The sequence below is a fragment of the Deltaproteobacteria bacterium HGW-Deltaproteobacteria-4 genome (assembly GCA_002841765.1).
Lineage (GTDB): Bacteria > Desulfobacterota > Desulfuromonadia > Desulfuromonadales > UBA2197 > UBA2197.
This window is the reverse complement of sequence record PHAV01000005.1, coordinates 1-57,671: the sequence shown is the minus strand read 5'-3', so window position 1 is coordinate 57,671 and position 57,671 is coordinate 1. Positions and strand designations below refer to the sequence as shown.

General features: G+C 56.9%; 54 protein-coding genes and 2 tRNA genes (1 of these 56 running past the window's edge). 22 read left to right on the top strand and 34 right to left on the bottom strand.

The features are described from left to right. Both nadD and CVU69_04450 read right to left on the bottom strand, forming a co-directional pair. Positions 1-83, bottom strand: partial view of a nicotinate (nicotinamide) nucleotide adenylyltransferase gene (gene nadD, locus CVU69_04455; protein PKN12955.1) — the 5' portion only. 604 nt of this gene lie to the left of the window's left edge; the window shows 83 of its 687 coding nt (coding positions 1-83); its start codon is at positions 81-83; the stop codon falls past the left edge of the window. Positions 84-102: 19 nt separating this feature from the next. After that, a complete protein-coding gene (locus CVU69_04450) occupies positions 103-1,167 on the bottom strand; it encodes a 3-deoxy-7-phosphoheptulonate synthase (protein PKN12954.1) in 1,065 nt (354 codons plus the stop codon). Positions 1,168-1,194: 27 nt separating this feature from the next. Between CVU69_04450 and CVU69_04445 the strand changes: the two genes are divergently transcribed. Together CVU69_04445 and CVU69_04440 are read left to right on the top strand one after the other, a co-directional pair. Next, positions 1,195-1,923 carry a hypothetical protein gene (locus CVU69_04445; GenBank protein PKN12953.1) on the top strand — a complete coding sequence of 243 codons (729 nt, stop codon included), beginning with the start codon at positions 1,195-1,197 and terminating at the stop codon, positions 1,921-1,923. After that, positions 1,923-2,234 (top strand): hypothetical protein, encoded by a 312-nt coding sequence (locus tag CVU69_04440; GenBank protein PKN13046.1) that lies wholly within the window; start codon positions 1,923-1,925, stop codon positions 2,232-2,234. The genes CVU69_04445 and CVU69_04440 overlap by 1 nt, the downstream gene beginning before the upstream one ends. Before the next feature lie 26 nt (positions 2,235-2,260). Here the strand turns inward: CVU69_04440 and CVU69_04435 are convergent, their stop codons facing one another. From CVU69_04435 to CVU69_04380, 12 genes are all read right to left on the bottom strand, one after another. Next, positions 2,261-3,046 (bottom strand): UDP-diphosphatase, encoded by a 786-nt coding sequence (locus CVU69_04435; protein ID PKN12952.1) that lies wholly within the window; start codon positions 3,044-3,046, stop codon positions 2,261-2,263. Positions 3,047-3,062: 16 nt separating this feature from the next. Continuing rightward, complete coding sequence (locus CVU69_04430) at positions 3,063-4,745, bottom strand: ribonuclease J (protein ID PKN13045.1); 1,683 nt, start codon at positions 4,743-4,745, stop codon at positions 3,063-3,065. A 14-nt stretch (positions 4,746-4,759) separates the two neighbouring features. Continuing rightward, positions 4,760-5,473 carry a 1-acyl-sn-glycerol-3-phosphate acyltransferase gene (locus tag CVU69_04425; GenBank protein PKN12951.1) on the bottom strand — a complete coding sequence of 238 codons (714 nt, stop codon included), beginning with the start codon at positions 5,471-5,473 and terminating at the stop codon, positions 4,760-4,762. Positions 5,474-5,550: 77 nt separating this feature from the next. After that, positions 5,551-6,699 carry an HD family phosphohydrolase gene (locus CVU69_04420; protein PKN12950.1) on the bottom strand — a complete coding sequence of 383 codons (1,149 nt, stop codon included), beginning with the start codon at positions 6,697-6,699 and terminating at the stop codon, positions 5,551-5,553. Next, the gene (locus tag CVU69_04415) at positions 6,696-8,852 is read right to left on the bottom strand and encodes a hypothetical protein (protein ID PKN12949.1); all 2,157 of its coding nucleotides are present in this window, start codon (positions 8,850-8,852) and stop codon (positions 6,696-6,698) included. Before CVU69_04415 ends, CVU69_04420 begins: the two co-directional genes overlap by 4 nt. A 62-nt stretch (positions 8,853-8,914) precedes the next feature. Continuing rightward, a complete protein-coding gene (gene cls / locus CVU69_04410; GenBank protein PKN12948.1) occupies positions 8,915-10,345 on the bottom strand; it encodes a cardiolipin synthase in 1,431 nt (476 codons plus the stop codon). Positions 10,346-10,356: 11 nt separating this feature from the next. After that, a complete protein-coding gene (locus CVU69_04405) occupies positions 10,357-10,686 on the bottom strand; it encodes a hypothetical protein (protein ID PKN12947.1) in 330 nt (109 codons plus the stop codon). Between the two features lie 148 nt (positions 10,687-10,834). Beyond that, complete coding sequence (locus tag CVU69_04400) at positions 10,835-11,242, bottom strand: hypothetical protein (GenBank protein PKN12946.1); 408 nt, start codon at positions 11,240-11,242, stop codon at positions 10,835-10,837. A 218-nt stretch (positions 11,243-11,460) separates the two neighbouring features. Then, positions 11,461-14,268 carry an excinuclease ABC subunit UvrA gene (locus CVU69_04395; protein PKN12945.1) on the bottom strand — a complete coding sequence of 936 codons (2,808 nt, stop codon included), beginning with the start codon at positions 14,266-14,268 and terminating at the stop codon, positions 11,461-11,463. A 195-nt stretch (positions 14,269-14,463) separates the two neighbouring features. Further along, on the bottom strand, positions 14,464-15,015 hold the full coding sequence (locus tag CVU69_04390; protein PKN12944.1) for a cation-binding protein: 552 nt from the start codon (positions 15,013-15,015) through the stop codon (positions 14,464-14,466). A 1-nt stretch (position 15,016) separates the two neighbouring features. After that, entirely contained in the window at positions 15,017-15,475 is a 459-nt protein-coding gene (locus CVU69_04385) for an iron-sulfur cluster-binding oxidoreductase (GenBank protein PKN12943.1), read from the bottom strand. Positions 15,476-15,500: 25 nt separating this feature from the next. Next, complete coding sequence (locus CVU69_04380; GenBank protein ID PKN12942.1) at positions 15,501-15,722, bottom strand: hypothetical protein; 222 nt, start codon at positions 15,720-15,722, stop codon at positions 15,501-15,503. Between the two features lie 487 nt (positions 15,723-16,209). On the opposite strand from CVU69_04380, the gene CVU69_04375 reads away from it, so the two are divergent. Continuing rightward, positions 16,210-17,487, top strand: coding sequence for a hypothetical protein (locus tag CVU69_04375; protein PKN12941.1), 1,278 nt, complete (start codon positions 16,210-16,212; stop codon positions 17,485-17,487). Positions 17,488-17,619: 132 nt separating this feature from the next. Here the strand turns inward: CVU69_04375 and CVU69_04370 are convergent, their stop codons facing one another. The 9 genes from CVU69_04370 to CVU69_04330 form a co-directional block, all read right to left on the bottom strand. Then, positions 17,620-18,651: a proline/glycine betaine ABC transporter substrate-binding protein ProX gene (locus CVU69_04370; protein PKN12940.1), complete on the bottom strand. Its 1,032-nt coding sequence runs from the start codon at positions 18,649-18,651 to the stop codon at positions 17,620-17,622. Positions 18,652-18,696: 45 nt separating this feature from the next. After that, positions 18,697-19,539, bottom strand: coding sequence for a glycine/betaine ABC transporter permease (locus tag CVU69_04365; protein PKN12939.1), 843 nt, complete (start codon positions 19,537-19,539; stop codon positions 18,697-18,699). Beyond that, a complete protein-coding gene (locus tag CVU69_04360; protein ID PKN12938.1) occupies positions 19,536-20,792 on the bottom strand; it encodes a proline/glycine betaine ABC transporter ATP-binding protein ProV in 1,257 nt (418 codons plus the stop codon). Before CVU69_04360 ends, CVU69_04365 begins: the two co-directional genes overlap by 4 nt. Before the next feature lie 527 nt (positions 20,793-21,319). Next, positions 21,320-23,818, bottom strand: coding sequence for a hypothetical protein (locus CVU69_04355; GenBank protein PKN12937.1), 2,499 nt, complete (start codon positions 23,816-23,818; stop codon positions 21,320-21,322). 369 nt (positions 23,819-24,187) lie between these two features. Further along, a complete protein-coding gene (locus CVU69_04350) occupies positions 24,188-25,822 on the bottom strand; it encodes a glycosyl transferase family 1 (GenBank protein PKN12936.1) in 1,635 nt (544 codons plus the stop codon). A gap of 60 nt (positions 25,823-25,882) precedes the next feature. Further along, the gene (locus tag CVU69_04345) at positions 25,883-26,704 is read right to left on the bottom strand and encodes an ABC transporter (protein PKN12935.1); all 822 of its coding nucleotides are present in this window, start codon (positions 26,702-26,704) and stop codon (positions 25,883-25,885) included. Continuing rightward, positions 26,704-27,468, bottom strand: a complete 765-nt coding sequence (locus CVU69_04340) for an ABC transporter ATP-binding protein (GenBank protein PKN12934.1) — start codon at positions 27,466-27,468, stop codon at positions 26,704-26,706. The genes CVU69_04345 and CVU69_04340 overlap by 1 nt, the downstream gene beginning before the upstream one ends. Beyond that, positions 27,459-28,397, bottom strand: a complete 939-nt coding sequence (locus CVU69_04335) for a zinc-binding protein (protein ID PKN12933.1) — start codon at positions 28,395-28,397, stop codon at positions 27,459-27,461. The genes CVU69_04340 and CVU69_04335 overlap by 10 nt, the downstream gene beginning before the upstream one ends. Before the next feature lie 15 nt (positions 28,398-28,412). After that, complete coding sequence (locus tag CVU69_04330) at positions 28,413-28,832, bottom strand: transcriptional repressor (GenBank protein ID PKN12932.1); 420 nt, start codon at positions 28,830-28,832, stop codon at positions 28,413-28,415. A 126-nt stretch (positions 28,833-28,958) separates the two neighbouring features. Between CVU69_04330 and CVU69_04325 the strand changes: the two genes are divergently transcribed. From CVU69_04325 to CVU69_04305, 5 genes are all read left to right on the top strand, one after another. Then, the gene (locus CVU69_04325) at positions 28,959-30,317 is read left to right on the top strand and encodes a DNA repair protein RadA (GenBank protein PKN12931.1); all 1,359 of its coding nucleotides are present in this window, start codon (positions 28,959-28,961) and stop codon (positions 30,315-30,317) included. A gap of 164 nt (positions 30,318-30,481) precedes the next feature. Continuing rightward, on the top strand, positions 30,482-30,991 hold the full coding sequence (locus CVU69_04320) for a hypothetical protein (GenBank protein ID PKN12930.1): 510 nt from the start codon (positions 30,482-30,484) through the stop codon (positions 30,989-30,991). Between the two features lie 93 nt (positions 30,992-31,084). Continuing rightward, positions 31,085-31,441 carry an RNA polymerase-binding protein DksA gene (gene dksA / locus CVU69_04315; protein PKN12929.1) on the top strand — a complete coding sequence of 119 codons (357 nt, stop codon included), beginning with the start codon at positions 31,085-31,087 and terminating at the stop codon, positions 31,439-31,441. An 11-nt stretch (positions 31,442-31,452) separates the two neighbouring features. Continuing rightward, entirely contained in the window at positions 31,453-32,865 is a 1,413-nt protein-coding gene (locus CVU69_04310; GenBank protein ID PKN12928.1) for a hypothetical protein, read from the top strand. A gap of 64 nt (positions 32,866-32,929) precedes the next feature. Then, positions 32,930-33,005: transfer RNA gene (locus CVU69_04305), tRNA-Phe, on the top strand. Positions 33,006-33,199: 194 nt separating this feature from the next. Here CVU69_04305 and CVU69_04300 read toward each other — a convergent pair. From CVU69_04300 to hypA, 4 genes are read right to left on the bottom strand one after another with little or no spacing between them, the layout of a single operon-like run. After that, positions 33,200-34,591 carry a sigma-54-dependent Fis family transcriptional regulator gene (locus CVU69_04300; protein PKN12927.1) on the bottom strand — a complete coding sequence of 464 codons (1,392 nt, stop codon included), beginning with the start codon at positions 34,589-34,591 and terminating at the stop codon, positions 33,200-33,202. Beyond that, on the bottom strand, positions 34,585-36,561 hold the full coding sequence (locus CVU69_04295) for a histidine kinase (protein PKN12926.1): 1,977 nt from the start codon (positions 36,559-36,561) through the stop codon (positions 34,585-34,587). The genes CVU69_04300 and CVU69_04295 overlap by 7 nt, the downstream gene beginning before the upstream one ends. A gap of 8 nt (positions 36,562-36,569) precedes the next feature. Continuing rightward, positions 36,570-37,319 carry a hydrogenase accessory protein HypB gene (gene hypB, locus CVU69_04290; GenBank protein PKN12925.1) on the bottom strand — a complete coding sequence of 250 codons (750 nt, stop codon included), beginning with the start codon at positions 37,317-37,319 and terminating at the stop codon, positions 36,570-36,572. 2 nt (positions 37,320-37,321) lie between these two features. Continuing rightward, positions 37,322-37,663, bottom strand: coding sequence for a hydrogenase maturation nickel metallochaperone HypA (hypA, locus tag CVU69_04285; GenBank protein PKN13044.1), 342 nt, complete (start codon positions 37,661-37,663; stop codon positions 37,322-37,324). A 79-nt stretch (positions 37,664-37,742) separates the two neighbouring features. Between hypA and CVU69_04280 the strand changes: the two genes are divergently transcribed. Then, positions 37,743-38,537, top strand: coding sequence for a TatD family deoxyribonuclease (locus tag CVU69_04280; protein PKN12924.1), 795 nt, complete (start codon positions 37,743-37,745; stop codon positions 38,535-38,537). Positions 38,538-38,541: 4 nt separating this feature from the next. After that, complete coding sequence (locus CVU69_04275; protein ID PKN12923.1) at positions 38,542-39,318, top strand: tRNA cyclic N6-threonylcarbamoyladenosine(37) synthase TcdA; 777 nt, start codon at positions 38,542-38,544, stop codon at positions 39,316-39,318. Positions 39,319-39,501: 183 nt separating this feature from the next. On the opposite strand, the gene atpE is transcribed toward CVU69_04275, so the two are convergent. The 4 genes from atpE to CVU69_04255 form a co-directional block, all read right to left on the bottom strand. Next, on the bottom strand, positions 39,502-39,780 hold the full coding sequence (gene atpE / locus CVU69_04270) for an ATP synthase F0 subunit C (GenBank protein ID PKN12922.1): 279 nt from the start codon (positions 39,778-39,780) through the stop codon (positions 39,502-39,504). Positions 39,781-39,856: 76 nt separating this feature from the next. Then, on the bottom strand, positions 39,857-40,552 hold the full coding sequence (gene atpB / locus CVU69_04265) for an ATP synthase F0 subunit A (GenBank protein PKN12921.1): 696 nt from the start codon (positions 40,550-40,552) through the stop codon (positions 39,857-39,859). Between the two features lie 3 nt (positions 40,553-40,555). Further along, complete coding sequence (locus tag CVU69_04260; GenBank protein PKN12920.1) at positions 40,556-40,939, bottom strand: hypothetical protein; 384 nt, start codon at positions 40,937-40,939, stop codon at positions 40,556-40,558. After that, positions 40,926-41,180 (bottom strand): magnesium transporter, encoded by a 255-nt coding sequence (locus CVU69_04255; GenBank protein PKN12919.1) that lies wholly within the window; start codon positions 41,178-41,180, stop codon positions 40,926-40,928. Before CVU69_04255 ends, CVU69_04260 begins: the two co-directional genes overlap by 14 nt. 186 nt (positions 41,181-41,366) lie before the next feature. Between CVU69_04255 and CVU69_04250 the strand changes: the two genes are divergently transcribed. From CVU69_04250 to CVU69_04240, 3 genes are all read left to right on the top strand, one after another. Then, positions 41,367-43,556, top strand: a complete 2,190-nt coding sequence (locus CVU69_04250) for a tail-specific protease (GenBank protein PKN12918.1) — start codon at positions 41,367-41,369, stop codon at positions 43,554-43,556. Positions 43,557-43,847: 291 nt separating this feature from the next. Then, on the top strand, positions 43,848-45,152 hold the full coding sequence (locus tag CVU69_04245; protein ID PKN12917.1) for an aminotransferase: 1,305 nt from the start codon (positions 43,848-43,850) through the stop codon (positions 45,150-45,152). Positions 45,153-45,284: 132 nt separating this feature from the next. Further along, the gene (locus CVU69_04240) at positions 45,285-45,752 is read left to right on the top strand and encodes a hypothetical protein (protein ID PKN12916.1); all 468 of its coding nucleotides are present in this window, start codon (positions 45,285-45,287) and stop codon (positions 45,750-45,752) included. Here the strand turns inward: CVU69_04240 and CVU69_04235 are convergent. Genes CVU69_04235 through prmA form a run of 3 tightly spaced genes read right to left on the bottom strand, consistent with a single transcriptional unit; the run spans position 45,725 to position 48,235 of the window. Continuing rightward, complete coding sequence (locus tag CVU69_04235) at positions 45,725-46,570, bottom strand: 23S rRNA (adenine(2030)-N(6))-methyltransferase RlmJ (GenBank protein ID PKN12915.1); 846 nt, start codon at positions 46,568-46,570, stop codon at positions 45,725-45,727. The genes CVU69_04240 and CVU69_04235 overlap by 28 nt on opposite strands. A 22-nt stretch (positions 46,571-46,592) precedes the next feature. Continuing rightward, on the bottom strand, positions 46,593-47,318 hold the full coding sequence (locus CVU69_04230) for a 16S rRNA (uracil(1498)-N(3))-methyltransferase (protein PKN12914.1): 726 nt from the start codon (positions 47,316-47,318) through the stop codon (positions 46,593-46,595). Continuing rightward, the gene (gene prmA / locus CVU69_04225) at positions 47,318-48,235 is read right to left on the bottom strand and encodes a 50S ribosomal protein L11 methyltransferase (protein ID PKN12913.1); all 918 of its coding nucleotides are present in this window, start codon (positions 48,233-48,235) and stop codon (positions 47,318-47,320) included. The genes CVU69_04230 and prmA overlap by 1 nt, the downstream gene beginning before the upstream one ends. A gap of 133 nt (positions 48,236-48,368) precedes the next feature. Between prmA and CVU69_04220 the strand changes: the two genes are divergently transcribed. The 9 genes from CVU69_04220 to CVU69_04180 all read left to right on the top strand — a co-directional run bounded on the left by CVU69_04220 (position 48,369) and on the right by CVU69_04180 (position 57,159). Then, the gene (locus tag CVU69_04220) at positions 48,369-49,175 is read left to right on the top strand and encodes a phosphoenolpyruvate synthase regulatory protein (protein ID PKN12912.1); all 807 of its coding nucleotides are present in this window, start codon (positions 48,369-48,371) and stop codon (positions 49,173-49,175) included. A 65-nt stretch (positions 49,176-49,240) separates the two neighbouring features. Beyond that, complete coding sequence (locus tag CVU69_04215) at positions 49,241-49,912, top strand: DNA-binding response regulator (protein PKN12911.1); 672 nt, start codon at positions 49,241-49,243, stop codon at positions 49,910-49,912. Continuing rightward, entirely contained in the window at positions 49,913-51,385 is a 1,473-nt protein-coding gene (locus CVU69_04210) for a two-component sensor histidine kinase (protein PKN12910.1), read from the top strand. It abuts the gene before it with no gap. 92 nt (positions 51,386-51,477) lie between these two features. Continuing rightward, complete coding sequence (locus CVU69_04205; protein ID PKN12909.1) at positions 51,478-52,833, top strand: hypothetical protein; 1,356 nt, start codon at positions 51,478-51,480, stop codon at positions 52,831-52,833. Between the two features lie 12 nt (positions 52,834-52,845). Beyond that, on the top strand, positions 52,846-53,601 hold the full coding sequence (locus CVU69_04200; protein PKN12908.1) for a DNA-binding response regulator: 756 nt from the start codon (positions 52,846-52,848) through the stop codon (positions 53,599-53,601). Between the two features lie 103 nt (positions 53,602-53,704). Further along, the gene (locus CVU69_04195; GenBank protein ID PKN12907.1) at positions 53,705-55,177 is read left to right on the top strand and encodes a cysteine--tRNA ligase; all 1,473 of its coding nucleotides are present in this window, start codon (positions 53,705-53,707) and stop codon (positions 55,175-55,177) included. A gap of 10 nt (positions 55,178-55,187) precedes the next feature. Beyond that, positions 55,188-55,736, top strand: a complete 549-nt coding sequence (locus CVU69_04190) for a hypothetical protein (GenBank protein ID PKN12906.1) — start codon at positions 55,188-55,190, stop codon at positions 55,734-55,736. Then, the gene (locus CVU69_04185) at positions 55,733-56,992 is read left to right on the top strand and encodes a transglycosylase (GenBank protein ID PKN12905.1); all 1,260 of its coding nucleotides are present in this window, start codon (positions 55,733-55,735) and stop codon (positions 56,990-56,992) included. Before CVU69_04190 ends, CVU69_04185 begins: the two co-directional genes overlap by 4 nt. A gap of 90 nt (positions 56,993-57,082) precedes the next feature. Next, positions 57,083-57,159 (top strand) — tRNA-Pro (locus CVU69_04180). Positions 57,160-57,671 lie beyond the last annotated feature (512 nt).

Genomic DNA, 57,671 nt, shown 5'->3' with positions numbered 1-57,671 from the left:
CGCAGATGCGCCAGGTGGATAGGGTTAAAAGCACCGCCAAAGACCCCCAGCCGTTGGCGACCCGGAGTCGCTGCGCTTGTCACTGTTACCTCTGCCTGCGGTTCAGATCGGTCGCCCCCCCGCTTCGGCCAGACGCCTGGCAGCGGTGCGGAGGAGGCGCTCGGTCGTTTCCCAACCGATGCATTTATCAGTAATCGACACCCCGTAAAGGAGCTGCGACGGATCTTCGCTGGTGGATTGGCTGCCATCACCGAGATTGCTTTCGATCATCACCGCACGGATATTGGGATTACCGGCGATAACCTGATCGATCACACTGGTCAGGACTTCCTCCTGGCGGTTGTGATCCTTATAGCAATTGGCATGACTGCAATCGACCATAATGGCGCTGCTGACCCCCCCCTTTTCGAGAAGAGCCGTCGTTTTGGCAATGTCTTCCGGAGAATAGTTGGGGGCATCATTGCCGCCGCGCAGGACGATATGGACATCGGGGTTGCCGACGGTCGAGACGATCGAGGTCTGTCCTTCGTTGTTGATACCGATAAAGCTGTGCGCCGAGCGGGCCGCCTTGATGGCATCGACGGCGATCTGCAGATTGCCGTCCGTGCCGTTCTTGAAGCCGACCGGAAAGGAGAGTCCACTCGCCATCTCCCGATGGGTTTGTGATTCCGTCGTGCGTGCGCCGATCGCCCCCCAACTGATCAGGTCGGCGAGATAATGCGGGGTAATCGGATCGAGCATCTCGCCGGCAATGGGGATATTCAGGGCATTCAACGCACAGAGGAGAGCGCGGGCGACGCCGAGGCCCTTGGAGATCTGGTGCGAACCGTTCAGGTCCGGATCATTGATCAACCCTTTCCAGCCGATGGTGGTGCGCGGTTTTTCAAAATAGACGCGCATGACGCAATAGATCTGCTCACCGATCTCCGCGGAGAGCTTTGCGAGACGTGCCGCATATTCCAGCGCCGCTTTAGGGTCGTGAATCGAGCAGGGACCGATCACCGCCATCAAGCGCGGATCGCGATTATTGAGGATATCGACGATGATCTCGCGGGAACGGGTGACTTCGGCCGCACCCCGCTCACTCAACGGGAAGACCTGCTTCAAATCGTTCGGGGCAATGATCGGGGTCAAGCCCCGGACACGCAGATTATTGGTCCGCAACATAAGGAAACCTCATCGCTAATTTCTTTAATGTTCTTTCATTCTTGGGGAGGGGGCACTGTAGCGATTTTTCATGTAAAAGTCAAAAAAACTCGCACCATTTTCCGGCAGAAGCCGTTGACAGTGATAACGTCTTTGCGTATAAACAACCCAACGGTCGAGGGTCTTCGCCCCCCGTCTTTGTCGAGATCCTTTTCTAACCCTTCCTACTACCCTGAGGCCACCGTGCGCATTACTCCGATTGACATCCAGCAACAGCATTTCAAAAGTAAAATGATCGGCGGCTACGACCAGGAAGAGGTTGATCGCTTTCTTGAACAGGTCGCGGAAGAGCTTGAAATTCTGACTGTTGACGGCCAGCAGTTGCGGGACGATTTAAGTCGGACAAAACTGGCTCTCGAAGATTTGCAAAACCGGGAAGCAACCCTGAAAGAGACCCTCCTCACCACTCAGCGCATGACAGACGATCTCAAAGCCAACGCCCGGCGCGAAGCCGAGCTGATTACTGCCAATGCACAACTGCGAGCCGAACAAATCCTGCTGCAGGCGGAAGACCGGCGCCAAAAGATGATCACCGAAATTCAAGCCCTGCGCCGGGAGAAGGTCGCCTTCGAAACGAATCTTCGCATGGCGATCGAGAGTCATCTGCGCCTTCTTGATGTCGGCTTTGATCCTTCCTACCATGAAGCCCCCAAGAGTGCCCCCCTGACCCCGGCGCCGCCTCTCCCTGACGCCGACGACGATTCCTTTTCTTATTGATCCCCGCCTGGCTGCAGATTCGCGATCATGGCGTTGTCATCCACCTCCTTGTCCAGCCGCGGGCGAGTAAAAACGAGGTGATCGGGGCACTGGGGGAGGAACTGAAGATCCGACTCACCTCGCCGCCGGTCGAAGGGGCGGCGAACCGCCTATGCTGTGAATACATCGCCAAAAAACTTGGCCTGGCGAAAAGCGCCGTGACGCTGGAGGCCGGCGAAACCTCCCGCCACAAACGCCTCTTTCTGTCGGGGGTCAGCGCCGCCCAGGTCCTGGCTGCCCTCACTGCTCCCGCCTCCTACCTGAAGAAATAACCCGCCGTGTTCCCCCTCCCTCCCTGTTACTGAAAGTAGTATAGCGCCGCGCCCCCCACCAGCCAGCAGTATAATGAGAAGTAATAAAGACGCTTTTTGCGGATAATCCCGAGAAGGGCGTGAATACAGATCAATCCGACCAGACACGATATGCCGGCCCCGGCGAGATAGATGCCGATTTCGCCCTGGGGCAGATGTTCAACGTCCTTGAGCGAAACCAGTGCCGCGCCGCCGACTGCCGGCAGGGCAAGCAAAAAGGAGAATCGCGCGGCGGTCTGCCCCTCGACCCCGCGCAGCATCAAGGCGGCAATCGTCGCGCCGGAACGCGAAATACCGGGAAGGACCGCAATCCCCTGGGCAAGGCCGGTGATGAGGCTGTCGGCCAGGGTCAGGCGCTTGCGGCCAGAGGAACGAAAACGTTCGGCGACAAAAAGGAGCAGGCCGGTGACCAAGAGGAGCCCCCCGACAACCAGGGGGCGATGAAAGAGCACTTCAACCGTATCTTTAAGGGTCAGTCCGATGATCGCCGTCGGGATCGAACCGACAATCAATAAACGGAGATAGCGCCGCTCCTGTACCGCCTTAATGTCATGCCGGAAAGGCGCGGTCAACAGTTGCTTAAGGTCCTGGCGAAAATAGATGATCACCGCCACCAGGGTACCGAGATGGAGCGCGACGTCAAAGAGGAGGCCGGGCTGTTCGAAACCGGGCATCAACTGCTGCGCCAGGGCCAGGTGCCCGGACGAAGAGACCGGGAGAAACTCCGTCAACCCTTGCAGCACTCCCAATAAAAGTCCCTCGCTCAGTGTCATTCTCGATTCTCTCTTCCTATGGTTGCATAATGAGCAAAGGCAGGATCACCGGGCGACGGGCCATGCTGCGATTAAAGTAGCGGCCCAGTCCCTTACGGATTTCGATAGTGAGCTCAGCCGGAAGCAACGCGCCGCTTTCGAAATGATTGGCGACCAACTCCCGCACAATCTCCGTCGCGTCGGCAAGGCAATCCTGGCCCCCTTCTTCGCCGACAAAACCGCGGGTCAGCAGCTCCGGACCGGCCATGATTCGGCCATCGTCCGACAGGGTGAGAAAGACGGCGACCACTCCGTGACTGGCGAGGTGGCGGCGATCGCGAAGTTCTCCGGGGCCGAGATCACCGACCCCTTTGCCATCAACATAGATTCGTCCGGTATGTACCCGCGTTTCCCGGCGAAAGCCGTTCGCATTCAGGAGCAGCGGCTGGCCGTTATCGATAACGATCGCCTCCAAACCCGCCATCCTCAGAGATTCTGCTAACTGCGCGTGGCGGACGAGATGGCGGTAATCGCCGTGCACCGGCACAAAGTAACGGGGCCGGGTCAGAGCGATCATCTGCGTCAGCTCCTCCTGGCTGGCATGACCGGAGACGTGCATGCCGTTCGCCCCTTCATACCAGACATCGGCACCGCGGCGGAAGAGATGATTGATCATCTCGGCGATGGTCTTCTCGTTGCCGGGGATGAATCGGGAGGAGAGGATGACGGTGTCGCCGCTCTGCAGAAAGATTTCTTTATGGTCGTCGGTGGCAATGCGTGCCAGGGAAGAGCGCGGCTCCCCCTGGCTGCCGGTCGAAAGGATGAGGACCTTATCCCGCGGCAGGGTCCGCAGCTCGCGAACATCAATAAAGAGATCGTCGGGAGCGTGCAGACAATCGAGTTGCCGGCTGATCGCCACACTCTGCGCCATACTCCGGCCGTTGATCAGCACTTTACGGCCGACCTGCCGGGCCGCATCCAGGACCTGTTGAATGCGATGGATATTGGAGGAGAAACTGGCGACCAGGACCGTGCCGCGGCAAGCCGGTAAGCGCTGCCGCAACGCTTCGCCGACACAGCGCTCGGAGAGGGTATGGCCGGGGCGCTCAACATTGGTCGAATCGGACAGGAGGGCAAAGACCCCGGCTTCGCCATAAGCGGCGAGACGGGCCAGATCGGTCATCTCCCCGTCGATCGGCGTGGCATCAAGCTTGAAGTCGCCGGTATGGACGATCAGCCCGGCGCTGGTGCGAATAGCAAAACCGACACCATCGGCGACCGAGTGGGTGACACGAAAGGGCTCGACCTGAAACGGCCCGAGGTCAAAAGAAAGGCGGGGAAGGATCGTGACCAGTTCCACCTTTTGCTTGAAACTGTGTTCCACAAGCTTGCCGCGCAACAACCCGAGAGTCAGCTCGGTGCCATAGACCGTGGGGTAGCCGAGACCATCAAGGAGGTAGGGAATCGCCCCGATATGATCTTCATGGCCATGGGTCAGAAGGAGGCCACAGATATCGTCTCGCCGCGTTTCGAGGATCCGCACATCGGGAAGAACGAGATCGACCCCGAGCATGCTGGCATCCGGAAACATCAAGCCACAGTCGACCAGCAGGATAGCCCCTTGCGATTCAATCGCCATCATATTCAGACCGATTTCGCCGAGTCCGCCCAAAGGCAGAAGGCGGATCGTCGCCGGATCGGTCAAGGGCGACCAGGGCATAAAGCCTGAATTCTTCATGCCACGCTCGGCGGCGACGAAAGAGCCGAAGTAATCCGCGCCTCGACCTCCGCAATCAGTGCATCGCGCTCCTTCATCCCCAGCCCCGCAGTCGACAACGCCGGAAAGATACGCAAATGCACCTCCCCGGAGTGGATCAGCCACGAACTCTTCAACATCAAGGCGGCGCTGCCATCGATGGCGATCGGAACAATCGGCGCCTGCGCCTGCAGTGCCAGCACAAATCCGCCCTTCTTAAAGGGGAGTAACGCCCCGTCCGGGGAACGCGTTCCTTCCGGAAAGATCATGATCGAGGTTCCGCCCGCCACCTGTTGCGCCGCTTTATTCATACTCTGGATCGCCAGTCGGCGGTCCTTGCGTTCGACCGGAATATAGCCGGCAATGCGCATCGTCAAGCCGAAAAGAGGGATGCGAAAGAGTTCGGCCTTGGCCAGCCAGCGGAACTGGACCGGGAGGGCGGCAAAGAGGAGGGGAATGTCAAAATTCCCTTGATGATTCGACATGTAAACGGCCGGACCGTGGAGGGGGAGATGCTCGAGCCCTTCCACCGTCAGGCGCACCCCCCCCAGCCAGAGACAGCCCCGCGCCCATTGCCTGGCGCTGGTGTGCAGACGCTCTTCGCCGCCGAGGAGCGCCGAGATCAGCAAGTAGCCGATACAAAGGAGGGTAAAAGGAAAAAAGTTAATGTAGAAAAAGATGGTTCGCAGCAATGAGGAGTCTCTCCAGTATTAAATGCCGTAACTTACGGAAGAATCAGAAGGTAAGTCAAAGCAATTTTTGCAACAGGTCACGCCCCCTCTCTCCGCTCCGGGGAACTCTCTTCCATCTTCCTGAGAACATTAAGAAAGTTGAGCGTCAATTCAGGATTAAGCTGCGTACCGCCAAGGTTGAGCATATGCCCGGAAATTTTCGGGAAATCCCAGGAGTCTTTGTAAATTCGCCGCGTCCGCAAAGCATCAAAGGTATCGGAAATCATCGTCATCTGACTGCACAAGCTAAGCTTCCAGCCAGCGGCCATGCGCGGGTATCCGGTCTGGTCGTATCGCATATGGTGCTCAAAAGCCGTGATCACGGCAATTTTCGGGACATCGGGCTGATTAAGGAGATATTGCGCCCCCCGTGAGGGATGACGCTTCATGAGTTGCCACTCCTCCGTCGTCAGCGCCGCCGGCTTCTTCAAGAGTTGCTGATCGGTAAAGATCTTGCCGACATCGTGTAAAAGACCGGCAATGCCGAGATCGTGAAGCAACTGCCCCTCGATCCCCAGAGACATGCCCTGCGCGATATTTAGAATGCCGACATTGACCGAGTGGGTAAAGGTGTATTCATCGAGAAGACGTAACGGTACCAGCGCCAGCAGGGGATTCGCCTCCCGGCGGAAAGCGTTGATAAAGCCGGCAATGACGCTGGCCAACGATTTGAGATTAAATGATTTTTGCTGACCAAAGGCATTATAGAGCTCGTCGATCTCTTTCAGTTCTTCGGCACTAAGCTCCTCAAAGGAAGCAATCTCACGGATGTTATCGCCCTCTGACTCCGGCGCTTCAACCGCACCGATACAGATATTCCCTGAGGAATTACTCAGATTTTCAGTGTTTTCGATTCCGACCAGCACTCGCACCAGTTGCCGCATCTCCGCCACGGTAACGACTCCACTGAAACGGATAAAGCCGATGCCTCGCTGATCACAGAGAGCAGCGATCCGGTCTAGATGCGGGTTGTGCGGCAGCGGTTTCCCCTGGAGAAAACCGACGCCTTTAACAAAGACCAGCGTCTTGTTGGCTTCGTTGCCGACAAAGTGGTGCAGGGCATCGACAGCCCGGGGGAGGAGAGCCACCACTTGGGGGTGCTCTACGGAATAGAGCTGGGCGCTCCCGATGGCATTGGCAAGAGAACGCAGAAAAGCAAGGAGAGGGGTCACAGCTTCAGGTTTCATGGCTTCCCTTCCGCGTGCGGAGTGGGAGGGGTGCTCCGTGGCGACACGAATTCTTCCAGCATGCTGCCGATATCACGGCAAAACCCGGCATGGAGGATGGGATGGAAGAGGTTATAACCGGCGACAAAACGCTGCAGCACCGGGAGAGCCTGCCGCCGGTCGATCTCGATCAGGGCCGCGACCACCCCGCGCTTTAGCTCCAGACGGTAGTCGAAGATTTCATTCTTTTGAAGCAGGGCCGCGAGTCCGGCAAAAATCCGCGGTTCCGGGTAGTTGCGTGCCAAAGCAATGGCCGTAACAATGTCGCTACTTTCCCGGGACGCTAGCTGTTCCAAAAGAAGGTTCTGGGCCTGGGCGTCTTTGAGGGCAAGCCCGGTCTTGAGCGCTTCATGGCGAACCTTAGGGTGGGAATGCCGGAAAAGAGGGCGAATCAACCCCATTGTGGCAGGGTCCCCGACTTCCCGTAACAGCGCAAGAAGGTTGCGCAGGTAATACCACCGCGGATCCCTCAGCCTCTGAACGGCACGATCCGCCACCACAGGTCCCATCCCTTTGAGACACTGAATAAAAAAATAACGGATGGAACGATTCTTCTCCTCCGCCAGTCGATCGAGAATCGGATCGACAAAGGCTGTTCCGACCGATGTAATCAAATTCCCCAGAGATTCGTATTTCTCTTTGCCAAAACGGCTTGCGCCGTCGAGAATCCGCTCGAGATAGGAGTTGGCTTCAATAATTTGCTGAAGCGACTGCCGGGAAGGGCCGCCCTGTTCGACGCAACGCGTCCGGATGTCGTCGATGGCCAAATAATCACCGGCCTCGGCATAAAGTTCGAGAATTTTTTGCAGATGATTAAAGAGACCAGCGAGATGGAGTTCATCCGCATCATGGCTGAGGATGTGAACGATAATCGCGCCGGCATGTTCTTCAATCTGCTCCTCCTCCAGAGTCGCCTTGAGTCGGGATAATTTCTCATTAAAACCACCGTCGATCTCCTCGCTGCGCAGGATCTGAAAAAGGGCGTGCCGGTACTTCTCCGGCACGAATTCTTCAAACTCATCAGAGCGGAAGAGTTCCCTGGTCTTCAATTCCAGTTCCCCTTCCTTTTTTTCGCTGAGCAGGGGGGAATCGGCCGGAAGGAGTTCGCGACTGCGTGCCAGCTTGCCGAGGAGATTGAGGACAACCGGCGGGACATAGTTTTTTCCCTTGGCCGCGGTTGCCAGGGCATCCATGATCAAATCATCAGAAAGGGTCGATAAAAAATCTTCGGCAAAGTCAGCCTTGAGGTTGCAATTGAAGACATTTTGCAAAAACAGCCGCTTGAGATGTGGGGGCAGATTATTCACATAACTGGTCATCTTTTCCAGGGCCTTGATCCGATAGCTCCGGATTTTTTCCTGCTGCAGGGAAGCCAGAAAAGTTGAGGCCTCGCGCATGAATCGCTGCTGAACTTCGCTTTCCTGCCCGGCCAGGAAAGCGCTGGTCGCACGGGCGAGCGCCTCCGGTTCCAGCTCGGCAGGATCTCTCCCGGTTCCATCCTCATCCTGACGTTGAAAGACACCAAGAGCAAAACGGTCCCAGAGATCCGATGAATCCTCTCCTTCCCCGCTGGCCGGAGCAGTCGTCCCCTCATCACGCAGCAAAAAGTCCTTCTCCGACAGCTCAACCACTTCAATGTTGTCAATCCGTCGCACTTCGAGACAACTACGCACCCCTCCCTCATCCCATGACTCTGCCGGCTTGCTTCCGATCAGTCGCAGGAACGTAATGATTTCAAACTCCGAGACGCCCCTATGGAGCTTGATCACCGCGATCCCGTGCATAAAGATGACACTGGCGAAGTTCTGGAGTTGAGCGTTGGAACGGTCCATCAGGAGATCGTCACAGAGAAAACCATGCCGGGCAACGACAAGGTCGAGATGGTCCTTGCCGGCGAAATACTTCTCCAGTTGCAACATCAGTCGGGAGAGGGTAACGCGGACGACCTGGTTCCCCTGCGGGTAGATTTTCAGATGGTTGCACAGGAGGCAGAGAACATTAAGAATGTTCCTGACCAGCGCGAGCCTGATAACCTGTTCTTCATTCTGCATGGAATCTTTCCCCGCTAACGCTTTCACGATATCCGCACTGCTTCTTCCGTCATCAATGCCCATAGGAAACTCCTGAAATCAAACAAAGCGATAACATAGATGATTTCAGCTTGAAATCGTTCAGCTCAAAGATAAGGAGAGAAGATCTTGGCAAAGCCATTACGTAAACGGATCCAGAGCGGCAGCGCCCGCATCCGCGTTGCGGTCACTGGCACCGAGACCGCCCGCGCCGCATCAAAGTAATCGGTCAGGGCTGCCGTTGTCGTCTGGTCAAAAATTTCAAGATTGAATTCAAAGTTAAGGCGCAGACTGCGGGGATCGATATTGGCTGAGCCGATCAAGGCGTAGTGATGATCCATGAGCAACATTTTGCTGTGGACGAAGGGGGGGGGCTGGTAAAAGATGCGGACCTTATGTTCGAGCAATTCAGTGAAATAATCCTGGGACGCCCAGTGCACAAAAGGAAAATTATTCTTTTGTGGCAGAATGATTTCGACCTGGACCCCGCGCAGCGCTGCGGCACAAAGGGCGGTGGTCAGGGCACGATCGGGGATAAAGTAGGGGGTCATGATGCAAACACGCTTGCGGGCAGAGTTGAGGGCGCCGACGATGATCCAGGTGAGAGGTTCAAAATCTTCATTCGGGCCGGCACTGATGCCGCGGCAGAAGGATGCTCCATCGGCAAGGGGCACTGGTGAAGTGAGCGGTTTCTGCGGTACTTCTCCGGTGGCAAAGTACCAATCCTCAAAGAAAGCTTCCTGCATCTGCCCGACCACCGGACCGGCAATCTCAAAGTGCAGGTCGACAACGCGATGCGGCAGAGCTGGGTCGGCAAGGAGGTGGCGGTCACTGATATTCATGCCGCCGGTGAACCCGACGCAATTATCGACGATCAGCAGCTTGCGGTGGTTGCGCAGGTTGATGAAAAATCCCCAGCTCGACAACGAAAAGGGGAGAAAACGGGCATGGCGAATCGCCATTTTGGTCAGCCGGCGATGAATCGCTGGCCAGAAGTAGCGTTCACCGAGAGCATCAACCAGCACCCGGACATCGACGCCGCGCGCCGCCGCTCTTTGCAGGGCATCACAGAAGGACTGACCACTGTGGTCATCGGCAAAGATATACGAAGAAAGATAGACGCTGTGCTGCGCCCCCTCAATGGCCGCCAGCATCGCCGGATAAACTTCTTCGCCGTTATGCAGAAGGGACAGTTTATTGCCATGCACCAGATGTCGGCGGGTAACCGCGTCGGCAAGGCTGCGCAGTGCGAAAAAATTTTCCCGGCGCAAATGCTGTGGCAAGGGGACTTCCTCACCATGATCCTCACAAGCCCATTCGAAGAAGTGCATCCGCCCCCGCGCCCGCCAACGCCTCGCCTTGCTGCGGATACGATTGACCCCGAGAAACCAGTAACCGAGCGCACCCAGACCGGGAACAATGAGGCAGACCACAAACCAGCCCAGAGCCGAGCGGGGATCACGCTTGAGCAGCAGCGCATGCCCGGCCGAAAAGATCCCGAAAGCGAGAAAGAGGATGGTCAGGGTGGTGCTCAGCATCACGCGTCAGCTCAGCGCAGATTCGTCGCGCAACGCGGACAGGTGAGCATGCTCGTCGAAGGGACCTTGTGACCGCAACTCGGGCAACTGAACCAGTACTTGCAGAATTTGCACTGCGCTTCCGAAACGCCCTGGCGTTTTTTACATTTGGGGCAGAAACGGTACATCTTGCGGTTGGTAATATAATCGGCAAAGATCATCGCGCAACGCGGGCACTCGGTGGCGTCCTGCTTGCTGATCGGCGCCCCGCAGCCGGGATTGGGGCAGACAAAGACGGTTAGACACCCCGTACACCAGTATTTACCTTTTTTCAATTCTTTACAGTTGGGACATTTATCCATAGCGATCCTCGCGTTCGGTTCAGGGGAGGGAGTGTAGCGAACAGGTTTTATAATATTAACATGCCTGTAGCAAAAACCAAACGGCAAAAGCGCCCATCGATTAACGGGCGCTTTTGTTGTTTGCTGGAAAGGAGCACCTGCAGAGACTTCAATCGAGGCTGAGATCGTGCTCCCGGCACCAGTTCTGCAACTCTTCCCGTTCCCGGGCATCTTCATAAAGATACCAGCTCTCGATCAGCCCCATCCCGGTCAATAGATCTTTAAAGTGGCGGTAGGCATCCTTGCGCTCAAAAAGGGCCAGAATCCGGTTCAGCTGCTGCGGGCAGTGCTCCTGCACGAAATCGCTCACCACCGACTGCCCCAGTGGCAAATCTTTCTTATGGGGGATGGCCAGATAATCGCCGCTGGTCTCGACATCCGCCGGCAGTTCACCATAATCAGCCACCGTCGAATTGTAGTAGACCTTGCCGTCGGGACGATGCAACAGCGCCCGCCGCTCGCCGAAACGGGCGCCGTTGACGAAATGATAAGCTTCTTCGATGGTGTCGTAGTGCATAGGTTGCTCCAGAGATTGTGGCCAGAAATTAATCTGCCCAAGGCGATTGCACACGGATTAAACGGATGAGACGGATAAAAAGCCGATCAGTCAAGGGCATCAATGTTTTAATGTCGACCTGTTACGTGAACGTTTCAGCGATTTTGAAATCCGTGAAAATCCGTCCAATCAGATCTTATCCGTGTGCGAAATGATTTTCAGCGGATTAACAGCATGGGCTACAGCAACTTGCGTAAATACTGCCCGGTCTGCGAAGCGCTGACCTTGGCTACCTCTTCCGGAGTGCCGCAGGCGACGATCTCGCCGCCGCGCTTCCCCCCTTCCGGGCCGAGGTCGATGAGGTGGTCGGCGGTCTTGACGACGTCAAGGTTGTGCTCGATGATGAGGATGGTGTTGCCGGTCTCGACCAGACGCTGCAGCACATCGAGGAGTTTCTGGATATCGGCAAAGTGCAGGCCGGTGGTCGGCTCGTCAAGGATGTAGATGGTACGGCCGGTGGCGCGCTTGGTCAGCTCCTTGGCGAGCTTGACCCGTTGCGCTTCGCCGCCGGAGAGGGTGGTGGCGCTCTGACCGAGCTTGATGTAGCCGAGGCCGACGTCGTGCAGGGTCTTGAGCTTGCTGTTGATGCGCGGGATGTTTTCCAGAAACTTCAGCGCCTGGCTGACGGTCATATCGAGGATCTCGGCGATATTCTTCCCCTTGTAGCGCACCTCCAGCGTCTCGCGGTTGTAGCGCTCCCCCTTGCAGACCTCGCATTGCACGTAGACATCGGGGAGAAAGTGCATCTCGATCTTGATGATCCCGTCCCCCTGGCAGGCTTCGCAGCGCCCCCCCTTGACATTGAAGGAGAAGCGCCCCGGTCCGTAGCCGCGGATCTTGGCGTCGGGGAGATGGGAGAAGATGTCGCGGACATCGGTGAAGAGGCCGGTGTAGGTGGCGGGGTTGGAGCGTGGCGTGCGTCCGATGGGGGACTGATCGATGTCGATGACCTTGTCGAGAGCTTCGAGGCCGAGGATATCATCGACCTTCCCTGCCTTCTCCTTCGCCTTATAGAGACGCTGCGCCAGCGCCTTGTAGAGGGTGTCGATGATCAGGGAGGATTTCCCCGAGCCGGAGACGCCGGTGACGCAGGTCATCACCCCGAGGGGGATCGACACGTCGATCCCCTTGAGGTTGTGCTCGCAGGCATTCTTCATGGTGATCCAGCGCTGCGCCTTCCGTCGCTCCCGGGGGACAGCGATGGTCAGTTCGCCGGAAAGGTAGCGGCCGGTGAGGGAAGCGGGATTGGCCATGATCTCCGCCGGTGTCCCCGCCGCCACGACTTCACCGCCATGCACCCCCGCCCCCGGCCCCATGTCGATGACGTAATCCGCCTCGATAATCGTTTCTTCGTCGTGTTCGACAACGAGGACGGTATTGCCGAGATCGCGGAGGCGAAAGAGGGTATCGAGTAGGCGGCGGTTGTCGCGCTGATGCAGGCCGATGGAGGGCTCGTCGAGGATGTAGAGGACCCCGACCAGACTGGAGCCGACCTGGGTGGCAAGGCGGATACGCTGCCCTTCACCGCCGGAGAGGGTGCCGGCAGTGCGGTCAAGAGAAAGGTAATCGAGGCCGACGTGGGTGAGGAAGGAGAGGCGCTCGCGGATCTCCTTGAGGATACGCCGGGCAATCTCCTCCTCCTTGCTCGTCAACTGCAGGGTGGCAAAGAACTCCTGCGCTTCACTGATCGACAGAGCAGTGACGGCGCAGATATTTTTGCCGCTCACCCGCACTCCCAACGCCTCGGGCTTGAGCCGCGCCCCCTGGCAGGTCGGGCAGGGCATGACGTTCATGAAGCGTTCGAGATTTTCGCGCACCCCCTCGGAATCGGTCTCATGGAAGCGCCGCTCGAGATTGGGGATCACCCCCTCGAAGGCTTTGAGGTAGTAGTGACGCCGCCCCCCCTGATCGTAGAAAAAGCGCACCTCTTCTTTCCCCGAACCGTAAAGGAGGACGTTGCGGATCCGTTCCCCTAGCTGCTCGAAGGGGGCGGTGATGGAGAATTCATAGTGATCGGCCAGGGCTTCGAGGAGCTGCTGATAATAGAAACCGGTGCGCGTCTCCCAGGGGACGATCGCACCATCGCGCAGGGAGAGGGCGGGATTGGGGACGACCTGCTCCAGATCAAAATACATGCGGGTGCCGAGTCCGGAGCAGTCAGGGCAGGCGCCGTGCGGATTGTTGAAGGAGAAGAGGCGCGGCGTCACCTCGGGGAGGGAGATGTTGCAGTCAACGCAGGCGTGCTGCTCCGAAAAGAGGTACGACTCGCCGTCAATGATCTCGACCCGCACCAGGCCGCTGGCGAGGCGCAGGGCGCTCTCCAGCGAATCGGCAAGACGACCGGCGATGTCGTCCTTGATCACGAGTCGATCGATCACCACTTCGATATCGTGATTCTTCTTCTTGTCGAGTTCCGGCGCTTCGGCGAGTTCGACCATGACCCCGTCGATACGGCCGCGCACATAACCGTCGGCAAGGAGCTGCTTGATCTCCTTCTTGTACTCCCCCTTACGACCACGCACCATCGGCGCCAAAATCATGATGCGGCTACGCTCCGGCAGTTCCATGACCCGGTCGACCATCTGCTGCACGGTCTGGGCGGCGATCTCCTTGTCGCACTGCGGACAGTGCACCCGTCCGGCTCTTGCAAAGAGGAGGCGCAGGTAGTCGTAGATCTCGGTAACGGTGCCGACCGTCGAACGCGGGTTCTTGCTCGTCGTCTTCTGCTCGATGGAGATCGCGGGAGAGAGCCCTTCGATCGACTCGACATCGGGCTTCTCCATCTGCTCCAGAAACTGCCGGGCATAAGCGGAGAGGGATTCGACATAGCGGCGCTGCCCCTCGGCATAGAGGGTGTCGAAGGCAAGGGTCGACTTTCCGGAGCCGGAGACGCCGGTGATAACGACGAATTTGTCGCGGGGGATGGTGACGTCGATACATTTGAGGTTGTGCTCGCAGGCACCTTTGATGACGATCTGGTTCGACATGGGCTTATTTTCAACCTTGGGAGGAGTGGATTGAGCAATGCCGACAAGTATAACCTGTTTGGTCGCAGATGCGCAATTGTCCGGCGACTGAGATCAACTTGAAGCCCTTCTCCCTGGTGACCCCAGGGCCTAAAGGTGAAGGCGGCCTTTCGGCCGCCTTCACTGTTTCAACATCGCAACTTTTACGGCGAACCTTCACACCGACTGCCGCTCATACCCTTCCACCAGCTGCCGATAACGCTCCTCCAGCAGCGGCGTCTTCGCCTCGGCGACCGCGTAGGCGGCCAGCATTCGCTCGCGCACGCCCTCCGGCAAGACCCGCTCCGCCAACGGATAGAGGATGTTATCCTCCTTGTCGATATGGCCACGCAGCAGCGTCGCATACCCCTTGGCGTGCTCGGCGATAATCGCCCCCTGCCCGATCTCGCCGACCAGGGCCTTCTGCGCCGCGTCCTCGATGGCGCGGACATGGGCGCGCCCCTGGTCGTGCTCGATGTGCATCGCCTCGATCGGCGAGCTCTTCTCGGGCATGCCGTTTTGGATCAGCTCGACAAAGAGGACATCCTCCTCCTTGGCATGATGAAACCGGTCGGCATAGTTGCGGATAAAGTCGACGGCGTCGAGGTAGAACTGCCAGTTGCGGAACTTCCCGGCTTCGAGGAGGGCGGTCTTCTCTTCGACCAGCGCGATCATACGCAGGATCAGCTGATGCTCATCGACCAGCACTTTCGTCACGTCGCTTTTCATCTTACTTTTTCCTTTCGCCGTTGATACCGATCACCACCACCTCGACCGGCACGTCCTTCCCCGACTTCTTCACGGCTTCGTTGGCGAGCATCGCCAGGCCGCGGCAGCAGGGGACCTCCATGATCGTCACCGTCACCGACTGCACGTCGTTGTTGGCGATCATCGCTGCCAGCTTGTCGATATAGGGGCCGGTGTCGTCGAGCTTGGGACAAGCGTTGACCAGGATCCGCCCCTTGATAAAGTCGCGGTGGAACTCCGGGTAGGCAAAGGGGGCGCAGTCGGCGGCAATGAGGAGATGGGCGTTCTGCAGATACGGCGCGGTCGGCGGCACCAGCTGGAGCTGGGTCGGCCACTGGCGCAGCTCGGAGGGGCGGTCGCCGCTCTCTGTGCTCGGGGCGCTGTCGTTCTTCTCGATGGTGCGGACGTGGGAACCGGGGCAGCCACAGGCTAAGTTCGTCATGGTCGTTTCTCCTTTATGAGTCGTTTTAGGGTTTGAGAGTGGCGAGGTAGGCGTTGATCTCGGCCTCAATCTGCGCTTCCGCCTCAGGGCCGAGGGCGTGGATTGCGACCACGTCCTTGACCAGACAGATGCCGACGCCGCAGGTGACGCAACCGATATCGTACTTCTGGAGAATCTCGCCGATGACGGGGTGCTCCTCGATCGTTTTATTGATAGCTGCTTCACCGATATTTTGTGGAAGGTTCATGGTTGCGCTCCTTTCGTGCTGCTCTTGAGTCCAGACTAGAGCAAAAAGGAGGGGAAGGCTTTGACGCGGATCAATAGTTGACAAAGAAGGTCAGAATATAGTTAGAAGCATTCTTCACACGGATAAAATCTGAGGGGACGAATTTAAAGGGCGCGAAGCGTTTCCCGCAAAGAACATAAATATGCCGCCAGTGACTCTTGCTCAATCCGTCCTTGATCTGTAAAATCCGTCTCATCCTTGTGCAACGCCCTTTATGATTGATCGGCGCGTCGAAGAAATTTAACGCAGGCCACACAACTGCGAACTTTTTTGTTATTTGTCATTAGCAATGCTTGCTGGTATTTATAGGAGGTAGCGGCGTGAATGATCTTTGCCCCGGCAAGATACGAAGATAACCGCCACCGCAACCGGGGAAGTAGTTCGAATAAGTAAGCTACGAAGAGTGAAGGACCACTGCAATTTTACCTGGAAGAAAGAGAGGAAAAAAATGGAATTGATCAAGAGGAGAAAGTCTTACTGGCCTTTGGCCATATCGGCACTTTTACTGATCTTCGCTACGACCCCTTGTTGGGCGGTCGAAGGGGATAATCAGGCTTTATTAGAGGAAGTGCGCTTACTCAAGGACAAGACCGGGGAGATAGATTCCCTTAAGAGCAGGTTGAACGAATTAGAGACGCAACTCGCCGCGGGAACTTACGTGAATAACGAGTCTGATTCGCAAGGCCCCAAACTCAGCGGGGCGATCCGCTTTAACTACAACCTGGACGACTTCAGCGACAGCGACAAGGACAAAAGCGGAGATCTAAAATTTGACCTGTTCCGTTTGGGTGTTGCCGGTTCCTACCAAAAGATCACCTACTCCGCCCAGTACCGTTGGAACAGCTACCAGGACTTCGTTCATCATGCCTTTATTGAGTATCCGGTCAACGATACGCTCGGGGTCCAGATCGGGATCACTCAGGTCCCCTTCGGCAACCTCTCTTATGACTATCATAACTTTTGGGGGGGCATCCCCTATTACGTCGGTCTGGACGACGACTACGACATGGGCCTGAAGTTTATTAAGAAAGACGGCCCCTGGAACCTGCAGTTGGCGTTCTTCAAAAATGATGAATGGGGGAGCGCCTCCAAGCTGGAGCGTTACTCCTATGACGTGGTAACAGCAGGTGATCAAGCCAATGAAGAGACCAACCAGTTTAACGCGCGTCTCGCCTATACCGCTGATCATGGTGATTTTGGCAAAACCGAAGTCGGACTTTCCGGCGAGTGGGGACAACTCTACAATAACACCACCACCGACAATGGCGACCATTGGGCCGCAGCCGCCCATCTCAATGGCAACTATGGACCCTTTAACCTTCTGCTGCAGGTCGCTGAATACCAGTACAACCCCAAAAATCCCGCCGGCGTCGATGATAAAAGTGTCCTCATGGGCGGATTCTCTGACTCCTTTCTGGTCGCCTCTGAAGGGACACTCTATTCGGCCGGGCTCAGTTATTCCCTGCCGGTGAGTTGGGGTCCGGTGAGCAACCTGACCTTTTACGAGGATTACAGCCGTCTCGTCAAGAAGGAGAGTGCTTTTGAGGATTCTCAAATCAACACCGTCGGCTGCATGGTCACTGCCGGCCCGATCTACACCTACTTCGATGTCATCAGTGGGAAAAATGCTCTCTATCTAAATGGCCCCAGAGATTCTTTTGCCGCCGGTGCCAAGGGGGCGGATTGGGGCACTAAGTTCAACGTCAACATTGGCTACTACTTTTAACCTTTGCAGCTAACAAAAAGCCGACCCGGCAATGCCGGGTCGGCTTTTTTAAAGATCAGAATAACGGGAATGCCCATTTAATCAACGAAAAATCCCCCTTACCCAATGATGTAAATCTCCGTAAATATCTTCCTACTTCGCAACCTTACGCGCTTCAGCCAACCATTGCTCCCAAATGCCCCGGTGCTTGGCAATCCACGCATCCGCATGGCGTTCAATATCCTTCTGAGACTTCTCTCCATTCTCCATCAACGTGTTCTGCTCGTTGATGTCAGCCAGGGACATAGTGAAGAGTTCGAAGAACTTTTTGGCCGCCGGGTTCTTGGTCAGAAACTTTTTGTTGGCGACGATCTGAATGTCGCTGACGACAAAGCCGAGTTTGATCGGGTCGCTCACGGCCCCCTCGATAGCGCTGGCCGTCATGCGCTCTTCCCCGGACTTCTGTGATTCATTGGGGAGGGTCTTTGGTACGTTGATCCACATCACATCTGTCCCCGGCTTGAGTTTGAAGATCGTCCAGTTCGGCGCCCAGGTGTAAAAAAAGACCGGTTCACCATTATTGTAGCGAGCCAGGGTGTCGGCCATACTCGCCGAATAGGCGGCCTTGATCAGGTTGATATCCTTGTCAAGATCATAAACTTCCATGTGGTGAGCAATAACCGATTCACAGCCCCAACCGGCCGGGCAGGCAGTCAGATCGGCCTTGCCGTCCCCATTGGCATCGAAGGCCTGCTTGACTTCGGGACGACGGAAATCGTCGAGGGATTGGATGTTGTACTTTTCGACATCCCGTTTAGAGACCAGATAGCCCTGCAATCCGCCAGCTTTGACGATATAACCGACCTTTTCGATCGTCTTTTCCGCCCCCTTGGGGAGCTGGCCGTCATGGTTGGGGAACCAGCCGTTGGTCCAGTAGTCGACATCACCGAGGGCGAGGGATTGGTAGAAGATCGGATTCTGCAACTCCTTCGGTTTTTTGACATTGTAACCGAGCTCGATGAGCCCTTTGCGGACAATCGCTTCCTGAAAGTAACCGGTGTTCCAGGTAGCCCGGGCCGGCTGCACCTTGACCCCCTTACCTGGCTTGTCGCTCTCCGCCAGAAGGGGAGTGGCGAGGATGGCCATGAGTCCGAAGCCGATCAGGCTGAATACGATACGTTTCATCTTTTTCTCCTTTTGCGGGTGAATGGATTCGTTCCGGTCCTAGAGTTATCGCGCTTTTGCGAAACCCTGAGTGATCCGGTCGAGGATCATTGCCAGCAAGACGATGGCGAGGCCGCCGACAGTCGCCAGGCCGATCTCCAGAGTGTTGAGCCCCTGCACAACCGGCCCGCCGAGGCCACCGGCACCGATCAGGGCGGCGATAACGACCATCGACAGAGCCATCATGATCGTCTGGTTGAGACCGGTCATGATTGAGGGGAGCGCCAGGGGGAACTGCACCTTGCGCAGTACCTGCCAGGGGGTGGCACCGAAAGCGACGGCCGCCTCGACCAGTTCAGGATGGACCTGGCGGATGCCGAGGCTGGTCAGACGGATGATCGGTGGCAAAGCAAAGACGATGGTCGCCAGGACCCCGGAGACCGTCCCGATGCTGAAGAGCATTACCACCGGAATCAGATAGACGAAGGCCGGGGTCGTCTGCATGGCATCGAGAAAGGGGCGCAAAATCATCTCAAAGCGATCACTCCGTCCGGAGAGGATTCCAAGGGGGATGCCGGCGACGGCGCAGAAGAGGACAGAACAGATTACCATCGACAGGGTGACCATGGTGTCCTCCCAAAGGCCGAGATAGCCGATCAATAACAGGCTGAGGAGAGTAAAGACCATCACCCGCTTGCCGGCGTAGCGCCAGGCCGCCAGGGAGAGGAGTGCAATCAGGACGAAGGGGGGGAGGAAGGCGAAGGTCCACTGCAAAACTTCCAGAGTTTTTTCGATCGGAACCTTGATCACCTGGAAGAGGTCGCGATAGTTGGAGACCAACCAGTCAACACCGTTTTGGATCCAGGTGTCGAGGGGGATGAGTTGCTCGTCAAAGTTTAGTAATTTCATAGTGCGTTATCCTCCACCGGCAGCTCTACGCTTGCGGTTTTAGCGCTCTCCTCATGCCCTCTTTGCAGGGTACGCAGGAACTGATTCTTGGAAATGACTCCGAGATATCGTCCCTCTTCATCAAGAACCGGGATCGGCCATGGCCGGGCGGTGACCTCCGGCAGGATATCCTGCATCGATTCGCTACTCAGTACGGCCCGGGCTTCGGGAAGAAAGGTCGGGATCAGATCCTGGCCACCGTTGCTGTCAATAAATTCTTTGAGGGAATCGGTGGAGACCAGCCCCATGAAGCGGCGTTCGCTGTCAAGGACATAGCCGTAATCGCGTTCATGACTGATGAGGCGTTGCAGGGCGGTGCGAGGGCCTTCACCGCGATGGCGGATGATCGTCACTGCTGATTTGCGGGCGATATCGCCGGCGGTGAGAATGTTCGTCGGGTCGACACCGCGGAAGAAGGCGCGGACATAGTCGTCGGCCGGGTTCTGCAGGATCTCCTCGGGAGTCCCGACCTGCACCACCCTCCCTCCTTCCATAATAGCGATACGGTCACCGATGCGCATTGCTTCGTCGAGATCGTGAGAGATGAAGACGATGGTGCGCTGCGCCCGCGATTGCAATTTAAGGAGTTCATCCTGCATCTCGGTGCGGATCAAGGGATCGAGGGCGGAGAAGGCTTCGTCCATGAGGAGGATGTCGGGATTGACCGCCAACGCCCGGGCGAGGCCGACGCGCTGCTGCATCCCCCCGGAGAGTTGCCGGGGATAGCTCGCCGCGTAGCCTTCGAGGCCGACCTGTTCGAGGGCCTTTAGCGCCCGCTCGCTGCGGATCATTTTGTCGATACCCGAGATCTCCAGTCCAAAGGCGGCATTCTCCAGCACCGTCAGGTGCGGCATCAGTGCAAAGGACTGGAAGACCATGCACATCTTCTTGCGACGCAGCTCGATCAACTGTTGATCGTTCATCGTCGCCACGTCGTCACCGTCGACGAAGACTGAACCGGCCGTCGGTTCGATCAGGCGGTTAAGAATCCTCACCATGGTCGACTTTCCCGAGCCCGAGAGTCCCATGATGACGAAAATTTCGCCGGCGTTAATTTCGAAGCTGGCATCGTAGACGCCGACCGTCGTGCCGGTCTCGGCGTGAATGGTCTCCTTGCTCGATCCAGCCTGGAGCATCTTCAAGGCCCTCTTGGGGTGAGGGCCGAAAATTTTAGTCACGTTGACAACCTTGATCTTGGTGGTCTTTTCCTCCATAAAAACTCCTTTTGTTCTGAGTACATAGGGCGTTGAAGGTACGGCCGCGAGGGAAATCCCTGAGGGTGTCTGCCGGCAGGAGAACCAGTCGGCAAAAAGAGGAATTTGCACGCGGAGCGTGCTTGGGTCATGTGTGTATTTTCGTCAGGCAGGGGCGACTTTTTTATCCCTTAATAATAACCCCTGTGGGCAGAAAGTCAAACCGACCAACAAACTACTTGAATTTTAATAAGAAATTATTATCCATCTTTCGGAATGACCGTGCCTTCCAGCAGGATAGAGGGACTCTCATTGAAAGGATCGGGGGCGATAACGATATTTATGGCTGGAGCCTTCGGGGGAAAAGGTCGGGGTAAAGTCCAGAACGGGAAAAGGGGGACAAATTATTTTCTTATGAAATTCTCTCGACGATTTGTCTCGACTTCACCTTTCCCTGTCGTCGAGAGCATCCCACTCACAACGCCAAACCGCCCGGACAGCGGGTTGTCGGCGGGCGGTTTATGACTTTATCTTTCTGAACTATCCCCTCAGAGAATCAGGGCCGGCGCTATCGACGGGTCAGCTTCTGACAGATTTACATCCGGGCTTGACACGCCCAAAGGGGTATTCATATAAATCAGGCGACCTGCATCCAGAGCGGACATCGGTTTTGAGTAATAATACCCCTGCGCTTCGTCACAGGAAAATCCGAGCAGGATCGCTTCCTCTTCTTGCGTCTCTACCCCTTCGGCGATGACCTTCAGTCCGAGGCTGTGTCCGATAGAGACAATGGCGAGGACGATCGACGCCGCATCGTCCCGCTGAGTTATCTCCCGGATAAAGGACTGGTCTATTTTTATTTTGTCCACCGAGAATTTATTAAGGTAGCTGAGAGAAGAATAGCCGGTACCAAAGTCATCAATCGCAATCTTGACACCGATCTCCTTAAGGCGATTGAGCAGTTCCACAGACTTGTTGGCACTGTGCATAAGCATAGATTCCGTAATTTCAAGTTCAAGGTATTCAGGCGGCAGGCCCGCTTCGTCGAGAACCTCCTGCACCATTTCAGGGAAATCTGAAAACTGCAGTTGACCGATCGAGACATTCACGGCAACCGACAAGGGAAAGCCGTTGCGGTGCCACTCACTGCACTGTCGGCACGCTGTCTTTAATCCCCAATATCCGACTTGACGGATCAGGCCGGTCTGTTCAGCAACCGGTATGAACTTGTCCGGAGCAATGAAGCCATGCACGGGATGGAGCCAGCGACAAAGGGCTTCCATGCCAAAGATCCGGCCACTCCCGAATTCTATCTGCGGCTGGTAATGAAGCAGGAGCTGGTCTGACAGCCGCAGAGCCTGACGCAAATCCTCCTCAATAACAGCCCGCTCTCTGGCCTTCACGTTCAGTGTGTCGGAAAAGAAGTTGAACGTCTCTCTCCCTTGCGCCTTTGCGGCATACATTGCCAGATCTGCATGCTTCAGCAGGATTGAACTGTCTTCTCCATCCTCCGGATAGATAACAATCCCTATGCTGGCATTGCTGTATATATTTTTCCCCTCAATTTCGAACGGTTGCTGGAGAAGTTCGAGAATTTTCTTCGCCACGACCCCGGCGTCCTGCGGGGAATCTATTGAACTGCAAATAAGGACGAATTCGTCTCCACCCAACCGTGCCAGAGTGTCATTTGCGCGTAAAATCTTCAAGATACGGCTGGAAACCGCTTTAAGAAGGAGATCACCGGCATGGTGCCCCATTGTATCATTAATATTCTTGAAGTGGTCGAGGTCAAAGAAGAGCAACGCCATCTGCGCCCCTCTGCGCTTGGCAGTGGCGATAGCCTGCTCGCACCTGTCAAGCAACAGCAACCTGTTTGGCAATCCTGTCAGGTGGTCGGTGTAAGCAAGATTCCGGATCTGTTCCTCTGCCCGTTTAAGCTCGGTAATGTCATGGGCAACCCCGAAGATGCCGGTAATATTTTTGTTTACATCGAACAAGGGCCCTTTTGTGGTCATAAAGACCAGATTCTCACCGTCCACAGAAGTGAGGCGCTCCTCAAAAGTTCTGGTCAAGCCAACGTCCATTACGAGACGATCCTCATCCATCAGGATCTTTGCTTCCTCAGTGGGAAAGAGGAAGGTATCATCCCGGCCGTAGACTTCTTCGGGACTCTTCCCCGTTAAATGCGATGCCGCCGCATTAAAGAGGCGATAACGCCCCTCAATATCTTTAACGTAAATCGCGTCAAATGTCCCTTCGACAACCACCCGGAGAAGTTCCTGGTTTTCCCGAAGAGTCTCATCAGTTTCTATGCGTTCGGTGATATCTCTCTGGATATGAACCGCTTGTACAATCTTCCCTTTTTCATCTCTGATCGGCGAGGTGAGCACTTCGACAAACCGCTTTTCACCCGAAAGGGTCCAGTGAACATGTAACATTGTGGCGTGATCGTCATGAGTCAGTGTTTCGAAGAGGGGGCAGGAATCATGAGGGGGCGTACACGGGCTTGATCTGTGATGGGTAATGTCGTAGCAGGTTCTGCCGATGATTTGTTCTGCAGGAAGTTTGATCTCTTTGAGAAAAGCCTGATTAACATCGATGATCTGAAACGTCTCGACATCAATTATGGAGATGGGATCAGCAATGCTATCCAGCACGATTCGGTTAAAATCGGACAACTGTTTAAGTTCCCGGGTCCGCTCTGCCACCTTTTGCTCAAGGGATTCATTCAGCTTGACGATCTCTGCCTCGGCTTTTTGTTGTGCCGTAATAGTGCTTTTGCAAAGATAGATAATAAGGAATACGAAGACCGCACCACCGAGGAAGACCCCGGCGGTCACCAGTTCAAGCGGTAAAGGCAGATTAAAGAAGAGGACGGCATCGAACAGAAGATACCCGAGAAGGAAAAAAGCCATCAGGTTAAGGATGACAAGCCACTTACGACGGAGATGACCGCTGACATGGCGTAAAATTATCTTTGCCGGAAGAAAGGCGCGGGCAAGGAAGATTACCCCGATTAACACCATAAGTATGGAAAATACTCGCATCGCTGTCGCTACCTATGAGGTTTAAAAAGGGCAGAGGAAGGAGCAGGGCTCCCTGCTCGTGCTGGCGGTTCGCCGCTATTCTTCACGGCAAATCAATGAAAAAAACCGCCCGGATGGCTATTGACATCGGGCGGTTCGATTGTTATCCCCTGCTACTGCATCTGGCCATGGACAGCTCCAGCTGGAATCATTACAAAAAAATAACGGGCGGAGATTAACACGGTGCGTCAGCTGCAGCAAGGGATTTGTCATTATGTGTCATTATGCTGATCTCCGCTCCCTTTTTTCGTCATCCGACCTTAACCTATCTGTTTCCTTGGGGTTCTGTCTCCTCTCAATAAGAAGGAATTAACCACTTATTTTTCCAGCTTACCCGCCGTGCGCCTCTCGGCCGCTTTTGTGCAGATAGTAGTCGTAATCCCCTTCATAGATGATCATCTCGCCGTGGTCGACGACAAAGACGCGGTTGACCAAAGCGCGGAGGAAGTGGCGGTCGTGGCTGACGAGGATGACGGTGCCGCCGAAGTCCTGCAGCGCCTGGAGGAGGAGCTCGCGCGAATCGATGTCGAGATGGTTGGTCGGCTCGTCGAGAATGAGGAAGTTGAGAGGGCGCGCCAACAAGGTAGCGAGGACCACCCGGCTCTTTTCGCCGCCGGAGAGGCGGTCGATGCGCTTCTCAGATGTTTCGCCGCTGAAGAGGAAAGCGCCGCAGAGGTTGTGCACCGCGCCGATGCTGGCGTTAGGGAGGGCATTCTGCACCGTCTCAAAGACGGTGAGCTTGGGGTCGAGGATCTCCATGGCGTGCTGGCTGAAGTAGCCGGCCGAGACACTGGCGCCGATGATGGCGCTGCCGGCGCTCGGTTCGGTCTGGCCGGCGAGGACCTTGAGGAAGGTCGATTTACCGGCGCCGTTGACGCCGACCACCGCGATCTTTTCGCCGCGGCGGATGAGACCGTTGACGCCGCCGAAGACCGATTTGACGCTGCCGTCGGGGAGGGGCCACCCTTTGGCGAGTCCTTCGATCTTGACGACATCGTCGCCGCTGCGCGGCACCGGCGGAAATTCGAACTTGACCTTGCGCTGTGCCGCCGGAATCTCGATGCGCTCGATCTTGTCGATCTTCTTCACCCGCGACTGCACCTGGGCGGCATGACTGGCGCGCGCGGCAAAACGGGCGATGAACTCCTCCTCCTTGGCGAGCATCTCCTGTTGGCGGCGGTGGCTGGCAAGGAGCTGTTCAAGGCGGATATCCCGCTCCCGCTCGTAGTAATCGTAGTCGCCAGTGTAGGTGGTGATGGTGCCGCCAGAGACTTCGATGATCCGTTTGACCGAGCGGTTCATGAACTCGCGGTCATGGCTGGTCATGAGCAGCGCCCCCTTGAAGTCAGTGGCAAGCCACTCTTCGAGCCAGATGATCGATTCGACGTCGAGATGGTTGGTCGGCTCGTCGAGGAGGAGATAGTCGGGGTTGAGGGTGAGAATCTTGGCCAGAGCGATGCGCATCTTCCAGCCGCCGCTGAACGATTCGACCGGCCGATCGTAGGCGTCGGGGCCGATGCCGAGACCGGTGAGGACCGCCTGGGCGCGGGATTCGAGATCGTAGCCGCCGCGATTCTCGAACTCGGCCTGGGCCTCGCCGTAGCGCTCCAGAAGCGCCGCCATAACGTCATCATCGAGGGGATCGCACATCTGCGCTTCCATCTGTGTCAACTCTTCGCCGAGCTGAACGGTATTCCCGGAGGCGGCCATAACCTCCGCCAGCGCCGAGCGGCCGCACATATCGCCGACATCCTGCGAGAAGTAGCCGATCACCGCCCCCTTGGGGACGACGATATCGCCGCTGTCAGGGTGTTCTTCGCCGGTGATGAGGCGGAAGACCGTGGTCTTGCCGGCGCCGTTCGGCCCAACCAGGCCGCTACGGCTGCCGGGGAGGATCTGGGCGGAAGCGTTTTGAAAAAGGATCTGGCTGCCGTGCTGGCGGCTGATGTTGATGAGCTGAATCATGGGTTTCCTTGAAATGGATGTTATCGTAGGGGCAATTCATGGATCGCCCGGTTTTATTTTTCACCCCCGCCGCCATCGCCCCGCCAACGCCGCCACCACAAAGAGCAGAAACGAAGCGACGATAATCGTCCCGCCGGTCGGCAGATTGAGGACAAAGGAGGCGAGGATGCCGCTGAGGACCGACAGGATGCCGAAGACAGCGGCCAGCAGGAGGGTCGGCAAAAAACCGCGGCCAAGTTGCAGCGCCGCCACCGGCGGCAGGATGAGGAGGGCGGAGACGAGCATGATTCCGACCAGCTTCATGGCGAGGACGACAGTCAGGGCGGTAAGGAGGACGAGGATGACATTGGCGCGATTGGTATTGATCCCCGAGGTGCGGGCGAGATCTTCATCGAAAGCGACGGCAAAGAAAGCCCGGCCGCGCAGGGCCACAACCGCGATAACGACGACCGCGAGGGCGGCGGTGAGGAGGACGTCATTGCGGGTGATGATGAGGATATTGCCGAAGAGATAGCTGAAGAGATCGACATTATATCCGCCGGAGAGGCTGGCGAGGATAACGCCGAGAGCGATACCGAGGGCGGAGACGATGCCGATGGCGGTGTCGCCGTGAATACGGGCGCTGGAGGTGAGCTTGAGAATGCCGAGGGCGCCGACCAGGACCAGGGGGATCGCCGCATAAGTCACCCAGTGGGCGCTGACGCCGCAGAGGAGGACAAGGGCGACGCTGCCGAAGGTGAAGTGGGCGAGGCCATCACCGATCAGGGAAAAACGGCGCAGCACCAGAAAGAGGCCGAGGAGGGCGCAGAGGAGACCGATCAGCGTCCCGGCGATCAGGGCGCGCTGGATAAAGCCGTAGCCGAGAATCTCGAAGGTTGGCATCAGCAGTGGTCTCCGTGGTGATGGTAGATGGTCTTGTTCGAGTGCTCCCCGAAGAAGCTGGTCATCTCTTCCGACGCGCAGAATTCGGCGAAGGTGCCGTCAAAGATCACCGTTTTGTCGAGGTAGACAAAGCGTTTGGCATACTGGCCGATATTCCAGGTGTCGTGGGTGATGAGGATGATCGCCGTCCCCACCTCGCGGTTGAGCTCCTTGACAATATCGTAGAAATCCTCCCGCGTCTCCGGGTCAAGAGCGGTGGTCGGTTCATCAAGGAGGAGGAGGGCCGGGCGACCCACCAGGGCACGAGCGAGGAGGGCGCGCTGCTGCTGCCCGCCGGAAAGGTGACCGATCAGCTGCTGGCGCAGGTCGATGATCCCCATGCGGGCAAGGATCTCTTCGAGTTGTTTGGCTTCACTGGCATCGATACGGCGCTTCGGGCCCTTCTTGTCAATGAAGCCGAGACGGACAATCTCTTCGACGGTGGCGGGGAAGTGCGGGTTGGCAAAGCTGAGGCGCTGGGGGAGATAGCCGATCTTCTGCCAGTCACTGAAGAGTGATAACGGCTGTCCGAGGAGGCGGACGATGCCGGAGGTGACGGGGACGAGACCGAGCATCGCCCGGATCAGGGTGCTCTTCCCCGAACCATTGGGGCCGACAATGCCGAGATAGTCGCCGGTCTGCACCTGAAAAGAGATGTCGCGGAGAATATCGGTACTGCCGTAGGCAATATGCAGCTGCTCGGCTTGCAGGAGAATCATCGGCATTCGAGTCCGATCTGCAGATTCTTCAGGTTGCGCTCCATGATCTCGATGAAAGTGATGCCCCGCTCAAAGTCGGCCTTGCTGACATTATGGGCGGCACTGAGCAGGAGGACCGATCCTCCCCCTTCCTTGGCAATCGTTTCCGCCAGCTTGGGCGAGACCAACTCTTCGCTGAAGAGGTAACGGAGATCATCGCGGCGCATCTGCTTAACTAGGGCCGCCATCGTCGCCGCCGTCGGTTCGGCTTCGGGATTGACCGCGGCCGCGGCATGATACTTCAGGCCGTAGCGGGCGGTGAGATAGCCGAGGGCAAAATGCCCGCCCTGCAGCAGTGTCCGCTTTTTACAATCAGTGAGGCTGCGGCGGTAAGCGGCGTCGAGGTGATCAAGACGGTCCCGATACGCCGCGGCATTGGCGAGATAAAGGTCGCGATGCGCCGGATCTTTGCTGGCCATCGCCGCGGCGATGTTGTCGACCATGACCTGCGCGTTGGCAAAGTCAAGCCAGAGGTGGGGATCGATTGCCCCGGGGCTATGAGCGTGGTCATCGTGCTCATCCCCATCGCCGCTACTCGGTCGCAATTGCGCCCCGACGCTGGCATCGACGATCGTTACCCGGGCCGGATCGACGCTCTGTGCTATCGTCGCCGCCCAGACTTCCATGGCTTTGTGGGTGTAGATGAAGAGGCCGGCGCGATTAACGCGGAGGATATCGTCCGGTTTCGGGTCGAAACTGTGCGCCTCCACCCCCGGCGGCAGCAATAGAGTGACTTCGACTTGATCACCGCCGATCTGCCGGACAAAATCGTAAAGGGGGAAGAGGGAGGTGACGACCTGCAGCTTGGTGGCGACTGGCGGAGCGCTCTCGGGTTTGCTGCACGCCGGCAGGAAGAGGCCGCCGAAAAGCAGAATGAGGAGGAGAATTCTGGGCATTGTCAATCGTCCCCTTTATGCGTTCTGGTTGCAGCAACGGCGACAGGTGCCGAGGGCCTGCATAATCTGAAGTTCGATCTGACCATCAATCTGGCCGGCCAGTTCGGCACAACCGCAGTCGTGGATGTCCTGCACCGTACGGCAGGCGAGGCAGACAAAGTGATGATGGTGGTCGCGATTGGCGCAGAAGTAGTAATAAAGCTGGCGGTTGGGATGAAGGATCTTACTGACCACCCCCTGGCTGGAGAGTTCTTCGAGGTTGCGGTAGATCGTCGGCAGCCCGACCTTGCTATTCGTGCGCCGCTGTACCTGCCCCTGCACCTCTTCGGGACTGAGGTAGGTACGGACGGCGCTCATGCTCTCCAGAATCGCCAAACGTTGCGGCGTGACTTTGAGTTGCAGGCTTTTAAGGAGTTGCGGAAAATCATGCGACATGGATGACTCGTTTAAATGGAAATGATTTCCATTTAATAGCGGAAGGGTCCTCCTCTTGTCAAGGATGAAGTGGCAGCGCGCAACAGCCGTTGACACTGCCAGATCAAGCCCGTACACTGCGCGATCATGAAACAGAAATCCCTCTACAATTGCCAGCAATGCGGCTTTCAGTCGCCAAAATGGCTGGGGCGCTGCCCCGATTGCGGCGCCTGGAATTCCCTCGCCGAAGAGACGGTCACCATCTCTCCCAAGGGGAGCACGCCGCGCATGACCGCCTCCCTCGGTCGGCCGCAACGCCTCCATGAAGTCGATGCCAGCGAAGAGGACCGCTTGCAGTGCGGCATCGGTGAATTCGACCGCGTCCTCGGCGGCGGCGTCGTCCCCGGCTCCCTCATCCTTATCGGCGGAGATCCCGGCATCGGCAAATCGACCCTGCTGTTGCAGGCGGTCGGCCAGCTTGCCGCTGCCGGCATCGCCCTGTATGTCAGCGCCGAAGAATCGACCAAGCAGATCAAAATGCGCGCCGACCGTCTCGGCGTCGCGGACGGGCAGCTCTACCTCCTTGCCGAGACCGCCCTCGAAGCGATCCTCGACCGGGTGCGCGAGCTCAAACCGGCCTTTTTGGTCATCGACTCGATCCAGACCATCTTCACCGCTGCCCTCGAATCCGCCCCTGGCTCGGTCAGTCAGGTGCGGGAATGTGCGGGCCGGCTGATGCAGACCGCCAAGGTTGACGGTATCCCCACCTTCCTCGTCGGCCACGTCACCAAGGACGGCGCCATCGCCGGGCCGCGTGTCCTTGAGCACCTCGTCGATACCGTCCTTTACTTTGAAGGGAACCCCGGCCACCCCTACCGCATCCTTCGCGCCGTCAAGAACCGCTTCGGCTCGACCAACGAGATCGGCGTCTTCGAGATGAAGGAGTCTGGCCTCAGTGAAGTGGCGAATCCTTCCGAACTCTTCCTCGCCGAACGTGCCGAAGGGGCGACCGGGAGCAGCGTCGTCGCATCTCTGGAGGGGAGCCGGCCGATCCTTGTCGAGGTGCAGGCGCTGGTTTCCGGTTCGTCTCTTGGCACACCGCGGCGCACGACCATGGGGATCGACCACAACCGCGTCTCCCTCCTCGTCGCCGTCCTCGAAAAGAAGGTCGGGCTCTCGCTGCTCGCCCAAGATATCTTTGTCAACGTCGCCGGCGGCGTCAAGCTCGACGAACCCGCCGCTGATCTGGCGGTCATGGCCGCCCTCGCTTCCAGCCACATGAACCGGCCGATCCCGCCACGCGCCATCCTCTTTGGCGAAGTCGGCCTTGCCGGCGAAGTCCGGGCCGTCTCCCGCCCCGAACTGCGCGTCAAGGAAGCAGCCCGCCTCGGTTTTACCCGCTGCCTGCTGCCGCAGGGGAATCTGAAGAATCTCGACGCTCCGCCGGGAATGGAGCTGATTGGCGTGCGCACCGCCGCCGAGGCACTGGAAGGATTGTTTGAATGAGCTCAAAGATGGACGGAAAATTGTCGCATTTCACTCGAGGTGACAAGGCTATGAAGCGCGAAGTTTATAGAAAAGCAGTGATGTCGCAGTTGACCGGCGCCATTCAACTTAAAAACAGAGAAGGTGGAAAAAGTTTTCTCTTCCTCCGCTCAGGAATTTAATCTATGCAGACCTATCGCATCCGTCTTTCCTTTGTCCTCCCCCTCGGCCTCGTCGTCCTCCTTTGTCTGGTCCTCGCGGCGATCGTCATCATCCAGGAGCAACCCTCAGCTAAACTGCTGGTGGTCGGCTGCGCCCTTATACCCCTCGGCTACCTCCTCTTCGAATGCTTGGCGCGACGGATCGAAATCGATGTTGACGGCTTGCGATTGATTCGCCTCGGCCGGGTGCGGGCCTTTCTCTGGAGTGAGATTACCGCGGTAGAGACGGTGCGGGTGAGGCAACGCGCCTTTCTGACAATCAATGCCGGCGAAGACTTTTTGATCATCGCCAATATGTATGACGGCTTTGATCACTTGCTCACCAGCGTGCTGGAGCGGGCGCCGGCTACTGCGATCACCGATGAAACACGGGCCCTTGCCCAAGCACCGCCAATGAAACACTCGGACATTGTCATCCTCTGGGGACTGGCGATCATGATGGCTTATCTGATCTTTGCCCAGTTTCCCTCCTGACGCCCACACACAGTGTAACGCTTTTTATCTGATTGACCGAACATGACTTCTTCTTTATAATATTCAGCTAACCTAAACCGACAGGGGCGAGACATGGACCATACCCAGCTGGAAGAACTCAAAAAAACTCTCCAAGAGCAGCTTGAAACCTTGCAGCGCGATGCCGGAAGAACCGTGACGGAAATGACGGATGAAAAGACTAATTTCCCCGACCCGACTGATCGCGCTTCGCTGGAATCAGACCGCAACTTCGAGCTGAGGATTCGTGACCGCGAGCGTAAACTCATCCTCAAAATTCGCGAAGCTTTAGAGCGCATCGAAGAAGGAGATTTTGGTGTCTGCGAAAGTTGCGGCGAAGATATCAGCGTAGCCCGCCTAAAAGCCCGGCCGGTGACGACCCTTTGCATCGATTGCAAAACCGAACAAGAGCGTCAGGAAAAGATCGGCTAATCCCTTCGGCAATGCCAGCAGCGCCTGAGGAAACTTTACATCCCTCGACCTGCCCCGACCTACCTGGTTGCTCCTCTTGTGGAAGGCCATTGCTGATGTCGACAGAGCACGACAACACTTTTACCGCCTATTCCCTCGGCATCCAGCGTACATTACGCCTCAACGATCTGATTCACTTCTTCCTCTCGGCACTGACCTCCCCGGCAGGCGGGAATTTCACGGCGGCAATCCTCGCCCTTTACAATAAACGTTCACACGTCCTGCAAGGAATGCTCGGCATCACCCGGGAAACCTCCCTTTTTGCCCTCCCCGCTCATACCACCCCGGAAAACTGGTGTCACCCCCGCGTGACGACTGAGATCCAGCGCCGCCAACGCGATACCGATTTTAATCGCGCCGCGATGCGTTTGCGTTTTCAACTGGCAGGTACGCCGGCGATTGCTGCGGTCCGTAAAGAAGGAATCTCGCGGTCGCTGTTGGGAAACGACGTCAAGGATGAGCTTGCCACTCTCTTTCACCATTTCTGTTCCTCTCGAGAGTACGCATGTCTGCCACTGTCCGGTCGCGAAGGCTTAATCGGCGTCGTTATCTTCACTGATAACATTGGCTCACTCTCTGCCCTGCGACTTGCCGAAGCCGAAGCTTATGCACGTCATGCCGAAATCGCTATCGACAATGTGCTGCTGATACGTCGACTCGAGAGTCGCAACGAAGAATTACAAGGATTTGAGGCCCGCGCACAACAGGACGAAAAAATGGCCCTCCTTGGCGAACTGGTGGCGTCGATTGCTCACGACCTCAAGAATCCGATGATCGCCATCGGCGGCTTTGCCCGCAGACTGGAACGCTTGATCGATGAGGACGAAGGCCGCTATTATGTAGACACCATCAAACGGGAGGCCCGCCGCCTCGAAGAGATCGTCGTCGGCATTCTCTCTTTTTCACGTAAGCAGATGATTTGCTACGATTCCTGCCAGCTGCCGGAGTTCATAGGCGCCTTGCTGGTCAAGGAGGAGCAGTCCTTGACTCAAGCCAGCATTCACGTCGAGGTCAAGACCGAAGCCGACCTTCCGGGGATCTTCGGCGATGTCGTGCGCCTCTCGCAACTCTTTACCAACCTCATCCAAAATGCCATACAGGCCATGCCACAGGGGGGAGATTTGACCCTTCGCCTGAAAACCGTACGTCTGCACGGCGACCAGGCCGTACAAATCGAGATCAAAGACAGCGGCGCCGGCATCCCGGAAGAAATTCTCAACAGGATCTTCCAACCATTTTTTACCACCCGCGCCGAGGGAACAGGCTTGGGCCTCTCTATCTGTTCAAGAATTGTTGAACAGCACCAGGGTAAAATCCGGGCATTGAATTCACCGAACGGCGGGGCGGTCTTCCGAGTCACCCTCCCGGTGCAGCGCCGCCGCTAATTTTTGTAAAACCTAAAAACCTCTTGACAGCCGCAGCAGGATCCATTATAAATCACCGCTCAGTGCCCAGATAGCTCAGTCGGTAGAGCAGTGGACTGAAAATCCACGTGTCGCTGGTTCGATTCCGGCTCTGGGCACCATTTTTATCAATAAATTAAGGGAATCAGCTTGTTAGCTGATTCCCTGATTTATTTTCTACTGTAAATGTTGCTGTAATTCTGAGTCGTCTTGTAATACATTTATGCACTACCCGCCCTGCCTGGCGCACAAAAATCCTCGAACTTTGCATCGAGGCGAATTGATCACCGGCACGGACCTGTTTACACTCCGGAATTCAGCTATAATCTTCCTTTTTCAACCCGTACTTTTTAATCTTGCGGTAGATGGTTGCCATATTCATTCCGGCTTCACGGGCGGCCTCGTCAATATTCCCCCCCTTTTTTCGCAGCAGCATCTTGAGGTAATCGGTTTCAAAGGCGGTCATGGCGGCAGTATAGTCGCTATCTAGCATAGCGGTGAGTTGCGACGCCCCGCCGGTAAAAGAGGGGGGCATCTCGATAAACTGTTCGAGTATCGCCAGGTCGATGACAGCGTCTTCGCTGCCGATCGCCATACAAGCCTCGACGACATTACGCAACTGGCGAATATTCCCCGGCCAGGGAAAGCTCTTGAGGGCTTCGCTCGCTCCAGCACTGAAGCCCTTGACGCTGGTGCCGAACTTTTTATTCTGTTCCTGGATAAAGTGCGCGGCGAGCAAGGGGATATCTTCAACCCGCTCCCGCAGTGGCGGCAGGCGCAGATTGAGGACATTCAGGCGATAATAAAGGTCTTCGCGAAAAGTACCGCTCCGTACATCCGCGCTCAAATCGGCGTTGGTGGCGGAGATGATGCGCACGTCGACCTTGATCGGCTGCGTATCGCCAATGCGGAGAAACTCCTGCTCCTGCAGAAAGCGGAGCAAGGTCTTTTGAACGCTTATCGGCAGGTTACCAACTTCATCCAGGAAGAGGGTGCCGCCGTTTGCCGCTTCAAGGAGCCCTTTGCGATTTTCCGCGGCGCCGGTAAAGGCGCCCTTTTTATAACCGAAGAGCTCACTCTCCAACAGGGATTCGGAGAGGGCGCCGCAGTTGATGGCGACAAAGCGCTTGTCACGGCGGGGAGAATTATAATGCAGGGCCTGGGCGACGAGTTCCTTGCCGGTTCCGGATTCGCCGGTAATCAGGACCGAGGTGTCGCGTATTGCCACCTTCTCCATGCGCTCGATCAAAGCCTTCAACGCTGGCGCGCTGCCGATCATCTTGTCAAAACGGAATTTTCCGACCAACTCTTCCCGCAGTTGGCGGTTCTCCTCCAAAAGCTTGGTCTGCTGCAGGGCATTGCGCACCCGATAGATCAGTTCTTCCGGCTCAAAGGGCTTGGTGAGCATGTCATAAGCACCGCGGCGCAACGCCTGGATCGCCGTTTCAACGGTGGCGTAGGCGGTAATCATAATCACCGGAATCGCCGGCGCCTTGGCCTTGATCCGCTCCAGAACTTCAATCCCGTCCATCCCCGGCATCTTGATGTCGGAGATAACCAGGTCCCAATCTTCCGCCTTGAAACTTTCGACCGCTTCAAAGGAACGGGTAAAGGCCCCGACATTGAAACCGTTATCCTTGAGGACCGCCTCCATCATCCGGCAGAGGCCCTCTTCATTATCGATAAGCAAAATTCTCTTCTTCACGATGGGTCGTCCTCGGGGTCGAGCGGCAGCGTCACAACAAAGGTCGTCCCCTGGTCAGGGAGGCTATGGACTTTGATCCGACCGTGATGAAAATCGATGATCTGCCGGGTAATGGCAAGGCCGAGTCCGGTCCCCCGCGCCTTGGTCGTGTAAAACGGCTCAAAAATCTGTTCAAGCTGCTCCGGCGCCATACCGACCCCGGAATCGCTGAATTCAACCTCGACACATTTATCGTCGAGCACACGGGTGCTGACTGTCAGTACTCCCCCCTGCGGCATCGCTGCTCCGGCGTTAAGAATGAGATTGATTGCCACCTGCCGGAGTTGGTCACCATCAGCGCGTATCAGCGGTAACTCGGCGGCAAAGTTCCTCTGAATCTGGACCTGATGCATGTCGGTGTGATTAGCGGCAAAGCTGAGAATCTCTGCGAGCAGGCTGGTCAAATCGATGGTTTCCAGAGCCGGTTGCGGTGTCCGGGCGTAACTGAGGAGGTTCTGGACGATCTTTTTGCAGCGCTTGCTTTCACGTTTGATCTCATGAATGTAGTTATAGTTCGGATCATCTTCGGGAATCTTCCCTTCCAGATAACTGGCATAACCGAGGATGACGCCGAGGGGATTGTTGATTTCGTGCGCGACACCGGAAGAAAGGACCCCGAGGGAGGCCATCTTCCCCTGTTGCGCCAGCGCCGTCTCCATCTCGCGATGACTCTTGATCATTTCGGTCATACGATTGAAGGTGGCCGCGAGTTCTCCCATTTCATCGGTACTCTTGACCCGGACCGGTTGATCGAAACGACCCCGTTTCACTTGACGAATCCCTTCGAGCATACGCTGAATCGGCCGGGTGACGACCTTGGAGACAAAGATCACCAGCAGGATTGAAACCAGACAGGTGGCTGTGGTCAGGAGCAACATACTGACAAAGGTGCGAACCCGCAGGGCATTGGCAGCTTCGTAAAATTCGTCTTCATACGAACCGACAGCGACAACCCAGTCCCACGGGGCAAAGTAGACATAGCGGGCTATCTTCTGGCGCGGCGCCCGCTCCCCTTCATTTTGCCAGGGGTAACGGATCCACCCTTCTTTTTTCTCACGCATCTCCCGCAAGAATGCTTTCCCTTCGGCATCGCGGGCATCAAGATGATTCTCCCCTTCACTCAAGGGATGAATAGTAAAGATCCCGGCACCGTCGATGGCGTAGATATAACCAGTGCGGCCGACCTTCTTCTCTTTGAGTCGAGACTTGAGATCCTCGAAGGATTTTCGTTCAAAGACGACATCTTCGGCAGTTTCATCGAGATAGCCGCTGGCAGCGATAATCCAGTCCCACTGCGGAAAGTAACGGTAGGCGGCAATCTTCATCCGTGGTTGCTGGTCACCGAGTTGCGCATTGCGCCACGGGTAGGTGATAAAGAGCACTTCTCCCGGCTGCGCCTGCTGCGCCTTCTCGATCATCTCCCGGATAAAAAACCGCCCGTCTTCATCCTGAGCCGCGAAGATATTTTCTCCCTGCTGCGCCACATGCGCCTGCAGAACGCCCTTGCTGTTGACGGCATAAAGGTAGCCGCTCGGACCGACACTGACCTTGAGCAGTGCCTTGCGCGCCTCTTCCTGGGCTGCCGCCAGCGGGACCCCGGAGCGGCGATGTTGATCGTTCTGACTCTCGGCAATCCCCCAGGCAATACTGGCAAGGGCCTTGAGGTCACGGTTAAAACTCTCGCGCTTATCCTGACGATAGACCTGAAATTGCTGGTAATGGGCGCTGAGCAGATCGACAGTAAAGGCCGCCATGTGGTCGAGATCGGCTTCACTGCTGCGCGTAATTCCCAGAGTCGCCTGACTGGCGCCGATATAACCGACAACACTGCCGACGATGATGACCGGCAGCACCACTAACGGCAGGACGACGACGAGGAGTTTGCCGCGCAGCTTGAGATTACGAAACCAGTTCACCAGGAAGGATGTTTTCATCTTGACCGTTAACGCCTGTCATCGCCGGCCGCGCGACGTTTTACCGCCAACTCCTGCTGCAACCAGTCGTACCAGCAAGGGAGACCGGCGCCGCTTTGGCAGGAGAGCTCAAAGATCCGGACGTTCGGGTTCACCTGCCGGGCAAAAGCTTTACACTGCTCGATATCGAAGCGCAGGTAGGGGAGGAGATCGATCTTGGTGAGGAGGAGAATGTCGGCGGCCTTGAACATATCCGGGTACTTGAGGGGTTTATCCTCTCCTTCCGTCACCGAGAGGAGGGCAATCTTCGCATCCTCGCCGAGGTCGAAAGCGGCCGGACAGACGAGGTTACCGACATTTTCAATCATGAGAATATCAAGGGGAAGTCCCGCGAAGTTTTCCATGCCGTGCCCGACCATGTGCGCATCAAGATGGCAGCCGCTGCCGGTATTGATCTGCACTGCCGGCACCCCGGTGGCGGCGATCCGCTCGGCATCATTGCTCGTCTGCTGATCCCCTTCGAGGACGGCAAAATGCAATTCGTGCTGCAAATCGCTGAGGGTCCGTTCGAGCAGGGTTGTCTTTCCGGAACCGGGGGAGCTGACCAGATTATAGACCAGCAGGCCTTTTTCCTGAAAGAGGCGCCGGTTTCCGGCGGCGAGGCGGTTATTCTTGGCGAGGAGATCCTCTTCGATCCGGACGACCCGTCCCGAACTCAGTTCAGCAGGGGGATGGTGATGGTGATGGCCGCTCGGGCCGCAACCGCAATCTGTACACATGCTCAGTCAACCTCCACTTCGACGACGCGCAACTCCTCCCCCTGCAACCGTTCCAGAGAAAACCCGCCGCAGGCGGGACAGGCAACGGTGTAGGTGTCAAGGGAGCACTCGGCGTGACAGTCATAACACTGCCCACGGCCGGGGATAAAGATGATCTCGAGGCGACTCCCTTCAAGGAGGGTGCCGCGGCTGCAGGCTTCAAAACAGAACTCGACCGATTCCGGGACGACGCCGGCAAGAGCGCCGATCTCGACTTTAACGGAGCGCACCTTTGTGGCGCCATTTTGCCGCGCGGCGCCTTCGGCAATCTCCACCAGATGCTGGGTCAAACCGAGTTCATGCATGTCAAACAGGTCCAATCTGTGAGATAATAAATTCTTATAACATGCCTTTTACAACAACGTAAAGGATTGGTCCGGGACCATGCTCGAACTCTTTGATACGCATATTCACCTCGATCGCCTGCCGACCGACGATCTGGCGAGCGAAATCGAGCAGGCGCGGCAACAGGGAATCAGCTCTTTCCTGATTCCGGGGATTGCCCCATCGAACTGGGATCGCTTGACCGCCTTGGCCGGGCAGCATTCCCGGCTCTTTCTCGCCCCCGGCGTCCACCCTTTAGCAGCAGAATCCTGGTCGCCGCAGGTGGAACAGCGACTCCTCCAGCTTCTTGCGCACCCGGCGGTGGTTGCTATCGGTGAGATTGGTCTTGACAGCAAGCTGCCCGTTCCGACGGGGCTACAGGAACAGGTCTTTCGCGCCCAACTGCGTGTCGCTGTCGCCGCCGGACGGCCGCTCCTTTTGCATTGTCGCGGGCCGCTGGCGCGCTGTTTAGAGATTTTTCAGGATGAGGATGGGCCGCGCGTCGGCGGCATCCTCCATGCTTTTTCCGGCAGCGTCGAGATGGCGAAAGTGGCGCTACGCCTGAATCTTTTTCTCGGTTTCGGCGGCGGTATTACCTGGCCCGAGGCACGGCGCGCCCCGGAGGTCCTGCAGGCCTTGCCGCCAACTGCCTTTGTCCTCGAAAGTGATGCGCCGGATCAGAGTCCGGAACCGTACCGCCACGAGCGCAACCGTCCGCAGTGGCTCTCCTTCATCGCCCGGCGCTGTGCCGAACTGCGCCATTGCTCGCTGGAAGAAGTTGCCGCACAAACGACAACGAATGCCCGGCGGATTCTGAACCTGCCATCCCCGTTAACTTGCCCGGTTAAGGATTGAACGAATGGACCCGAACGAAGATTACGCCAGCCGTACCCGCCTCCTCCTCGGCAGCACCGCCCTGGAGCATTTGGCAACGACCTCGATCGCCGTCTTTGGCATCGGCGGCGTCGGCAGTTATGCGGTCGAAGCCCTCGCCCGCGCCGGGGTCGGGTACTTGACCCTCGTCGATTTTGATGTTGTCGGCATCAGCAATCTCAATCGCCAGGTACATGCCCTGACCACAACAATCGGTCGTCCCAAGACCGAAGCCATGGCCGAACGCTGCCGTCTGATTAATCCTGCCGTCGAAGTGACGGTTTTGTCGGAAGCATATGATGCCGGCAATGCCGAGCGACTCTTAGCGCCGCGCTTCGATTACGTCCTCGATTGTATCGATCTCATCACCGCCAAACTCCACCTCATCGCTGCCTGCAAAAAAGAACAACTGCCACTCCTTTCGTCGATGGGGGCCGCCAATAAATGTGACCCGACAGCAATTCGCGTTGGCGATCTCTTTGCTACCCAAAATTGTCGCTTGGCCAGAATCATGCGGAAAGAATTACGCCAGCGGGGGGTCACGACGGATGTAGAGGTGGTCTATTCGACCGAAGGATTTCGCCCCTTAGAGGCAGGGAGAAGACTGGTGGTTGACGCCACCGGCGGATACCAGCAGCGGCGCGCCCCCCTGGGGAGCGTGCCGTGGATTCCATCCATCTTCGGCTTGACCATGGCGGGCACGGTCATTCCCAGGATTCTTGCCGGCAGAGGCGTTATTTTACCGGCAGACGATTGCAGCTAATGGGCATCAAGAGGACGCCAAAGATGCTACGGTTCAGCCGGTAAAGAGGTGAACATAGCCGCAGCCATAGCACTTCCCCTTCCGGCATCACACACGCTTCTTTGGTATCGTTTTATTCTTGCAGACAAAAAAAGGGTGCCACCGTCAGGCAGCACCCCGAATTTTTTACTGCGCCACTAAAATCTAGTGGGTCGCTGCCTGTCCGGCCAACTGCATCACCTGAGCGGTGAAGGGGTTGGCGAAAAGAATGATCATGCAGACAACGAAAACATAGATAGCGAGGGACTCGATCATGGCCAGACCGATCATCATGGTGGTCAGGATCTTGCCGCTGGCGCCGGGGTTACGGGCAACCCCTTCAACTGCGCTCTTGATCGCCAATCCCTGGCCGAGGCCGGTACCGAAAGAACCGATCGCCATGCCGAAACCGGCAGCAATCATACACCAAGCAAAAAACGTCATTGTACTACTCCTTCCAAAAATGGGGGTTAATTGTTCCTATACAGATAGGACCAAGGCGGAAAACAGCGAGCAAAGATTAATGGGCATCTTCAAGCGCCCCGGCAATATAAATCATCGCCAGGAGAGAGAAGACAAAAGCTTGAATAAAGGCGACCAGCACCCCCATCAGCATCATCGGAATCGGCAGCAAAAAGGGGACCAGGGTAAAGAAGATCATTAAAACGATCTCGTGGCCATACATGTTGCCGAAGAGACGCAGGGACAAGGAGAGCGGACGCGCCAGATGCCCGATCATTTCAATAATGATCATCAGCGGTGCCAGCCAGATAATCGGGCCGGTAAAATGTTTGATATAGTGTGCGCCGTGCTCTTTAAGGCCGATGATGTGGGTCATAAAAAAGACGATCAACGCCAAGGCGACATTGGTATTGAGATTCGCTGTCGGCGGGAAAAATCCCGGGATCAGACCGAGGAGGTTCGAGGTCAGGATAAAGAGGGCAAAAGTGGCGATCAAAGGGAAGTAGGCCTTGCCCTTGTGCCCCATCGTCTCTTCCACGAGATTCTCCAGGCCGGAGACAACGACTTCCATGAAATTCTGCAGGCCGCCGGGAACCATCTTCATCCCGCGCGAGGCCGCAAAGGCCAGAGACATCAACAGGAAGAGAACAACCCAGGTATATGTGACTGTCCGCAAACTGAGAGGATCGGCAATCAGGTTGTGCAGCTGCAACTGAGCAGACAGCCAGTCGAGGAACATAAAAGGATGGATCATGAATCAACGCCTCCTTGATGCGGTCAATCTCGCGATCGTGGTCCAGAAGAGACTGACAACCACCACCGAAAGACCTGCTGCCAGCGCCAGGGGGTTCACCCGCAACACGGCAACGCAGAAATAAAGCGCCGCTGCCACGGTGGCAAGACGGAGCAGATAACTCGATTGAAACCGGCGTGCAGAGCCGGAATCAAGCTGGACGAACATTTTGATCAAGCTGAACTGCATCCAGTGAAAACTGAGAAGGGCCACTGCCCCGCCGCATAAAACACCGAGAAACACGCTCAGCGACTGCCAAAAAAGACTTAACAGGAGAAGAACAGCAAAGACTATCAGGTTCCGGCGGGCCAACTGCCAAGGCAACTCTTCATCACTATTTACTGTCACCTTCGCTGGAACTTTCCGCCTGCTGTCGCTTCAATTCGCGATCAGTCAGAATGTAAACGTTACGAAATCCGGCCACGATACCGAAACAGAGGAAGACCAGGGTCATCCAGGGGGTGGTTCCGAGCCAGCGATCCAGATAGTAGCCCATCGCCAGACCGATCAGCGTCGCCGCCACCATCGAGATGCCAAGTCCGGACAAGAACCCCATCGACTTGATGAGCTGACGGCGTTGCTCTTTCATCACTGACTGAACCCTTCTGGCCAGGCGGTCTTTCGAGCCGCGTCTTAATATCACACCCCCCTTTTAGTGTCAACCTCTTTACGGCGGAAAAACAAGTGTTATCCTCTTGACCGCAGGGGGAAAGAACATTGATAATGCATATGATAAATCTCTTTACAACCCCAAACCTAGGGACGGATCGTTTTTATGTTGTACTCTACTTTGCTTCGTCGTTTAAAGTTGCGCCCCCGCTACTGGGTCGTTGCCGCGGTTTTTGTTTCCCTCTTTGCGCTCTCCACATCCCTGTTGACGCCCTCGGATGCTTCGAGCCCGACTGACATCACTGAAAACTATGCTGCCAATCGTGCCAAACTGATCAGCTATGTACTGCGCAATCAACTGGCGCGCCATCATTACAGTCACAAAGCCATCGATGACGAGCTTTCCCGCGCCGCGTACAGCCTCTTTCTCAAACAACTCGATGCGCAAAAACGCTTTCTGCTACAAGCGGACATCGACCAACTCCAACCCTACGCGCTGCTGATTGACAATGAAATCAATCAGGGCGTCATCGAGCTCCCGGCCATTGCCGCCCGGATCATGGATCAACGCGTCCTGCAAGTCCAGGAGCTGGTGCATACCCTTCTGAAAGAAGAGATCGACTTCACCAAAAGTGAAAAGATCGAAACGGACAACGCCAAGCTGACCTACTGTCGCGATCTGCCGGAACTGCGTGAGCGCTGGCGCAAAATCATCAAGTATCAGCTCTTGGGGCGCTACATGAATCTCCTTGAGGACCAGAAGAAACTCGAAAGCGCCGGCAAGAAGATCGACAAAGAACTCATGACAGACGCCAAACTCAAGGTTGGCAAGAGTCTCGACCAGTTCTTTACCCGGATGCTGGAACAGAAGGAACAGGATCGCTTCGACAGCTACTTCTCCGCTATCACCGAAGCTTTTGACCCCCATACCAACTATCTGCCGCCGACGCAGAAAGAGGATTTCGATATCAGCATGCGCGGCTCCCTCGAAGGGATCGGCGCCACCCTGCGCGAAGAAGACGGCTACATCAAGGTGACGCAAATTATCCCCGGCAGCGCCGCCTGGCGACAGGGAGATTTACAGGCCGAAGATATCATCCTCAAGGTGGCCGAAGGGAAGGCCGAGCCCGTCGATATTACCGACATGCGTCTGCGCGATGCCGTCAGCCTGATTCGCGGCAAAAAGGGGACCGAGGTCCGCCTGACTGCGAGAAAACCGGACGGCAGCAAGATCACCATTCCGATCGTGCGCGACGTCGTACAGATTGACGAAACCTTTGCCCGCGGCACAACTATCAAGGACGAAAAGAGCGGCAAAGTTTACGGTTATATCCGCATCCCCTCTTTCTACCGCGACTTCCAGGAAAGCGGCAATGGCGGCCGCAACGTCACGGACGATGTCCGGACCGAGATCGCCAAACTCAAGGATAGCAATATCGACGGTTTGATTCTCGATGTACGCAATAACGGCGGCGGCGCCCTTTCCGATGCCGTGTCGATTGCCGGACTCTTCATCAATCCCGGACCGGTCGTTCAGGTGCGCAGCAGCAATGGCAAGACGCAGGTCCTCGATGACGACAGCCAGACAATTTATAGCGGCCCCCTCGCCATCCTCGTCAATGAATTCAGCGCCTCGGCCTCAGAAATCCTGGCCGGTGCCCTGCAGGACTATCGTCGCGCCATCGTCATCGGCAGCGCCCACACCCACGGCAAAGGGACAGTGCAGGCGATGCTCGATCTCGATCGCGACTTCAATCTGCGCAATATGGACCAGTTCCTCCCCCTCGGGGCACTCAAAGTAACCATCCAGAAGTTTTACCGTGTCAGCGGCGGTTCGACCCAGTATCGCGGCATTGTCCCCGACATTGTCCTCCCCGACCGACTACAGTACCTCAAGAGCGGTGAGCGCTATCTCGACCACTCCCTCCCCTGGGACACCATCGAAGCCACCAACTATCGCCCCTGGCCGCAGGCGCTCCCGGATCTGGAGTGGTTGCAGAGTCGCAGTCAGCAGCGCATTAAAGATGATCCGGCTTGGCAGACCATTAACAAGGATGCAGCCCGCGCCAAGGAGCGGAGTGAAAAGACCCTCGTTCCTTTGCAATACACTGAATTACATCGCGACTGGCTGGAAGAAAAAAAACTGGCCGAAGCACAACGGGCAGAAAGCGGCATGCCGAAGCATGGTGAAAAGGGGAGTAAGCGCGAGCCGCTGCTGACCGATAGTGACAAGCTCAAGCAGTTGGCCAAGGATACGGAAAAGGATCCGGTCGCCAAAGAAGCGATGGCGGTCCTCACCGATATCACCACCCATCCCACGGCTGCGACCAAAAAGGCAATCAAGCTGATCAATTAAGCATTAGCAGAGATGAGTTGACAGACAGCAAACAGGTGTGATACCTGATTCTCAAATTTTCCGGAGTCGTGAGCGATGAACCAGCGTCCTTTCCATCAAGATCTGCAGACTGCAACCGCACGAGCTACCAGCGCGGCTGCCGCGGCAGTCGCAGCTCAATCCGCAGCCCGACGCTACGAGACCCGGTAATAACCCCCTTTTTCCCGTCTCTCATAAGACATCAGGCCGCGGCAGACACGTCGCGGCCTTTCCTTTTTCAACGAACCAGAACTTAATTTAAGGAGAAATTTCATGCGTAACAACATCGTGCCGATCGGTGGCGGAGAGATGACTTACGAGATCCGCGCCATTGTCGACATTGCCGACAAGCTCAAAAAGCTCGGGCTCAAGACCAATATGGAGAATATCGGCGATCCCGTCGCTAAGGGGGAGCAGATTCCCGGCTGGATGAAGCAGATCGTCGCCGGCCTCGCCATGGAGAATGCGTCCTACGGCTACTGCCCGACCCGCGGCGTCCTCGAGACCCGTGAATTTATCGCCGAACTGACCAACCAGCGCGGCAAGTTGCAGATCACCCCCGAGGATATCCTCTTCTTTAACGGCCTCGGCGATGCCATCCAGAAAGTCTATGGCTGCCTGAACCGCGAATATCGGGTGATTGTCCCCTCGCCGACCTATTCGACCCACTCCTCGGCTGAGGCCGCCAATGCCGGTCAGCCGGCGGTGACCTATCGCCTCGCCGCCGAGAACCACTGGTATCCCGACCTCGAAGAGCTCCGCAACAAGGTCAAATTCAACCCGCGGATCTCCGGAATCCTCCTGATCAATCCTGACAATCCCACCGGTGTCGTCTATCCGGAAGCGGTCCTGCGCGAAATCGTTGCCATTGCCAAAGAATATGATCTCTTCATCATCAGCGACGAGATCTACCACAACATCACCTATAACGGCACCTCCACCCTGCCGATCTCCGATCTCATCGGCGATGTCCCTGCTATTGCCATGAAAGGGGTCAGCAAAGAGTTCCCCTGGCCGGGCGGGCGCAGCGGCTGGATCGAGGTCTACAATGCCGACAAAGATCCGATCTTTGCTAAATATGTCGCCTCCATCCTCAACGCCAAACTCGTCGAGGTCTGCGCCACCACCCTGCCGCAGATGGCGATCAAGCCGATGATGACCCACCCGGAATATCCGGTCTATCTTGAAGAGCGCAAGAATCGCTATGCACGCGCTTCGAACATCGCTTACGACATCCTCAAGGATGTCCCTGGCCTCAAGGTCAATCGCACCAACGGCGCCTTCTATATGGCGATCGCCTTTGATGACAACGTGCTGACCAGCACCCAGAGCCTGCCGATTACCAACGCGGAAGTCAAAACCCTCGTCGAAGGGCTGGTTAACACCCCCGGCTGCTCCCTCGACAAGCGCTTTGTCTACTATCTCCTCGCTTCGACCGGCATTTGCACAGTGCCGCTCACCTCTTTCTGCACCACCCAGCCGGGTTTCCGCATTACCCTGCTGGAGCGGGATGAAGCCGAGCTGACGCGCATCTTCCAGACCATCGCCGCCAGTGTGCAGGCGTATTTGCAGTCATAACCATTGCCGGTTAGAGCTTGAACGCCAACGCCGCAGAAGGCATCCTTCTGCGGCGTTTTTACTTATGGCGCGTTCATAAAATCATGCTAAGCTTCGTCCGCACTACCACATCATGCAATCGGAGGGGGAAGTATGAAAAATTCACAGATCACCATCTTTGCCAAACAGGCCGGGGTCGAAATCACCCCGTACACCAAGCGCAGCGATAATCGCCCGGATGAAGGGCGGATTGCCCTGCGCTTCTTCCGTCTGGAGAGCGGCGGGACGTCGTTGCGCTTCATCGTCGAACCAGCCGAAGCCTTCGACCTTGGTTGCCGGATGGGGAAGGTTCATAACGAGGGAGGGAAGGAGAGTCTCAGCCACCGCTTCGAAGCGAACGGCAGTGAGGTATTGAGTAAGCTTACGGTCGAACGCTATACACGCAACGGCAGGCACGGTTTTGCACTCGGGCTGCAACGGGGGAGCGAGGAGATCAATGTGCCGACCACACCAGAGCGTTTTCTCCATGCCGCTGAATTCCTCCGCCACCTCTCCCTGCGTGAGGCGTGGGTCGAGGAGGCGGAGCGGGGTGCTCAGGGGATGGAGAATTCGAGAGAATAACCGGCGCCGGCATCCTGGCGAAGGAGTTCGACCAAGGTGGGAAGAACGCTTTGTAACGTTGCCGGCAGAGTGTAGGGAGGATTGACGATAAAGAGGCCGCTGCCGTGCATGCCGAAACCATCGGCGGCGGGCGACTGGACAGTGAGACTGACGTGCAGCCAACTCGGGACACTGAGGGCCTTGAGACGAGCGGGCAAAGCCTGCGCTTCGTTCCGCTGTAACTGCGGATACCACAGGGCATAGGTGCCGGAGGCAAAGCGCTTCACTGCGTCGCCAAGCAGCTTGACCACCCGTTCGTAATCGCGCTTCTCTTCGTAAGGAGGGTCGATGAGGACCAGAGCGCGCCGGGTCGGCGGCGGCAACAGTCCCTTCAGGCCGATAAAACCGTCACTGCCTGTGATCTTGACTTGCTTGCCGGCGTGGCTGAAGGTGGCGCGCAGCAGTTCCTGATCGCGGGGATGGAGTTCGAAGAGCCACATCCGGTCGTCAGTCCGCAGCAACTGGCCGGCCAGCCAGGGGGAGCCGGGATAGCGGGTCAGCTCCGGACCGGGGTTGCAGTCGCGAATCTGCTGACAAAAGGCAGCCAGGGGCGCCGGGAGATACTGCTGCTTCCACAGTCGGCCGATGCCGGCAGCATATTCGGCATTCTGGGTGGCATAGCCCTGATCCAGTTCATAAAAGCCGGCCCCGGCGTGGGTGTCGATATAAGAAAAGGGCTTCTCCTTGCGCCGGAAATAGTTCAGCAGCTCCACCAGCACCAAGTGCTTGAGGAGATCGGCATGGTTGCCGGCATGAAAAGCGTGGCGGTAGCTGAGCATCTGAGATGATCCTTCAAAAAAATTAATCGACGGGGCAAAACGTGCCAAAATCGCCATAGCGATTTTGCAGGACAGCAGTGACCGCCATCCCCGCAGTTTCGGTGCGGAGAATCCGCTTGCCGAGAGAGACGGGAATAAAACCGGCCATCACCGCCACGTCTGCTTCTGCTGCTGAAAAGCCCCCTTCCGGCCCGACCAGAAGAACACAGCTGGCAGGACCTTTCGGTGGCAGGACGCTATTGAGGGGGGTGCTCCCTTCCTCCCACAGCATCAGCCGCAGAGTCTCGGTTGTAGCTGACAGCGCCGCCGCCAAGGGTTGCAGTCCTTCCAGAGTGGGGAGGAGGGGACGGCGACTCTGGCGGGCCGCTTCCTGAATAATCCTTTGCCAGCGGGCTGACTTATCACCCCGCAGCTGACTGCGCGCGGTGATCACCGGCGTAAAGGCGCTGACCCCGAGCTCCACCCCTTTCTCCAGCAGCCATTCAAACTTCTCCCCCTTGGGCAGCCCCTGAATCAACCGCAAAGGGAGGAGCGACTCTCTTTCCTCCCAGCGCTCCAGCACTTCCGCCTGCGCTGTGCTGCGACTGAGCTGGCGCAGGATGGCCCGGGCCAGGTGACCGCATCCGTCGAGGAGGAGGACTTCATCACCGATGCGCAGGCGCAAAACGCTCAGATGGTGGAAGGCTTCATCGCTGATAACGACAATCGGCTGCTGCAGCGCTTCAGGGGCAACAAAGAGGCGGTGCATCACGGCCGCCGGTAAAGGAGGCAGGACCAGTCTTCATTATGGCTGATCTCCGGCGACCCGAGTCCGTAGGCCTTGAAAGCGTTGATCACCATCTCTTCCTTCTCAATCAGGATGCCGGAGAGGACGAGGCGGCCGCCGGGGGCCAGACGCGCCAGCAGGGCGTCGGCCAGGCGGATATTCTCTTCCGCGAGGATGTTGGCCAAAACCAGATCGAAGCTCCCTTCCAGCTCTTCCAGGGGGGCTATGGTGAAGGAGATTTTTTCGTCAACCTGATTGAGGATGGCATTCTCAAAAGCAATCGCGCACGCATCCGCGTCGATGTCACAGGCGACGATCTCTTCAGCGCCGTAAGCGGCAGCGGCAATGGCGAGAATCCCGGAACCGGTGCCGACATCAAGGACGCGGCGCGGCGGCATCTCACTCTCAAATGCCGCGGCGACCGCTTCGAGGCAAAGGCGGGTGGTGCCGTGCGTACCGGTGCCAAAGGCCATCCCCGGATCGATTTCAATGACAACATCGTCCGGCCCGGCTGTAAACGCTTCCCAACTCGGCCGCACCACCAAACGCCGGCTGATCCGGGTCGTCGGAAAGTGCTGCTTCCACCCTTCCGCCCAATCTTCGTTGCGCACCACCGTAAAGCTCGGGGCTTGCGGTGTCCAGCCGGGAAAGGCCGGCGCCAGCTCAAGCATGCGCTGCTGAATGGCGCTGAGCAGCGCGGCGCTATCCGCCGGCTGCGGAAAGTAGGCGCGCACGGCCAGAGTTTCACTAACCATTTCCTCCGGGTCCGGCGCAACAAAAGTGTCGAGTTCCCGGTTTTCCAGGGTCACCCCGGCGCTCCCCAATTCAGCCAGGACAAACCCGGCGGTTTCGGCAACCGTCGTCGGGACAATCAAGACAACTTCAATCCATTCATCCATAAAAAGCTTCCTTTGCATAAAAAAATATATTTCTCCGGGTGGCCCTTGACAACAACACTTTTTCCATTTTAATGTAATTGAATAATTTAATGAGTAAATATCATGCGTGGTATTTTTTTACCAAAAGGCACACATGGAAACACAAAAATATATCTTTCTGCTTTCCGACGCAACCGGGGAAACGATCGAACGGATGTGTACTGCCGCCCTGACCCAGTTTCAGGACAAGTCGGTCACCACCCGGCGCATCGCCAATGTTCGCAGCAAATCACACCTGCTCGACATCCTCGACGAAGCCAGCCGACTAAATGCGCTGGTCGTTTATACCATGGTTAACAATGAGCTGGCGCAGGTCGCCCATGACGAATGTAGCAGTCGCGCCATCCCCTCCCTCGACCTGTTGACCCCCCTGCTGCTGCGCATGTCCCGCTATCTCGGCCTGGCGCCGCAGCAGATGCCGGGACTGCTGCACGGGGTGGACGATGCCTATTACAAACGGATCGAAGCGGTAGAGTTTACGGTCAAACATGACGATGGACAGGAAACGCGCAACCTCCATAAAGCAGACATAGTTCTCGTCGGAGTATCACGCACCAGCAAGACTCCGCTCTCCATCTACCTTGCCCATCGCGGCTGGAAGGTGGCGAATGTGCCGTTGGTCACCGGCATCGATCCGCCGCCGGAACTCTTCAAGATCGATCAGGGGCGGGTGGCTGCCCTGATTATTGATGCGCATCGTCTCGTTGAACTCCGCGCCGCCCGCCTGCGTACTCTGGGCCAGGATCCTCGCACCGCTTATGCCGATCTTGAAGAGATCGACACGGAGTTACGGCAGGTGCGGGCCTTTTATCGCCGCCAACCCTGGGTCATGATCGATGTGACCGGCAAAGCGGTCGAGGAGACTGCCAACGAAGTTCTGGTGAAACTTGGCCTTAAATAAGCGGCGACATTGGTCGTCCCCGCTGTTGATTTCCCCACTCAACCTACCACAAAAGGAGACGTTTCATGAAAATTCTGGTTGTCGAAGATGAAAAAAAAGTCGCAAGTTTTATCAAACGCGGTCTCGAAGAAGAAGGCTTTAACGTCGATCTGGCCCATGACGGCGAAGAAGGTCTCTTTATGGCAGAAACCAACCCTTACAGTCTGATCCTGATGGATTTGATGCTCCCGAAGAAAGATGGCCTGACCGTGCTGCGCGAATTGCGAGACAAAGGGATCAGCACCCCGGTCCTCTGCCTGACCGCTAAGGACAGCGTCGATGATGTCGTCTCCGGTTTCAACTCCGGCAGTGACGACTATCTGACCAAACCCTTTGCCTTTGCCGAACTCATCGCCCGGGTCCGCGCCCTGTTACGGCGCGGCACCATGGATCGCGGCGCCGAACTCCGCTTTGCCGATCTGCGCCTTGATCCGGTCGCCCATAAAGTCTGGCGCGGCAGCGATGAACTCGACCTCACCGCCAAGGAATATGCGTTGATCGAATATTTCATGCGCAATCCCAATCAGGTTCTCACCCGGACCATGATTGCCGAGCGGGTCTGGGACTATACCTTCGATTCTTTCACCAATATCATCGATGTTTATGTCAATTATCTGCGCAAAAAGATCGACCGGGACTACGACAAGAAGTTGATTCAAACGGTGCGGGGCACCGGCTACATGCTCAAGGAGGACTAATTGTCCCTTCGCCCCCCCATCCGCTCCTCGATTCGCTTCAAGCTGACCCTCTGGTTTGCCTTGACCCTGGCGATTCTGATGCTCTCCAGCGAAACCTTCTGGGATCGGCATCTCGCCACGATCCTCGAAGGGAATACCGACAGTCGCCTGGCCCGGACTGGCGATATCCTGGATGATCTGATTTACAATGAGGCGGACGATGCCCCCCGGGGGGAAGAAACACAGTGTCGGGAGCTGAGGAATTTTGTGTACCGTCACAACTGGGGGGTTGCGATCCAGCAACGCAATCCCCGCGGCGAAGTAACCTGTTTCACGGAAAATCTTGGGGAACTGCGCTTCCCCCTCAATCGCAGTGCCCTGCGCCACCTCAGTCAGGGGGGAGCCTACTTCGAAACCTTCACCAGCGAGACCGGGGAACGCTACCGGGTAATGACCCGCCCCCGTTATGATAACGCCCGCCGGGTTGATGTCCTGCAGGTCGGCGAAAATTTGGAAGCGAACGATACCGCCCTGGCACTGTTGCTTTGGAAACGGATCATCTATACGCCATTACTAATTATATTGTTAAGCGGGTGCGGCTGGTTCCTTGCCGGTCGCGCCCTTTCGCCTCTGCAGCAAATTACCGACGCTATCCGCAAGATTACCGCTGAAAACCTCAATCTTCGCCTCCCCGTCGACAAAAAAAGGAATGAGCTGACCGATCTCAGCATCAGCTTCAACGAAACCCTGGAACGCCTCGCCAACTCCTTCAGCCGGATCAAACAATTTACCGGTGATGCTTCCCATGAACTGCGCACGCCCCTCGCCATCCTTAAAGGAGAGACTGAAGTCTCGCTACGCTGGTCCCGGGGGGAGGAGGAGCTGCGTCAGACCTTAATCTCAAACCTTGAAGAGATCGAACGGATGGAACGGATCACGGAAGGTTTGCTCCAGCTTGCCAAAAGCGAATCCGGAGAATTTCACCTTAATCTCAGCTCCTTCAGTCTTAACGATCTGCTCCAGGATCTCTACATTCACAGCAAAACCCTTGGCGAGGCCAAAAAGATCGAAACGATCCTGCAGATGCAGGTCGATCACGAAGTCTTTATTCGTGCCGACCAGATGCACCTGCATCGTGCCCTCCTCAATTTTGTCACCAATGCCGTTAAATACACCCCGGAAGGGGGGGAGATAACCCTTACCCTGGCGCTGAACGCTGCCAATGAAGCGCAGATTCACGTGCGCGATACCGGCATGGGGATCCCGGCCGAACATCTTCCCCATATCTTCGAACGCTTTTACCGGGTCGACGAAGCCCGCAACCGCAATATCGGCGGCACCGGACTGGGGCTCTCCATCGTCAAGGCGATCATCTCCGCCCATCAAGGCCGCATCCGCGTCTTCTCCACCCCTGGCCAGGGGAGTGAATTTATCATTGACCTCCCCCTCGACCCAACCCTGCTCCCAGACCCGCCGACAGCCACACCATCATGAACAAAAAAACCCCGGAACGCAGCCGAGGCCCGGCCAGGGCAGCTGTGCTATCGCACAGTGCATTCCCTTTAATGCTGTGATATCTTTCAACCATGCGCCTTCCCCTGAAATTCAAGATTATCCTTGCCCCGGCAACGGTCCTGCTCTTGCTGACCCTTCTTCTCGCTTTTCTCCAGTACACCTACTGGGACATGTCGAAGAAGAATCAAGCATCCAGCCAGCTTCGCGCCGCCTTTATTGCCCTGGTAGAAGCGGATCTGGCCACCAAGCGACTTTATGCTCTCGGCAGCGCCGTCCATCCCGAAGAATCGGAAGAGGCCTTTGACGGCAAACGTTACGACGAGATGCGACACCTGTATGCGCGACTTCTCGGCTCCCTGCGAACCATTCAGGAGATGCTCCCTGACGCGGACGAACTGGTCGATCTGGGAGAAAAACTTAATCCCGAACGGGGCTTCGACGGCGGAGATTACCGCAACGCCGTCATTGAACTGCGTAGCCAGCTCAATGCTTTCAGTGAAGAGATTCAACGCGAACGCGAAGCTCTCCAGAATAAAAACAATCGGGATATCACCGAAATCGTTTACCGTACCACCACCATCGGCACATTCGTCCTGATTGTGGCGATCCTCATCGGCGTCTTTATTGCCCTGACCTTTGCAAGACAAATTCTGTACCGCATCAACCTGTTGACCCAGAATGCCAGCCGTATCGCCAATGGCGATCTCAGCCCCCTCCCCTTCCCCGGCAAGGCGCAGGACGAGCTGGACGATCTGGCGATTTCGATCAACCGGATGACCGAACGACTGATCCGCGTCGTCAGCACCGAAAAGCTCCTTGAAGGCGCAGAAGAAGAGCGCCGCCGCATTGCCCGGGATCTGCACGACCAGACGCTCGCCGATCTTTCTGCGGTGCAGCGCGATCTTGAAGTACTGCACCGCGGTAAATGCTCGGAAATGACGCAACAGCTTGAGGAGGATCTCCGTCGGGCCATGGCCAATCTCCGCGAAGTCATGGAAGATCTCCACCCGCAATCCCTCGATATTCTCGGTCTCGCGGCCGCCCTGGAATCATTTCTTGATCGTGCCATGTCTCGTGAAGGATTACCCGAATACCAACTCTACATCTCTCCGGCCAGTGCCGAACTCGTCCTGCCACGGCATATCCAGCTTGCCATCTACCGCATTGCCCTTGAAGCGATTCATAATGTCATTCGCCACGCCCACGCCAGTCGCTACGAGATCGTCATCGAACGGCGCAACGATGATTTCGTCCTCTCGGTCGAGGATAACGGCAGCGGTTTCAATGCCGAAACCTCGCCGACGGCGGGGCGAGGCCTCAACAACATGCGCGAGCGGGCCCGCATCATCAATGCCCGGATTGTCTGGGGTCCCTCCCGCTTCAGCAGCGGCACCCGTTTTGAGCTTTCCTATCGCACAACCCCCTAAAGGCGGTAATTTATGGAGAAGATCACCGACATCCTGATCGCTGAAGACAACCCCAAGGACTTCGAATTTCTCGAATCGATCTTTCTCGCCTATCCTGACCGCTCCTGTCGCATCCAGCGGGCCCAAAACGGCCTGATCGCCCTGGAGATGGCTCTGGCGTGGGAGGAACCGCTGGTGGTCAGCGATATTCAGATGCCCGAGCTCAACGGTATCGACTTTGCCAAGGCCCTGTGGAGCCGCAATCCCAAGGCGCGCATTGTCCTGTGGAGTCAACACAAAGACGAGATGTATGTCCGCGCCCTGGCGCGAATTGTCCCGGCCGAGACCGTCTACGGCTATATTCTCAAATCGAACCCGCGGGAGCGGATCGCTTCGGCTATCGCCACCGTCCTCTTTGATGACCAGTGCTGGATCGATCCTGAAGTCCGCAAGGTGCAGGGACGCACCGGCCACAGCCAGACCGCCCTTTCTGACATCGAATATGAAGCCCTGGTCGATATCTCCCTCGGCCTTACCGACAACCTGATTGCACAACGCCGCTATCTGTCACGGCGCGGCGTACAGAGCCGCCTCAACTCCCTGTACGGTAAACTCGGCCTCGATCTCGATCAGTTTCAGAGCGACAAAGTCGGCGATGCCTTTAACCTGCGCAATCGCGCGGTCTCGGTCTCGATCCGCCGCGGTCTGATCAACGCCTTTGAACTGGAGAGTGAAGAAACGGAACTCCAGAACTGGCTCAAGCGCTACAAAGGGAACATAAAACCGTAACCGTGCCGGGATTTTTCCCGGCACGGCTTTGCATTTCCATGCCCATTTATGCTAAAAATGGCGCACCAGCGCCGGATTGGCGCGACCCTTCCCAGGAGTTTTCATGTCTCTGCGTCTTTATAATACCTTGAGTGGCGGCAAAGAAGAGTTTGTGCCGCTACGACCGGGGCACGTCGGCATGTACGTCTGCGGCGTCACCGTTTATGACTACTGCCATGTCGGTCATGCCCGCGCCAACATCGTCTTTGACATCATCTACCGCTATCTGCAGTTTTCCGGATATGATGTCACCTATGTCCGTAACTACACCGACGTCGACGACAAAATCATTAATCGCGCCAACGAGCGCGGCATCGACAGCGTCGACCTCGCCGAAGAGTTTATCAGCGCCTTTGACGAAGATATGGCGGCCCTCGGCCTGCTGAAACCGACGATCGAGCCCAAGGCGACCCAGCATATAAGCCAGATCATCACCCTGGTGGAGCGCCTGATCGCTGGCGGCCGCGCCTACGCCAGCGGCGGCGATGTCTATTATGCGGTCGAGAGCTTTCCTGACTATCTTAAACTCTCCAAGCGCAATATGGATGAAATGCGCGCCGGCGCCCGTATTGCGCCAGGAGAACTCAAACGCCATCCCATGGACTTTGCCCTGTGGAAGACCGCCAAAGCCGGCGAGCCGGCCTGGGAGTCCCCCTGGGGCCCGGGGCGTCCCGGCTGGCACATCGAATGTTCGGCGATGAGCATACAGTACCTCGGCGAGACTTTCGACATCCACGGCGGCGGTAAAGACCTGGTCTTCCCCCATCATGAAAATGAAATCGCCCAGAGCGAAGGGGCGACCGGCAAACCCTTTGTCAAATACTGGCTGCACAACGGCTTTGTCAATGTCAATCACGAGAAGATGAGCAAATCCCTCGGCAACTTCTTCACCATCCGCGACATTCTCAAGACTTACGACGCCGAAGTGCTGCGCTTCTTCATCCTCACCGCCCACTACCGTTCCCCCATCGACTTCTCGGACCAGAATCTTGACGAAGCCCGCCTCGGGCTGAGCCGTTTTTATCAAGCCCTGGCTGCTGCTGACGACTTTCTCCAAGCGGCGCAATTGCAGAGCAACCAGCCGGAGCGCGAAGAGATTGCAGAGCTGCGCGAACGAGCATGCATCCTCGAATCCCGCTTTAAAGAGGCGATGGACGATGACTTCAACACCGCTCTGGTCATTGGTCATTTTTTCGATCTGACCCGGGCCCTGAACCGGGTAACGGCGATCCCCGAACTCGCTTTCGACAGCGCCGCCGCGACCGCCGTCAAAGCCGCCAGCGACGGCATGATCAAGCTCGGCAACGTCCTCGGTCTCTTTAGCTCGGCGCCCTCAGCCTGGCTGGAGAAGCAGAAACAGGCCGGGCTGGGTGAAACCGGACTGAGCCCGGCAGCGATCGAAGCTTTGATCAGCGCACGCCAGGCCGCCCGTGCCAATCGTGACTTTGCCCGCTCCGACCAGATTCGCGACGAACTTGCCGCCAAAGGGATTCTCCTTCTCGACAGCCCCCAGGGGACAACCTGGAAGTGCAAATAAGCTGATAACGATGCGCCTTTCTTCGCAGCGAGGGATGACCCTCTTTACTGTCCTCTTCGCCATCATGGTGATCGGCTTGATGCTCGGCCTGACCGGACAGACCTGGTCACAGGTGATGCAGCGCGAACGGGAAGAGGAACTCTTTTTCCGTGGCGATCAGTACCGTCGGGCAATTGAAAGCTACTACACAACCAGCCCGGGAGGGCAAGGGGCTTACCCCAACTCCCTGGAAGATCTGCTCCAGGATCCGCGCTCAGCGCAGACCAAACGCCATCTGCGCAAGCTCTACCTTGACCCCTTCACCAATGAAGCGTTTGAGGTGGTCGGCGCCGGCGGAAACGTTGAGGGCGCCAGCGACGCCGGCCAGGCGCTCGGCAAGATCAAAGGGGTGCGCAGCACCAGTTCCAAGACCCCCTTCCGGCAGGACGGCTTCCCGGAGGAATACATCACCTTCCAAAGCGCCCCCAGCTACAGCTCCTGGGAATTCAGCTATACACCAACCAAAGTTCTTCCTCAGCAGGGAGTGAAGCTTCTCCCCGATAGTCCTGTGAAACCATGACCTCTCTTTTAAAATCTTTCCTCGGCCTGCTCGTTCTTTGCTTCTTCAGTGCTTGTACCCTCCCCGGCGCAGGGCCGCAAGCTGGCCCGCTGGTGGAGCGGGTGACACCGCCACCTCCCCAGGCCGGTGCGCTTATCACCATCGTCACCCCACCGCCGCCCCTGCCCTTTGAACTGACTACGCCGGCGCTGCTCCCGGTCTCTCCATTGACTCCCGTCGCCTGGACAGCCGTCGACGGTTGGCTTCTTGATGATCCGTCTGCGGCTCTCGCCGCCTTTATCAAAGGGTGCTCGTCCATAAAGAAGCGCGCCGACTGGGGTTCGGTCTGCAACGCGGCGACCAGGGTCGATCCCGGCCCTGACGTTGTCCGCGCTTTTTTCGAAGAACACTTCATCCCCCATCAGGTGCGCAACCCTGACGGCAGTGACACCGGCCTGGTCACCGGCTATTACATCCCCAACCTCAACGGCAGCCGCCAGCGCAGTGACCGCTACCGCTACCCCCTCTACGCGCTCCCCGACGACCTGTTAGTTGTCGATCTGCGCAGCGTCTACCCCGATCTCGCCAACTACCGCCTGCGCGGCCGACTGGTCGGACGCAAAATCGTCCCCTACTACAGTCGCGCCGAGCTCGAAGCCGATCCGGCCCTTCTCGCCGGCAAGGAACTCCTCTGGATCGACGATCCGGTCGAACTCTTCTTCATGCATATTCAAGGGTCGGGACGAGTCCTCCTTGATGACGGCAGCGCCGTCATGGTCCACTTTGCCGACCAGAACGGCTACCCCTTTCGCTCCATCGGCAAACTCCTCCTTGAGCGCGGCGAGATGACCAAGGATCAGATGTCGATGCAGAATATCAAAGCCTGGGCACAGCAAAACCCGAACGAGACCGCGGCTCTACTCAATGAAAACGCCAGCTATATCTTCTTTGAAATTCTCCCCGGCAGTCCGGCAACAGCCCCCGGCGCCCTCGGCATCCCCCTGACTGCCGAACGCAGCATTGCCGTCGATCCCCGCACCATCCCTCTCGGCGCCCCGGTCTTCCTTTCCACAACGAGGCCCAGCAGCAAAGAGCCGTTACAACGACTGGTTGTCGCTCACGACACCGGCGGTGCCATCCGTGGCGCGGTCCGGGCCGATTTCTTCTGGGGACAAGGGGAGGCGGCCGGAACTTTGGCGGGAAGGATGAAGCAGACCGGGAAGATGTGGGTGCTGCTGCCGCGACCAGAGCCGGAAGAGATCGCCCCGGTCCCGTAGTAAACGCTGAGCGTTTCATATTCGACAAAATCGTCTTGCATTTCCTCCCCGCCCATGCTAATAAACCCGTCTGTTAATAGGAAGTCATGTCGGGATGTAGCGCAGTCTGGTAGCGCACTTGCTTCGGGAGCAAGGGGCCGGAGGTTCAAATCCTCTCATCCCGACCAGTAAATACGGTGGCTTACGGAAATATCCGTAAGCCACTTTAGTTTGTTGATATTTTTGTTGCCGTTTTGTTGCCGTTTTCCTTCCTGCTTGCGTCAAATTTCCTGCCAAATCACTTCCCCCCTACCGTTCAACGACCAAGTTATAACTACTGGCACCTCAATCCAGTTTGTATAACGCGGCGTTCTCTTTCTCCGTCTTCATCGCCCAGCGTTAATCCATTCCTTCCGCCACAGTTTAATTGTGTCATTACTCCGTTTAGTCTGGATCTGTAGCAGTGCCGCGACGACAGTACTGGCGGACGCTGCTGTCTGTCTTCGTGTGACTGGACGTGGACGAGAGCACCGGAGGCAGTGGTGCAGTCGTAGTCGCGGACGTGGGCTTTTGTTACTTCTTCTTTTTCGGTTTGTCCTTTATCGAGGGTGTAAAAAACTTTGTGTAAATGGTCATCGTCGGTTACAACCCGTAACCACTGGAGGAACCGATGGCCATACCGAAAGACGTGCTCGACTGC

Bases quoted from the DNA above. Each gene is read 5' to 3' on its own strand.
- CVU69_04185 (PKN12905.1), top strand. From the start codon at position 55,733: ATGACCTCTCTTTTAAAATCTTTCCTCGGCCTGCTCGTTCTTTGCTTC.
- hypB (PKN12925.1), bottom strand. From the start codon at position 37,319: ATGTGTACAGATTGCGGTTGCGGCCCGAGCGGCCATCACCATCACCAT.
- CVU69_04325 (PKN12931.1), top strand. From the start codon at position 28,959: ATGAAACAGAAATCCCTCTACAATTGCCAGCAATGCGGCTTTCAGTCG.
- CVU69_04370 (PKN12940.1), bottom strand. From the start codon at position 18,651: ATGAAACGTATCGTATTCAGCCTGATCGGCTTCGGACTCATGGCCATC.
- cls (PKN12948.1), bottom strand. From the start codon at position 10,345: ATGCTGAGCACCACCCTGACCATCCTCTTTCTCGCTTTCGGGATCTTT.
- CVU69_04345 (PKN12935.1), bottom strand. From the start codon at position 26,704: ATGCCAACCTTCGAGATTCTCGGCTACGGCTTTATCCAGCGCGCCCTG.
- CVU69_04365 (PKN12939.1), bottom strand. From the start codon at position 19,539: ATGAAATTACTAAACTTTGACGAGCAACTCATCCCCCTCGACACCTGG.
- CVU69_04340 (PKN12934.1), bottom strand. From the start codon at position 27,468: ATGCCGATGATTCTCCTGCAAGCCGAGCAGCTGCATATTGCCTACGGC.
- CVU69_04200 (PKN12908.1), top strand. From the start codon at position 52,846: ATGGAGAAGATCACCGACATCCTGATCGCTGAAGACAACCCCAAGGAC.
- atpB (PKN12921.1), bottom strand. From the start codon at position 40,552: ATGATCCATCCTTTTATGTTCCTCGACTGGCTGTCTGCTCAGTTGCAG.
- CVU69_04350 (PKN12936.1), bottom strand. From the start codon at position 25,822: ATGATTCAGCTCATCAACATCAGCCGCCAGCACGGCAGCCAGATCCTT.
- CVU69_04355 (PKN12937.1), bottom strand. From the start codon at position 23,818: ATGCGAGTATTTTCCATACTTATGGTGTTAATCGGGGTAATCTTCCTT.
- CVU69_04240 (PKN12916.1), top strand. From the start codon at position 45,285: ATGAAAAATTCACAGATCACCATCTTTGCCAAACAGGCCGGGGTCGAA.
- CVU69_04400 (PKN12946.1), bottom strand. From the start codon at position 11,242: ATGCACTACGACACCATCGAAGAAGCTTATCATTTCGTCAACGGCGCC.
- hypA (PKN13044.1), bottom strand. From the start codon at position 37,663: ATGCATGAACTCGGTTTGACCCAGCATCTGGTGGAGATTGCCGAAGGC.
- CVU69_04190 (PKN12906.1), top strand. From the start codon at position 55,188: ATGCGCCTTTCTTCGCAGCGAGGGATGACCCTCTTTACTGTCCTCTTC.
- CVU69_04245 (PKN12917.1), top strand. From the start codon at position 43,848: ATGCGTAACAACATCGTGCCGATCGGTGGCGGAGAGATGACTTACGAG.
- CVU69_04195 (PKN12907.1), top strand. From the start codon at position 53,705: ATGTCTCTGCGTCTTTATAATACCTTGAGTGGCGGCAAAGAAGAGTTT.
- CVU69_04415 (PKN12949.1), bottom strand. From the start codon at position 8,852: ATGGGCATTGATGACGGAAGAAGCAGTGCGGATATCGTGAAAGCGTTA.
- CVU69_04235 (PKN12915.1), bottom strand. From the start codon at position 46,570: ATGCTCAGCTACCGCCACGCTTTTCATGCCGGCAACCATGCCGATCTC.
- CVU69_04380 (PKN12942.1), bottom strand. From the start codon at position 15,722: ATGAACCTTCCACAAAATATCGGTGAAGCAGCTATCAATAAAACGATC.
- dksA (PKN12929.1), top strand. From the start codon at position 31,085: ATGGACCATACCCAGCTGGAAGAACTCAAAAAAACTCTCCAAGAGCAG.
- CVU69_04220 (PKN12912.1), top strand. From the start codon at position 48,369: ATGGAAACACAAAAATATATCTTTCTGCTTTCCGACGCAACCGGGGAA.
- atpE (PKN12922.1), bottom strand. From the start codon at position 39,780: ATGACGTTTTTTGCTTGGTGTATGATTGCTGCCGGTTTCGGCATGGCG.
- CVU69_04450 (PKN12954.1), bottom strand. From the start codon at position 1,167: ATGTTGCGGACCAATAATCTGCGTGTCCGGGGCTTGACCCCGATCATT.
- CVU69_04230 (PKN12914.1), bottom strand. From the start codon at position 47,318: ATGCACCGCCTCTTTGTTGCCCCTGAAGCGCTGCAGCAGCCGATTGTC.
- CVU69_04420 (PKN12950.1), bottom strand. From the start codon at position 6,699: ATGAAACCTGAAGCTGTGACCCCTCTCCTTGCTTTTCTGCGTTCTCTT.
- CVU69_04445 (PKN12953.1), top strand. From the start codon at position 1,195: ATGTTCTTTCATTCTTGGGGAGGGGGCACTGTAGCGATTTTTCATGTA.
- CVU69_04430 (PKN13045.1), bottom strand. From the start codon at position 4,745: ATGCCCTGGTCGCCCTTGACCGATCCGGCGACGATCCGCCTTCTGCCT.
- CVU69_04385 (PKN12943.1), bottom strand. From the start codon at position 15,475: ATGACGAACTTAGCCTGTGGCTGCCCCGGTTCCCACGTCCGCACCATC.
- CVU69_04375 (PKN12941.1), top strand. From the start codon at position 16,210: ATGGAATTGATCAAGAGGAGAAAGTCTTACTGGCCTTTGGCCATATCG.
- CVU69_04435 (PKN12952.1), bottom strand. From the start codon at position 3,046: ATGACACTGAGCGAGGGACTTTTATTGGGAGTGCTGCAAGGGTTGACG.
- CVU69_04295 (PKN12926.1), bottom strand. From the start codon at position 36,561: ATGAAAACATCCTTCCTGGTGAACTGGTTTCGTAATCTCAAGCTGCGC.
- CVU69_04280 (PKN12924.1), top strand. From the start codon at position 37,743: ATGCTCGAACTCTTTGATACGCATATTCACCTCGATCGCCTGCCGACC.
- CVU69_04330 (PKN12932.1), bottom strand. From the start codon at position 28,832: ATGTCGCATGATTTTCCGCAACTCCTTAAAAGCCTGCAACTCAAAGTC.
- CVU69_04215 (PKN12911.1), top strand. From the start codon at position 49,241: ATGAAAATTCTGGTTGTCGAAGATGAAAAAAAAGTCGCAAGTTTTATC.
- CVU69_04395 (PKN12945.1), bottom strand. From the start codon at position 14,268: ATGTCGAACCAGATCGTCATCAAAGGTGCCTGCGAGCACAACCTCAAA.
- prmA (PKN12913.1), bottom strand. From the start codon at position 48,235: ATGGATGAATGGATTGAAGTTGTCTTGATTGTCCCGACGACGGTTGCC.
- CVU69_04390 (PKN12944.1), bottom strand. From the start codon at position 15,015: ATGAAAAGCGACGTGACGAAAGTGCTGGTCGATGAGCATCAGCTGATC.
- CVU69_04275 (PKN12923.1), top strand. From the start codon at position 38,542: ATGGACCCGAACGAAGATTACGCCAGCCGTACCCGCCTCCTCCTCGGC.
- CVU69_04255 (PKN12919.1), bottom strand. From the start codon at position 41,180: ATGAAAGAGCAACGCCGTCAGCTCATCAAGTCGATGGGGTTCTTGTCC.
- CVU69_04205 (PKN12909.1), top strand. From the start codon at position 51,478: ATGCGCCTTCCCCTGAAATTCAAGATTATCCTTGCCCCGGCAACGGTC.
- CVU69_04360 (PKN12938.1), bottom strand. From the start codon at position 20,792: ATGGAGGAAAAGACCACCAAGATCAAGGTTGTCAACGTGACTAAAATT.
- CVU69_04320 (PKN12930.1), top strand. From the start codon at position 30,482: ATGCAGACCTATCGCATCCGTCTTTCCTTTGTCCTCCCCCTCGGCCTC.
- CVU69_04405 (PKN12947.1), bottom strand. From the start codon at position 10,686: ATGGATAAATGTCCCAACTGTAAAGAATTGAAAAAAGGTAAATACTGG.
- CVU69_04310 (PKN12928.1), top strand. From the start codon at position 31,453: ATGCCAGCAGCGCCTGAGGAAACTTTACATCCCTCGACCTGCCCCGAC.
- CVU69_04335 (PKN12933.1), bottom strand. From the start codon at position 28,397: ATGCCCAGAATTCTCCTCCTCATTCTGCTTTTCGGCGGCCTCTTCCTG.
- CVU69_04250 (PKN12918.1), top strand. From the start codon at position 41,367: ATGTTGTACTCTACTTTGCTTCGTCGTTTAAAGTTGCGCCCCCGCTAC.